Raw genomic sequence first — 55698 nt, 5'->3', positions numbered from 1 at the left:
ACACCTTCGAACAGGCGCCAATCGCTGGTCTCAGACACCGCCATGCCTTGCGGCAATTCGGCGCGCGCGGTGCGGCCGGGAGCGCAGCGGCTTTCCTGGCCGAGATCGATCACCGGGAGCGCTACATCGATGGCGTAGAGCGCAGGCTCGATCGCGCCGTTGCAGGCGCGGCCTTGCGGCGTGACGAGCGCGCCTTGCGCATTCATCGCGAACACGCCGGCGACGCCGATGGCGAGAAAGAGCACAAGCGCGCGCACGACGCGGATCGGCGCCAAGCCGTACCCTGCGATCACGCCGAAGAGTGACGAGAGCGCCCAAGTGAAGGGGCCGGCCGAGGCTGAAAGCGTGCGCTGATCGTGTTGCGCCAGCAGGATGCGCCGCGCGTCGTCGCGGCGGCCCGTGCGGGCATAGACGTTAGCGGCGTGCGTGAAAGGTTGCGGCGAGAAGCGGTCGCCGTCGCGCTTGGAGCGACGTAGCCAAGCGAGGCGCGCGCGCCAGTTTTCGTTGGCGCTGTCGATGCGCTGATAAGCGAAGCCGTCGAGCGTGAGCGTTGAGGTTTCCGCGCCCCAACCGGTTTTCACGTCGTCGTCGAGTGCTGAGCATGTCGCGCCCGACGCATCGATGCGGGCGTCTTGCTGCGTGACGAGGGTCTTGGCCTGGATCGGGCCGGAGATTTGCGCATCAGCGAATGAGAAAAAGGCGCCCTTCATGTTGTCGGGACCTGGGCCGCGCAGTTCGAGGTTGAGCCACGACAGCGCGCCGTCGATGCGGGCGCGATCGAGTTTTAAGCCGCCTTCGACGACCGTCTTTTGCCCATGCGGCGCATAGCCGTTTTCGTCGATCTTCAGCGTGAGATTGCCGCCGACGCGGGCGTTCGGCGCGCGAATGGCCCAGCCGCCGCCATTGATGAAGCGGCCGCCGCCGAAGGCGAGGTAGCCGTTGATACGGGCGTCAGCGAGGAAGATTTCGCCCTTGATGTTGGCGCCCTGCAGCAATACGGCGCCGCCGACGCTGACGCTTGCGGCTTCGATGGCGCGGCCGAACGTATCGCCGCGCGGCGTGAGGCGATGATTGATCTCGGCGCCGCGCACGTCGAAGTTACGACCGATCTCAGCATTGGAAAGAAACACTTGACCCGAGATTTTGGCGTTCACCAGCCCGACCTGGCCGCCTGATGCCGCGCTGGCGAGGTTGAGGGCCACGCCAAACTCATTGCGCAGCGACGCGTCTGTAAACTCGAACACCTGTGCGACGCGCGCGCCGACAAAGCGCACTTCGCCCTCGGCCTTGAATCCGTTGCGCATCAACACCGTGCTAATCTCGGCGCCGTCGGCCGTGAATGCCGCCGCTTCGCCTGTTTCGGAGCGGTTCAGCATTTGGCCGCCCTCGCAAGAGAGGCCGCCCATCAGACGCGCTTGTTGAAGCCAGATGCATCCAAACGCTTCGAAGCTGCCGTCGAAGAACACCGTGCCGGCGACCTCGATGCCCTGCAGCATGAGCGCGTCTTCAGTGCTGTCGGTGGCGCGGGCGAATTTTGCGTCGCGCGCGGCGAGATCGCCGTCGATGCGTGCGCCGCGCAGTTTTACCGTGAGTGTTTCTTGACCGGGCGCGCCGAGCGGGGCGACGCCGCACATATCGAGTTCGCCGTCGATTTGAGTTTCCACCGCGACGAGGCGGGTCAGCCGACTGTTCAGCAGCGAGAAGCGCGCGAGCCGCGAATGGCTGAGGTCGATGATTTCGGGGATCTCGCAATCCACAAGTGCGAGCGCGGGCAGGCCCGCGGCGCCCACGCCTGAACAATCAGTAAGGTCGAGCACGCCTTCAATGCGTGCGCCTTTCAAACGCACGCCAGGCGTGCGAATCACCCAGCTTGGATCGACGCCCAGCATGAGCTTGCGCAGGAAGCCGGCGCGAATAATGGGTTTGGCCCCGCCAGGGCCGGCCATGGGCGTAAAATCGGCGGTCTCGCCCGCAATGGTGCGTTCCACGACGAAATGTTCGTGTGGCGACAGATCGTTCGCGTCGAACGCCATGCCCATGATCCCCCGGCCCCCCAGCCAGGGACGAATTTAAGCAAACTCCGCAAGCGGGCGCGAGTCGCCTTATATGAAACTGATGTCAGACGCCGCCGCCCCCACCCAAGCAGCCCAAGCGGGCAGCAATCTGCCCGAGGTTTCGGTCAGCGAATTGGCCCAGGCGGTAAAGCGCACGATGGAGACCAATTTCGATCGCGTACGCGTGCGCGGCGAATTGGGCCGCGTGTTGATCGCCAAGTCGGGGCATTTGTACGTCGACCTGAAGGATGAGAACGCCAGCATCTCCACGGTGATGTGGAAGGCGAATGTGCAGGCGTTGTCGTTCAGGCCGGAGGAAGGCTTGGAGGTGGTCGCCGAAGGGCGGCTCTCCACCTATCCGGGGCGGTCGCAATATCAGCTCATTGCCGATCGCATGGCGCCCGCGGGCGTCGGCGCGTTGCTGGCGCAATTGGAGAAGCTGAAGGCGAAGCTCGCGGCGGAAGGTCTGTTCGCGGCGGAGCGCAAGAAACGCATCCCGTATTTGCCGCGTACGATCGGCGTGGTGACATCGCCGACCGGCGCGGTGATCCGCGACATTCTGCATCGCTTGCGCGAGCGCTTTCCGTGCCGCGTGATTGTGTGGCCGGTGCTGGTGCAGGGCCAGGAAGCGGCGGGACAAGTGGCGCGTGCGATCAAGGGCTTCAACGCGCTGCAGGGCGATATGCGGCCGGACGTGCTGATCGTGGCGCGCGGCGGCGGCTCGATCGAGGATTTGTGGGCGTTCAATGAAGAGGTCGTGGTGCGCGCCACAGCGGAGAGTGTAATCCCGCTGATCAGCGCGGTGGGCCACGAGACGGACACGACGTTGATCGATTTCGCGTCGGATCTGCGCGCACCCACGCCGACGGGGGCCGCGGAAAAAGCCGTGCCGGTCCGCGCGGAATTGGTAGAGCGCGTCGAGATGTTGGAAGGCCGGCTGAAGGGCGGCCTGGTGCGCGGGCTGGAGAAACGACGCACGGAATTGCGCGCGGCGTCGGCAAAGCTGCCGAGGCTGGAGACGCTCTTTCAGATTCCGCAGCAGCGTTATGATCGCGCGGCGGAGCGACTGAATGCGGCCTTAGTGACGAACACGCGCGCGGCGCAATCGAAGCTGGACCGCATTGCTGCCCGCCTGCGGCCGCAAGCATTGGCGCAAGACATCACACGGCGGCGCGAGCGTTTGCTGCAAGCTGCGGCGCGGTTACAGCCGGCGATGACGCGGTCACTCGTGACGCATCGCAAGCATTTGGATGGAGCGGCACGCATGCTGGAGAGCTTGTCGCACAAGAGCGTTCTCGCGCGCGGCTTCGTGATGGTGCAACGCGACGACGGCACGCTGGTGCGCGCGGCGAAGGATTTGAACGCGGGTGATGTGGTGCAGCTCACGTTTGCGGACGAGCAGAAGAAAGCCGTGATCGATCCGCCAGCTGAAGCGGGCAAACCACGTGCGAAGGCCAAGCCCGGCGGCGATCAGGGGTCGTTGTTCTAGGATTTCAGCGCGCAGCTCTCGCGGGACCGAGCAACAACACGGCCACGTCGCCACGTGCACGCAGGCTTGCCAGGAGCAAATAGATCGCGAGGAAGCCCATGCCGCCGAAGAAGGCGAGGATGGCGAGTGCGAGGCCTGTTGGTGAAAAGTGGTGACGCCATGCTGTCCAGAGCGCGGAGAGGGCGAGAAAGCCCATGAAATCGAGGATGAATTGGCCGGGCCAATTCATCGCGGCGATATCGCCGAAGAAGACGGGCAGCAAATTCCAACCGTGATTGGCAATTACGATCGCTGTGTAGGCGAGAAGTGCCGCGAGGAAGATAAAGAGAAAGCCGCGAAAAGCGATCACGATCAGCTCCAGTACAATGTGTCCTGAAGCTGACCTTAATCGAGCGATACGCCATTACCTAAGAGGTAATATTTTGCGGTGAAATCACCACGGCGTAATCGCGTCGCCGAGGCGTTGGCCCCAATTGGGGCGTTGGACGGCGCTGATCGAGCCGCGGCCGCCATAGGAGATGCGGGCTTCCGCGATCTGCGTGTGATTGATCTTGTTGTCGCTGGTCACATCTTCAGGGCGGATGATGCCGCTGACGGTGAGTTCGCGCAGTTCGCCATTGATGCGCACCTCTTGGCGACCCGCGATGACGAGATTGCCGTTGGGCAGACGATCCACGATCACGGCCGCGACCGTGAGCTCGATCTTCTCTTCGCGATTGATCGCGCCAGTGCCGCGATGTTCGGAATCTGCGTTGCCGCCGATCAAATTCTCGGTGTCGAACGCGCCGCCGATGAGATCGCCGACACTTTGCTCAAGCCCGAAGAAGTTCGAGATGCCCGCCGAGCTTGAGGCTTCGCGTGAGCGGTTCGAGGTGTTCGAAAGCTCGGCGCTGTCGTCGATCTCGATCTCGACGGTCAGAATGTCGCCAATGCGATTGGCGCGCTGATCGTTGAAGAAACTGCGCGAACCTGAACGCCAGAGCGAATTCGGCGCGGGTTCATACGCCACGGGCTCCGGATACGACGGCATCGTCTGTTGCGCACCGCCCGTGAGCGCGGCTGGTGTGCCAACAGGCGCGAGTTGCGGCGGCGCCAAACCGCGGCGGGCGGCGTCATAGGCCACGCCGGGTGCAGCGATGGCGTCCTGCGCCATTGCCCCAGTGTCGAGGCTCGCGCAAGCGCCAGTGCTGGTCGCGAGCGCAAGAAGGGCGAGGGCGCGAAGGGAGTTTTCAGGGCTCATGGATTGGCTCTCGCAGCGCCGGGGCCAGTGACCACGGCTTCAATGGTTCGATTGGACGATGTGTTTTGCAGACGTATGGGTTGGCCGATCGCGCCATCTTCGAGCGCGCGTGCGCGCATCATCAGCGACATGCCTGGCGCTTGATAAACCAGGTTCACGCTTTCGCCGCGGCGAATGACAGCGTCGACAATCGTGCGATTGCCTCCCGCCGCCGGCAGGGTCGCGCGCAAGCCGCCAGGGCGAACAACTTGCACAGCGTTGACGCCCGCCGGCGGCGTGAACTGTAGCCCAGCAGCGGATGCTGCCGCTTGCAGCACGGGCATATTGATGGTGCTGATTTGCCCCGCTGGCGGGGACGGCGCGATGGCGCGACCGGCGACGTCGGCTGGCGCGCCCTCGAACACGTCGCCCATCGTGACAGCAGGGCCGCTCGCTTCGATGCGCGTGCGCAGCGTGACGGGCTCGGCGAACGCCACGGAGGCGAACACCATGTAGAGGCAAGCGAGAAGGCAGAACCAGCGCAGCATGTTGATCCTCCTCAGCGCAATTGCGTCGTCGATTGGAGCATTTCGTCGGCGGCGGTGATGACGCGCGCGTTCATCTCGTAGGCGCGTTGCGCCACGATCAGCGACGAAATTTCCTCAACCGCGTTGACGTTCGAGAGTTCGAGGAAGCCTTGCATGATCGTGCCAAAGCCTGGCGAGCCCGGCGTTGACGTGTTCGGGGCGCCGGAGGCGGGCGTTTCCAAGAAGAGATTGTCGCCGATGGCTTCGAGGCCCGGCGGGTTGATGAAGGTGGCGATTTCAATTTGGCCAATCTGCTGCGGCTCGACTTGGCCTTGCATGGTCACTTCGACGACGCCGTCACGCGTGATCTGAATGCCCGTCGCTTCGGCCGGCACTGTGATCGACGGCTCAAGCAGATAGCCGTCAGATGTCACGATCGAGCCGTCGCCATTTACTGCGAGGTTGCCTGCGCGCGTGTATCCGGTTTGACCAGAGGGCAGGGCGATTTGCAGGTAGCCGCGCCCACTAATGGCGACGTCATAAGGATTATCGCTGACGGTGATGCTGCCCTGGCTGGTGATGCGGCCAACTGCGTCGGTCTGCACGCCGACGCCGAGCTGAATGCCCATCGGCAAAATTGCGCCCGAGGCGGACGACGTCGAACCTGGACGCTCTATGTTTTGATAGAGCATGTCCTGGAATTCGGCGCGTTGGCGCTTGTAGCCCGTCGTGTTCATGTTTGCGATGTTGTGCGAAATGACGTCGACGTTGGTTTGCTGCGCCTGCATGCCGCTGGCGGCGATCGAGAGTGCACGCATGTCTAGGGACTTTCCTTATCGGCCGAGTTGTTGGATCGCGCGCTGACGCAAATCATCGGTGTTCGAAACAATTTTCGCCGCCGATTGGTAAGCGCGCGAGATTTCAATGAGCCGGGTGAGCTCAACGACGGGGCGTACGTTGGAGCCTTCGAGAGCTCCTTGAACGACCACGCCTTCAAACTCACCCGCTCTTTGTCCTTCCGCGTCCCAAAGGTTGTCCCCGACCTTTTGGAGCGCGGCCGGTGCGGCGAAACTCGCCACACCAATGCGACCGGCCTCGACGCCGGCCACACGAATAGCGCCGTCGCGCCCGATCGAAGGCGTTTCGCCTTGCGGATCGAGAACGATCGGCGCTCCCCCGCCGCTGAGGACCGGGTAACCATCGCTGGTCACGAGGCGTCCATCACCGGCTAACGAAAACGCGCCATCGCGCGTGTAGAGCGTTTGCCCATTCGGGCCTTGCACCATGAAGAAGCCTTCGCCTTCAATGGCGACATCGAGCGGATTGCCCGTCATCGCGATCGGGCCTTGCTGCATGTTGCGCACAAGGCCCATGTCGCGAACGAAACGAATGTTGGTGGGGGCTTCTTCTGCGTGTGCGTTGGTGCTGTCGGCTTCTTGCAGCCAGATGCCATCGGCCTTGAAGCCCGTGGTGGCCACGTTGGCGAGATTGTTCGCCGCGATATCCATCCGCCGTTGCAGAACACGTTGCGTCTGCAGGCCGAGCATGAGTGCGTTATCCATCGCCATTAACCACGCAAAGGGCGTGCCAGACTCTAAGTGACTGATTTTATTTAATCGAGCTCGTGCGGTATGGTGAACAGCAGGCGCCTTTTCTGCCGCGGCGCCGGCAAGTTTTGCCGAGTTGCTACCAATCCTTAACCACGTCTTGCGCACCAAGGAGCGGTCTTAATGCGCGAGCGATTCCGTGATGTTCGGAAAGAAGAAGAAAAAGGGCGACGAAGCCGAAGAAGCCGAGGGCGCAAGCCCGCCGGCCGAAGCGGCTGAAGGCGCAGAGGGCGAAGCGCCCGCCAAGAAGAAGATGTCGGGCAAGACGCTCGTCCTCTTCATCATCTTGCCGGCGATCCTTGTGCTCGGCGGCGGCGGCGCTGCTGCGTTTCTGTTGCTGAAGCCAAGTGGCGAGCAACACGCCGAAGCCGAAACTGGCGATCACGGCAAAGCCAAGGGCGGCGGTGGTCACGGCGCCGAAGGCGCGCCGGGTGAACCCGTGCCGGGGCCAAACGGCACCATGATCACGTACGGCGAAGGCGAGACGGTGTTCGTCGCGTTGCCGGAAATGCTGGTGAACATCACGGGTCCCGATGGGCGACCTGCGTATCTTAAACTGAAGCTCACGCTTGAAGCGCCGAACGAGGAAGTCGTCACAGCGCTTGGCGAGCACATCCCGCGCGTCAGCGATCAGTTCAACGGCTTCCTGCGCGAATTGCGCACGGATGATCTCTCCGGTTCGGCCGGCGCCTATCGTTTGCGTCTTGAGCTGTTGCGCCGCGTGAACCTCGTGATCGCGCCGCTGCAGATCAACGCTGTGCTCATTGAAGAAATGCTGGTGCAATAATGAGCGCCGACGCTGCTCAGGAAGAAATCCCGGAATGGGATCCGAACGCCCCCACCGAGGAGGGCACGGCTGAGCGCATTCTCAATCAGGACGAAATCGACTCTCTGCTCGGTTTCGGCATGGGCGACGATGACGCTGCGAGCCGTTCTGGCGTGCGTGCGATCATCAATTCGGCGCTTGTGTCGTACGAGCGTCTGCCGATGCTCGAAATCGTGTTCGACCGCCTTGTGCGGTTGATGACGACGAGCTTGCGCAATTTCACCAGCGACAACGTCGAAGTCAGTCTCGACCAGATTACGTCGATCCGCTTCGGTGATTATCTGAACTCGATTCCGCTGCCGGCAATTATTGCCGTGTTCCGCGCCGAGCAGCTCGACAATTTCGGGCTGGTGACGGTGGATTCCGGCCTCATCTATTCGATCGTCGATGTGTTGCTCGGCGGACGCCGCGGCGCAACGTCCGCGCGCGTCGAAGGGCGACCCTACACGACGATCGAGCGCATGCTGGTCACGCGCATGGTCGAAGTCGTGTTAAACGACGCGCATCAGGCGTTTGCGCCGCTGACGGAAGTCGATTTCAAGCTCGATCGTATCGAAACCAATCCGCGGTTTGCCGCGATCGCGCGTCCGCCGAACGCCGCGATCCTCGTGCGCCTTCGCGTCGATATGGAAGATCGCGGCGGCAAGCTTGAGCTTCTGTTGCCGTACGCCACGCTCGAGCCAATCCGGAAAATGCTGCTGCAGCAATTCATGGGCGAGAAGTTCGGCCGCGACAACATTTGGGAAGGCCACCTCGCCAGCGAATTGTGGGCGACGCGTCTCGAAGTACGCGCTGTGTTGGATGAATTGAAGCATCCGCTCGGCAAGGTGCTCGATCTCAAGGTCGGCGACACATTGATGCTGGACGCTGCGCCGGATTCGCCGGTGACGTTGAAGTGCGGCGCTGTCGATCTCGTGCAAGGCCGCGTTGGCCGTATGGGCCATTCCTTGGCGGTGCGGGTCGAAAAGCCAATCGCGCCTGCTGTGCAGCAGGCTGTTATGAAACTTGGAGGGGGTAAATGAGCCCAATCACACTCGCTATCGAAGTCGTGCTCGCGATCATGTTGGCCGCGTGCTTGTTTTATTTCTGGCGCCTGGATCGCAGGCTCGCGGCGCTGCGCACGGGCCAGGACGGCGTGTTGCGGGCCGCCGCCGAACTCGCGCAAGCGACGGTGCAGGCCGAGAACGCGGTGCGCGCGTTGCGCATGACGGCGCAAGAGGCCGGCCGCGATCTTCAAGCCCGCATCAATGACGCCAAGGGCACGGCCGAACGGCTGGGTCTCGGCGCCGGTCGTTTGCGCTCCGGCGCTGACGTTGCGCCGCTTCGTGGACGCATGTGATGAACAAGAAGCCTGCGCAATCGAATGGCGGCGCTGTGCGCCTGCTGCCTGCGGCAATGGTGACTGTCGCCGCTGTGCTCGGTCTCAAAGCCGTGGCGATGGCGGAGGCTGTGGCCGAAGGCGTGGGTGCGGCGACTGAACATGCAGCGCCTACTGAGCATGCGGAAACGACGAACGCGGAAGCGCCGGGGCAACCCGCAGCCAATCAATGCGCGCCGCCAACCCTCGCCGAGATGGCCGGCTTGAGTGCGGCGGAAGTGCAGGTGCTGCAGGCTTTGCAGGCGCGCCGCCAATCGCTCGACCAGCGCGCCGAGCAATATAACACGCAGGACGAACTGATGCTCGCTGCCGAGCAGCGATTGAATGAACGCCTGACTGAGCTGCGTACGCTCGAAACGCACGTCAACGATCTGCTGGGGCAACTCGACGAAGCGCAAGAGCAACGTCTCGCAAGCCTTGTGGATGTCTATCAGCGCATGCGCGCCAAGGACGCAGCGACGGTGTTTGATGGCCTTGAGGATGACGTGCTGGTGCAGGTTGCGAGCCGCATGCGCCAAGCGAACCTCGCCGAAGTCATGGGCCGCATGGATCCGGCGCGTGCGCGTGCGCTCACGCAGATGCTGGCCGATCGCGCGCGTCCGCCGACGAGTGGCGACAATCTGCTTGAGCGTTCACGCGGTACGGGTGCGGCGGCGCCCGCGCCAAGTGCTGGCCGGTAAACGCGCGGTTAACGCCGTGGGGCCAAGATGGGGGTGAATGCGCTGCTGATATGAAATCCTTGCGCTCTCCGATGGCGATCGCCGCCGCTGCCTTGATTGCAGCGCCGCCGGTGGTCGCGCAGCCCATGCAGCTGACGGTGCCGGCGGAAACGCCTGCGCCGGCGCCTGCTGCTGCAGAGACGCAAACCGCGCCGCCGGCGCCGCCCGCTGCTTCGGCCAGCGCGCCAGTTAGTGAAGAGGCCGGTGAAATTCGCGGTTCAACGCCGGTGCCGCCGAATGTCACGGTTGCGGAAACGCCAACGCCGACGCGCGCATCGCCACCCGCGCCGCCGCCAGCAGCGCCTCCACCGCCGCCACCGCCGGCCCGCACTCAGGCTGCATCACCGCCGCCGCAACAACGCTTCGCGCCGGCTGCGACCGCAACAGTCGACGTCGGCGTGCAGGATGCTTACACGCGCCTCGCGTTCCGTTTCGAAGCGCCGACCACGGTCACGCCCGTGCTGCAAGGCAATCGTCTCGAACTGCGCTTCTCGCGCGTGGCCGACATCGATCTCGCGGAAATTCGTTCGACCCTGCCGCGCTACGTGCGCGAGGTGCGTCGCATCAGCGCCGCCGGCGCGCCGGTGCGTTTGCAGCTCACTTTGGATCACGGCGTACGCCAGCGCCATTTCGTCGATGGCAATCGCGTCGTCATTGATCTGCTCACGCCGCCTGTTGAAACCAATCAACCCGCGACCACGCCCGCCAATCAAGGCGCGACGGCAGCACCCACTGTGCCGCTGCGCCCGGTCAATGGCGTCGGCCAAGTGCGATTGGTGGAAGAGGCGAATGTCACGCGCGTCACCGTGACGTGGCCGAGCCCGGCGCGCGCGGCGGCGTTCCGTCGTGGCGAGGCGATCTGGCTTTTGTTCGACGCAACAGGCCGCGTCGATATGAGCGGCGTCGCCCGCGCAGGCCGGCGTCACCAAGATGTCGAGGTCGTGCAAGGCGAAGGCGTGCTGGGTTTGCGCATCGCCGCTCAGCCGGACGTGCAAGTCGCCGCAGCCGCAAACGACGCCTCATGGACGTTCACGCTTGGCCCGCGCGCGGACGCTGGCGCGCCAGCGACATTGACGCGCGAAGTGATGCCGGATGGACGCGGGCGTCTCACGGCGAATTTCGGACGCGAAGGCGTCGTGCGTTACGTGCGCGATCCCGAAGTGGGCGACCGCATCGCGGTGGCGCTGCTCGGCGGCGCGCCGCGCGGCATCGATGCGCGCCGCGCGATGGTCGAGGCGGCCGTGCTGCCATCGGCGCATGGCGGCGTTGTTGAATTGCGTGCGGACGGGCTGAACGTCGCCTTTAACGGCGGCAATCTGGTGGTCTCGCGCGGCGATGGCATGTTGGCGTCCAGTGCGCCCACGCAAGCAGCGGACGAAATGAGCGCCGCGATGCTTGAAGCCGCGATGGACGACGGCGCTGCGTCCACGGCCGCGGCGCAAGCTGGCATGGATTTGGCGCAAGTGCGCGATCGCATCGACGCGCTCTCACGCGCGGCGGCGAACGAAGGTGTCGGCGAAGGCGCGCCTGTGGAGGCGCGCATGGAGCTTGCACGCTTCTTGTTGCAAAACGATTTGGCGCCCGAAGCCTTGGGCGCACTGCGGATCGTAGCGATCAATCAAGGCGAGATGGTCGAACTCGATCCTGAGTATCGCCTGATGCGCGGCGCAGCCAACGTGATGATGGGCCGTTCCGGTGCGGCCGATGGCGATCTGACTTCAACGACCTTGGCGTCCAATCCGTCTGCTGCGCTGTGGCGCGGCTATGCCGCGTCGCTGCGCAAGGATTGGCCGGCGGCACGGCGCGAGCTGGAACGTGGCGCCGGCGCGTTGGAAGAACACCCGCCGGCATGGCGTGCGCGCTTCCAATTGGCGTTGGCGCGTGCGGCGTTTGAACTGAACGACCATGCCGCCGCTGAGACTGCCGCGCGTGCGGCGATGGGGCAGGCGCGCGATGCGTCCATGCGCCTGCAGGCGCGCTTGGTCGAGGCGCGCGTGATGGGCGCGCGCGGCCAAAGCGAACAAGCGCTAACCGTGTTCGATGAATTGTCCCGCGCGCGCGACGAGGAAGTTGCGGTGGCCGCGGCGGTGGAAGCCATTCGCTTGCGCCGCCAAGCTGGCTTGATGCGCGCGGTGGATGCGGTGGAGCCGCTGGAAGCGTTGCGCTTCCGCTGGCGCGGCGATGCGACCGAACTTGCCATCGTCGGCATGTTGGGCGAGGCGTACTCAGAGCTTGGCCGCTGGCGCGAGGCTTTGGCGACGATGCGGATCGCGGCCGATCGCTTCCCGAGTGATCCCGCCGCGCGCCAATTGCGCGCCGACATGACGACGTTGTTCGAGCGGCTTTTCCTGGATGGCGAAGCCGATCGCTTGGAGCCGATCCAGGCGCTTGGGCTCTTCTACGAATTCAGCGATCTCACACCCGTCGGTCCGAACGGCGACCGCATTGTGCGCTTGCTCGCCGGCCGCCTTGTGCATGTCGATCTGTTGGAGCAGGCCGCACAGTTGCTGCAATATCAAGTCGATGAGCGCTTGATGGGCTTGAGCCGCGCGCAAGTCGCCGCTGATCTCGCTGCGATCTATTTGATGGATCAGAAGCCCGATCAGGCGCTGGTCGCGCTCTCCACATCGCGTGTGGCGAACATGCCGGCGAACTTGCTGGGCGATCGACGCATTCTCGAAGCACGCGCGCTGCTCGATCTCGGCCGTCTCGATGCCGCAGCCGAATTGGTGGAGCGCGACCGCAGCGAAGATGCGCAGCGCGTGCGCGCGGAAGCGGCATGGCGCGCCCGTGATTGGGAGCGGGCAGCCGTTGAACTCCGCACCTTGCTCGGCATGCGCAATCGCGCGCAACCGCTTGAGGCGCATGGGCGCGAGGCGGTGCTGCGCGCCGCCGTCGCGTTGACGCTGGCTCACAATAACGACGGCGTGCGCGCGCTTTATCGCGAGTACGCGGGCGACATGGCGAACACGCCGGAAGCGGACGCGTTCGAAGTGGTGGCGTCGGGCGTGCACGCGGAAGGCTCCGCCATTCGTGATGTTGCACGCGCCGTCGCGCGCACGGATCTGATGGGCCGCTTCATGGAGCGCCTGCGCGCGCGCATGACGGAAGAGGCGGTGCAGAGCGCCGCCAATGCAGCGCCTAGCGCACCGACACCGGGCGCACCTGCTGCGCCGACGACACCCGGCCAGCCCGCCGCGCCGCCGCCGCAAGCCGCCGCAACACCTGCGCCCGCGCGCCCCACGCCGGCGGCTGGCGCCTAGTTTCGCGACAAAGCGCGGTTAAAGCGCAATTTTCCAAAGCCAAGCGTCTGCGCGACGTCTAGTGTGTGGCTCTCATGATTTCGGTGATTATCCCCACGCTGAATTCGGCGCGCGCGCTGCCGCGTGCTTTGTCGCCGCTGGTCGATGGCGTCGCGCATGGCGTGGTGAAGCAGGTGATCGTCAGCGATGGCGGCTCACGCGATGAAACGCTTGAGATCGCCGATGCGGCCGGTTGCGATATCGTGGCGGGCGAGGCGGGGCGTGTGGCGCAGATTCGTGCGGGCGTCACGCTCGTCAAAGCGCCTTGGCTGTTGTTCTTGCCAGCGACCAGCGTGCTCGCGCCAGGGTGGGCGAGCGACGTCGAGCGCTTCATGGCGCATCCCAATGCACGCGAACGCGCGACTGTGTTCAAACTTGTGTTTGACGGTGATGCGCGCGGGATTGATCTCGCCTGGGCGCAGTTCCGCGCGCGCTGGCTCAAGCTGCCCTATGCGGCGCAAGGGCTTCTGATCTCGCGCGCTCTGTATGATTCCGTCGGCGGCTATGGCGACGACATCGCGCGCCGTATTGGCGGGCGACGTTTGCATTTGCTTGAAACCGAGATCGTGGCTCAGCGCGAGGCGGTGCGAGAGTCGAGCGGTGTATAGATCGCCGCGCCGCCGCCGGCGATGCGATCCAGCTCCGGCGTCGGCTGGCCATACGAACGGCGGCACAGCGCCATATGCGAAAGCGCACGCTCGGCATAATCGCGGCTTTCGGCGCGCGGCAGGAATTCGAGCAGCAACAGCGGATCGATGTCGACCGGCTGTGTCGCCACCCAACGCGAGAGCCAGCCTGGGCCGCCATTGTACGCGGCGAACACGCGGCCTAGATCGCCGTCGTTGTGGAATTCAGTCATCAGCCATTCGATGTAGTCTTGGCCGAGGCGCATGTTGAGGCCCGGTTCGAACAGCGGCGCCGGGTTGCGGCGATAATTGTGCGAACGATCCATGTCGCGCGCCGTTGACGGCAGCAATTGCATCAAGCCGCGCGCGTTCGAGACGCTGACAGCCTTCGGATTGAAATAGCTCTCTTGGCGCACAATTGCGTAAACGAGCGCCCGGTCGAGCGAGAAGCCGTTGTCGGGCTCGAAGCTTGTGGTGGGGCAAAAGCCCGCGGCCATGTCGCGGCCACCATATTCGGCAGCGCGCAATTGCGCCGCTGGCGCTTGCAGCGCGATGGCCAGCGCGAGGAATGTACGATCGTCGTCCGAGCTCAAATCGGCGTGCAGGCGGCGCAGTTCGAGTTCGACTTCGGAGAGGCGGCCCAATTGCGCGAGCGCTGCGGCGCGACGGGCGGCGGGATATCGTTCGATGAAGCGCTCGAGTTCGCCGGGCTCAACGCGTGGCGCATCGAAGCGTAACGCACTGTCGCGACCGAGCTGAATTTCGGCGAGTTGGCCGTAGAACGTCCACGGGCGCTGTGCGGCGGCTTCCAGGTGCTGCACGACGCCCTCCGTTTCGCCAGCGGCGAGACGAGAACGTGCGGCCCAATAATGCACGCCTGCGAACGCCCAGCCGCCATGATGCGGCCATTGGGCGGAGGCTTCGAATTGGCGGATCGCTTCTGCGTAATTGTGTTCGCGATAGGCGATGAGCCCGAGCTGCCATTCGGCTTGGCCCGAACGCGGCCCGCCGACTTGTGCGTACGCCAGCGAACGCGCGCCTTCCATGTCGCCCACGCCCATGCGTTCGGCGATGCGTTCGATGGCGACGCGTGCGGAAGCGCTATCGCCGACGATCGCGGGCGGCGTGCCGGGCAAACGGCGCGAACCGGCCGCTTGCGGATCCGGCGCGCGCGTGCCGTTGCGACGGGCGCGGCGCGAGCGTGAATCCATGGCGCGGTCATAGACCGCGTTGGCCATGCCATAATCGCCGTAGCGATTGAGCCAGCTTGTATATTCGCCCCAGCTGCCGCGATAGGAGCGCGTGATCAGCATGCGCCCGCGGACCACGCCCTCAAGCACGTCGTCGTCGGTACGGGCGAGCGAGGAACTGACCCCGCGCCAATTGCCGACCTCGATCGCCTCGAACGCGGCGCGGTAGGCGGCTTCGTCTTGTTCGGAAAGCGCGATGATGCGCTGGTGCTGATCCTGGGCGGCCGCTGGGGCGACAATAGCTGCCGCGACCGAGAAAGCGGCGAGGGCGGTGCGAAACGTCATCGTGGCCTTCCGGCAAAATCCAGCGATCAAGGGCGAGCCCCCCGTGCGACGCCCAACTCATCGAGCCAGGTTTCGGCAAGCAAGAGATCCGCCCACGCCTGCCGCTTTTGCTGCGGCTGACGCAGGAGATATGCGGGATGAAGCATGACCAGCGCGTTGACGGGCGCCTCTAACCCCTCGCGAGTGTAATTCAATTTACGCCCGCGCATACGGGTCACTGCATCCTCGCGCTTGAGCACCGTCTGGGCGGCGGCCTTGCCAGTGAGGATCAGGAGCTTGGGGCGGGACAATTCGATGAGGCGTTCCACGAAGGGCAAGCAGGCCACGATCTCACCCTGGGTGGGGTCGCGGTTGCCAGGAGGACGCCAGTAGATTGTGTTTGAAATCAGCACGTTGCTGCGGCGATCCAGCCCGATCTGGGCGAGCATCCGGTCTAGCAGCTGGCCGGAGCGGCCGACGAACGGCTTGCCTTGCTCGTCCTCGTCCTTGCCCGGCGCTTCGCCGATCAGCAGCACCGGCGCATCGTCCACGCCATCGGAAAACACGGTATTCCGGGCCGTTCGCTTCAGGGCGCAGCCGTCGAAGTCTTCCACAGCTGCTCGAAGCTCGGCAATGGTTTTGGCCGCCGCCGCCATCGCGCGGGCGTTCTCGACGGTGGCGTCTGCCGCGGCGACCTTTGGCTTCGGCTTGGGAACCGGGGCGCTGACCTCGCGCACCGGAGCGGCAACCGGCGCCGACGCGTAAACGGCCTCCGCCTCGTCCATATCGACGCCCGCGGCGCGCCAGAAGGCGAGCAGCGCGCGTGCGGCTGGCTGAGCTAGGTCTGCGTCCATCTATCCATTGTGCCGGGACTCGAAGGAAACGACAAAGCTTCACGTCGCCTTGCGCGGGTTGTTTGCAGCTTTGATAAGGCGTGGGAGGACGCTTGTCGGGCTGGATGGAAACGAAGGGTTGGAAATGGCCGAGGAAGAGATCGCACGCGAGGCGATGGAATATGACGTCGTCATCATTGGCGGCGGGCCCGCGGGTTTGTCGGCGGCGATCCGGCTAAAGCAGCTCGCGGCCGAAGCCGGTGCGGAAGTTTCTGTCGCGGTGCTGGAGAAGGGCGCCGAGATTGGCGCGCATATTCTCTCGGGCGCGGTGATCGATCCGAGCGGTCTCAATCAGCTCATCCCGGATTGGAAAGAAAAAGGCGCGCCGCTCGAAACCGAAGTGACGAGCGACCAATTCAAATTCTTAGGCCCAGCGGGCTCTGCGGATTTGCCCACCTTCATGATGCCGCCGCTGATGAACAATCACGGCAATTACATCGCGTCGTTGTCGAACCTGACGAAATGGATGGCCGGTCAAGCCGAAGAGCTTGGCGTTGAAATCTATCCGGGCATGGCGGCGTCCGAGCCGGTGTATGACGAGAATGGTGCGCTGAAGGGCGTTGTCGCTGGCGTGTTCGGCATCGCCAAGGACGGCCACAAGAAGCCGGACTATCAGCCCGGCATGGAATTGCACGGCAAGTACGTGCTGATCGCCGAAGGCGTGCGTGGGTCGCTCGCGAAAGTGCTGCAAAAGCGCTATGATTTGGCGGCGAAATCGCAGCCGCAAAAATTCGGCATCGGCATCAAAGAACTCTGGGAAGTGCCGGCGGACAAGCACAAGCCGGGTGCTGTCGTACACACGGTCGGCTGGCCTCTCGACGGCCAAACCGGCGGCGGCTCGTTCTTGTACCATTGGGGCGAGCGCTACGTTTCGGTCGGCTACGTGGTGCACTTGAACTACAAGAACCCATACCTCTCGCCGTTCGACATTTTCCAACAGCACAAGCTGCATCCCGAAATTCGCCAGCACATCGAGGGCGGCAAGCGCATCGCCTATGGCGCGCGCGCGATCACGGAAGGCGGCCTGCAATCGGTGCCGAAGCTTGCGTTTCCGGGCGGCGCTTTGATTGGCTGTTCGGCTGGCTTCGTGAACGTGCCGCGCATCAAGGGCAGCCACAACGCCATGAAGACCGGCATGATGGCTGCCGAAGCCGCGTTCGAAGCGATTCAAGAAGGCCGCCAACGCGATACGCTCGAAGCGTATGAAACCGCGTATCGCGAGAGCGAGGTCTATAAGGACCTCAACCGCGTGCGGAATGCGAAGCCGCTGCTGACGCGCTTTGGCGCCTTCTTCGGCGGTGTGCTCGGCATGTTCGATATGTGGACGACGACTTTGCTGGGCGGCGTCTCGTTCTTCGGCACGCTGAAGCACGGCAAGGCTGATTATGCGTCGCTGGATAAGGCCAGCAAGCACAAGCCGATCGTGTATCCGAAGCCCGACGGCGTGCTGACGTTCGACAAGCTCTCGTCGGTCTATCTCTCGAACACCAACCACGAGGAAGACCAGCCGGCGCACCTGACGCTCAGGGACCCGTCGATCCCGATCAAGGTAAACCTCCCTGAATACGCCGAGCCGGCGACACGATATTGCCCAGCTGGCGTGTACGAAGTGCTTTATGACGATGCAGGGGCAAATCCGCGCTTCCAGATTAACGCGCAAAACTGCGTTCACTGCAAAACGTGCGATATCAAAGACCCAAGTCAGAATATCAATTGGGTGACGCCGGAAGGCGGCGGCGGTCCGAACTACGCGAATATGTGACCGCTGAGTGTGAAGGGGCCGCGTGAGCGGTTGAAAGGACAAAGCATGCGTTGGGCGATCCTGGCGGCGACGATTGCGACATTCGGCTATGCAGGCGCGACGAGCGACGCGTTCGCGCAATCTAAGGCGCCAGAAAGCGCCGCGGCTGCGGACCCGGCGTCGGCGATTGAGCAAGGTGTGGCGCCCAACGATTTGCTGCGCATGACCTCGCCGCCGAATGCGGCCCCCGATCGCACGTACGAAACGCCTGAAGCCGCGCTGCAGCAGGCCGACATCGATTACCTCGTCCGCGAGGGCCGGCGTCAGCTTGCCGAGGGCTCCACCGATGCGGTCTGGATCGTAGCGGTGTTCGCCGATGACATCGCGTCGGGCCGCTACGACGACGCACGCGCTGTGCTTGGTCGCGCACCGGGTGGGTTGAACAGCGGCGTCTCGGATATGCTGGAGCCGTTCTTGTTCGCTGCCGAAGGCCGCGTCGATCGCGGCGCCGAGCGCGTGGACGCGGCGGCCGATAATTTGCCCGCGCCGTTGCCCGAAGTAGCGCGCGCTTTGGTGTTTGAATCGGCCGGGCGCCTGCAAGAAGCCGCGGCCGTCTATGCGCTCATGGTGGAGCGCTTGGACACGACGCCGCCCGGCGATGCTGAGCCGCAGAACACGGAGGAATTCGAGCGTGCGTTGAACGCGCCGCGCGTGACGCATGCCGTCTATCGCGCCGCACTCGTCAGTCATCGTTTGGGGCGCCGCGAAGAAGCGCGTCGCTATTACGACATCGTCGCCGGCTTCGCGCCGCGCTCGGCTGACGTGCAAGCCAACATCGCGCGCCTCAATGCCGGCCAGGAGCCATTCGAAGCGGCGTTGACGCCGGTGAGTGCGACTGGGCGTTGGCTGATTTTCCTCTCGGAATACCTGACGCAAGCCGAGATGCTCACGCAAATGCTGTCGCAGCAAGCGCCAGAGCCGGGCTTCGCGTCCGAGAACGGCACGGCGCTTTTGCAGCTGGGCGTGTTGCTTGCGGGCGACGCCAACGATTGGCGTTTGTATGCAGCCCAACAAGCGCTTGGCGCGCAAGGCGTCGACGGCGCGCAGCGCATCATCGATCAATTGCCGGCGACGAGCGTGTTCGCCCCGGACGCAGAAATCGTGCGCGCCTCGATCCAGCTCGAACGCAATAATGACGATGCAGCGATCGCCGCGGCGGAGCGTGCGCTTGGTCTCGCGGGCGATCGGTGGAGCGTGATTGCATCTGTGGGCGACATCTATCGCCGCGCCGGTCATGCGGATCGCGCCATCCCGGCCTTCAACCGCGCGCTCGAAATGGCGACCACGCCGAAGGATCGCGCCGACGTGCTCGGTTGGCGCGCTTACGCGCATCGCTTTGCCGGCAATCTCTCCGCGGCAAGTGCTGACGCGCGCGCGGCGTATGAGATCGATCCGAGCGTCGACACGCGGCTTCTCTACGTATCGATCCTGATGGACGATCCGAATGGCTGGAACGAGGGCATAGCGATGGCGCGCGCGCTCTTCGCCGAACAGCCGGACTCCGTGCTGCGCCTCAATGCGCTGGGTTACGCGCTGATCCAGCGTCCGGAAGGTTTGGAAGAGGGCTATCGCCTGTTGTGGCGCGGCTTCAATTACGGCCAGACTGACTACGCCGTGATCGATAGTCTGGGCTGGGCCTATTATCTCTATGGCCATTTCGAGCAAGCGCGTGCGCTGATCGAACGCGCCAACGACCTTTCTGTTAACGATCCGAATGCGGAAGTGCTCGACCATCTGGGCGACATCTATTGGCGGCTCAATCGCCGCGATGATGCGCGTCGCGTATGGCGCCAAGCGCTTGACGCGCGCCCGGATGCTATCCGCCGTCGTGATCTGGAGCAGAAGGTGCAGCGTGGGCTGACCACGCCTGCGCCGCGCCGTCGCGAGCTGCCGCAGGTCAATCTGCCGGATGCGCCGTCGCAGCGGGAAGATCTCTGATGCTGCGCGCGGCGGCGCTGGCCGCGTGCTTGAGCATGGCGGCGTGTGCGACAAGCGCTGGTCCGCCTGCAATCACACGCTCGGGCGCGTACGCCGATTATCTGATCGGCCGCATCGCCAATATGAGCGACGACCATCAGGTCGCGTCCGATCGGTATTTCGCCGCGCTGGCGCGCGCGCCGCGGGATGAGGGCTTGCTCAATGGCGCGGTGATCTCGTCGCTTGCGATCGGCGACGCGCAGCGCGCGCGCCGCGCCGCGCGCATGGCGCCGGCTCAAGGCGCGCCCGGCTATGTGCATCTGGTGCGCGGCGTCGATGCGCTGTCAGCGCGGCGCTGGGGCGCTGTTGCGGAGCAGGCAGAAACCCTCGAAGGCCCGGCGGCTGAAGAATTGCTCGGCCGCATGTTGCTCGTGTGGGCGCGCGCGGGCCAAGGCCGTGTCGATGAAGTGTTGGTTGATCTCGCGCCGTTGACGCAAATCCGTCAGTACGGCGGCCTGTTCGCTTACCAGCAGGCGATGGCGCTCGATTATGCCGGGCGACAAGACGGAGCGTTGCAAGCTTACGAAGCGGCGCGTGCGGGTGGGCTCTTTTTGCCGAGCGGCGTGGAGCGTCATGCGGACCTGCTGGTGCGTCGCGGCGCCCGCGATCAGGCCATTGCGCTGCTCAGCGAGGAAACCAATCGCGCGAACCCTGCGCTTGCGGCCGCTCTTGCGCGCTTGGAAGCGGGTGACGTTGTCGCGGCTGAGCCGTTGACGCCGGCGAAGGGCGCCTCCGTCGCGCTCTTCGGTATGTCGGCGATCTTTCAGCAAGAACACGACGCGACCAACGCTTTGGCTTCGCTCACGCTGGCGCTGATGCTCGATCCGTCGTTCGATGGCGCGCGCATCGCCTTTGCACAGCAGCAGAACCAATTGGGCCATTCCGACCTCGCGCGCCGGATGCTCGCGAGCGTGCCGGCGGATTCGCCTTATGCTGGAAATGCGCGCATTACGGAATCGTGGGTGCTGCTGGACGCGGGCGATGAAGCGGGCGCTCTGACGCTCGCCACCGCCAACGCGCAATCCGGGGATTTGCGCGCGACGCGGACGCTCGCGGATATGTATCGCAATCTCGGCCGCTACGATGACGCCGAGCCGCTCTATTCGCAATTGATCGCAGCACAGCCCGGTGATTGGCGGCTCTATTTCGCGCGTGGCGCCGCGCGCGAACGTCTTGGTCGCTGGCCCGAAGCTGAAGCTGACATGCAGGAGGCGTTGCGCCTCTCGCCGGATCAGCCGGATGTATTGAATTATCTTGGCTACAGCTGGATCGATCGCGGTGAGCGCCTAGAGGAAGGCCTTGCCATGATTCAGCGCGCGGTCGAACTGCGCCCGCTCTCGGGCGCGATCATCGATAGCCTGGGCTGGGCCTATTTCCGCATGGGCGATTATTCGCGCGCCCTTGATCTGTTGGAGCGCGCCGTCGAATTAGAGCCCTCCGATCCGACGCTGAACGATCACCTCGGCGACGTATATTGGCGCATGGGTCGGCGCATCGAAGCGCGTTTCCAATGGGAGCGTGCGTTGGGCTTTGAGCCCGACAATCCCGACGCGATCCGCGCCAAGCTTGAAGCAGGCCTACCGGCTGAGCCTGTGCGCCGTTCGGCCAATCGATGAACATCCGCGTCTTCGCCCCGGCGAAGATTAATCTGACGCTGCGCGTCGGCGCGCCGCGCGAAGACGGCATGCATCCGCTGCAAAGCCTCGTGACGTTCGCCGACGTTGGCGATTTCGTTGAAGCTGGCGCCAGTGAAGACTTATCACTGACAATCCGCGGGCCGTTCGCGAAATCGCTTGCAGCGGATGACGATAACCTCGTGTTGCGCGCCGCGCGGGCGTTGGCGCAAGCCGCGGGTGTGCCGGCGAAAGCCAAGCTCGTTCTGGACAAGCGCTTGCCGGTCGCCTCCGGCATTGGCGGGGGATCGTCGGATGCGGCGGCGGCGTTGCGTGCGCTCTCCGCGCTCTGGCGGCTCGATTGGAGCAATGCGGAATTGGCTGAGCTTGGGCGTTCGCTTGGCTCTGACTTGCCTGTGTTCTTCAGCGCCAGTGCGTCAGCTTACATGACGGGTCTTGGCGAACGTTGCGCGCCGATGGCGCTGCCGGACTTTCCGGCGATCCTGGTCAATCCGCTGACGCCGCTGGCGACGCCGGCTGTCTATAAGCAATTCGACACGATGCAGCTCGGCTGCGCGCTGCTCGATGCGCCGACGCCATATTGGCAAACCGAGGACGAGGCGCTGCATCACATCAGCGTGACGGGCAACGATCTCGAAGCGCCGGCGATCGCGCTTGCGCCGGTTATTTCTGACGTTTTGGCAAGTTTGCGCGCCCAGGAAACCGTGCGCTACGCGGCGCTTTCGGGCAGTGGCGCTACGTGTTTCGCGTTGTTGGCGGATTGGGGGTCGGTGAAAGCCTTGGGCGCGAAATTGAAGGCGCGGCATAAGACCTGGTGGATTGCAGAGACGCGTCTCGGCGGCGCTTGACGCTGCAACCCTGCGTGGGATAGCCCACGCGCTCCGGCGGGGTGCAGTGCGTGTTTCAGGACTTGCTGACAGTCGTGATCGTCGCGCTCGTCGCCAGCGCGATCGCATGCCGGCTGATCATTTGGTTTGGCCCGGTCGATCATCCGAATGTACCGCGCAAGCAACACGGCCAGGCGACGCGCACCAGCGGCGGGCTTGGCATCGGCGTCGGCTATGCGGCGGCGATGCTGCTGCTGCTCAATAATTCCTCCGTCTGGCAGTACGAAGTGAGTCCGCACGGCGAGCGGCTGCTCTGGATGTCGGCGGGGTTTTCCTATCCGTTGCTCTTCATCGGCTTCGTTGACGACGCGGTCGATTTGCCGGCGTCGCTGAAGTTCGCGCTTTACTCGGTGATCTCGCTCGCGGCCGCGTTGGTGATCGGCCCGATCAGCACGTTTCCGCTTGGCGGCGATGTCGTTCTCGTCATTCCATACTTGGCGGCCATTCTCGGCGCCGCGCTCTGGATCTTCACGATGATCAATTGCGTGAACTTCATGGATGGCGCGAACGGCTTGGCGATGGGGTCGGTGGGCTTTGGCCTCGTTGCGCTTGGTTGCATCTCACTCGCGAACGGCGCGCCGAGCGGCGCTGCGATCTCGCTCTGCGGCGCTGGTGCGACGCTCGGCTTTTTGATTTGGAATTTTCCACGCGGGCGATTGTTCGCGGGCGATTCCGGCGCGCTGTTTGGCGGCGCGCTGGCGGCCTCTGCATCCTTGATCGTGGTCATTCGCACTGGCGCGTCGCCCTTCGTGCCGGTGATCGCTTTCTTTCCAATCTTGGCGGACGCGTTGATCACGTTGGTGTGGCGCGTGGCGCGGCGGCGGTCGCTCTTCACGGGACATGTTGAGCACCATTATCAGATTGCCATCCGCGGCGGCTTGAGCCGAGAGACGGTGGCTGTCGCGTATTGGGTGGCGACGAGTGCGTGCGGCGTGCTCGCGTTCGCGGTCGCGCGCGAGCCGGACTTTGCCGCGGAGTGGATCGCGCTTGCTGGTCTCGTTCTGCTGGCAATCATTCTCTCTGCCTATACGCACAATTGGGCGCGCGAGCGCGGGCTCATCGATCCCTAGAAGTCGGATGCCAAATTACGATTGACGCCGTGCGCCTTTATATATAACCAAAGGGTTATGCAAAAAGCGACCGCTCTTGATGCAACCTTTGCAGCGCTGGCCGACCCAACGCGGCGCGCAATTTTGGCGCGGTTGGCGACGGGAGAGGCGTCGGTCGCCGAACTCGCTGAACCGTTCGCGATGAGCCAACCGGCCATATCTAAACATCTCAAAGTCCTGGAGCGCGCGGGGCTGATTTCGATTGGCCAAGACGCGCAACGCAGGCCGCGCAAGCTTGAGATTAAGCCATTGGAAGAGGCCGTGGATTGGATTGAGCGCTATCGCGAGATCTGGGCCGCGAATTATGAGCGCCTCGATGCTTTGCTTGAGGAGCTTCAAGCCAAGCCCGCCAAGCGTAAGCGAAGAAAAGACTAGCGCATTGTCGGTGCGCCCCCCGGCCAATCGTTCCTCGAACGACGGCCCAACACACAATCCAAGGAGAGCGAAATGCCCAAGGCCCTCGAAGTCACGCTGCCAAGCGATCGCGAGGTGCGCGTCGTGCGCAGCTTCAACGCGCCGCGCCAATTGGTGTGGGACGCGCACACGAAACCTGCGTTGATTCAGAAATGGATGCTGGGCCCGCCCGGTTGGTCGATGCCTCTTTGCGAGATGGATGTGCGCGAAGGCGGTAGGTATCGTTGGCGCTGGCGCAGCGATGAGGACGGCAAGGAATTCGGCTTCTTCGGCGAATTCAAGCACGTGAACGCGCCTTCGAAGCTCGTGCATGCCGAGCATTATGATCCAGGCGATGTCGGCGGTGCGATGGATTCGAGCGAGCCTGCCATCATCACGTCTGAGTTCGTTGAAGCAAATGGCGTGACCACGCTGACCGTGACGATGCTGTTCGCCTCCAAAGACATCCGCGACGGCGCCGTCTCGACCGGCATGACCGATGGCATGGAGATGGGCTACGTGCGTCTGGACGAGAGGTTCAAAGCCGAGGCCGCGTGAGTTTGGGAGCGTAGTATGCTGAAGAAGATCGCCTTCACCATGTACCCGATCCAAGACGCGTCGCGGGCGCGTGAATTTTATGAGAACAAGCTTGGTTTGAAACTCGGCAGCCACGGCAATCAGGGCGACAAGTGGTGGATCGAATATGATCTACCTGGCGGCGGCTGCATGGCGCTGACGAATTTTACTGATGAGGCGCCGAGCGCGAAGGCGGGCGGCACAATCGCGTTTGAGGTTGAGGATCTCGACAAGCTGATGGCTGATCTCAAAGCGCAGAACGTCGAGTTTCGCAGCGACGTCATCCACGGCCCGCATTGCCGGATGGCGGTGTGCCTCGATAGCGAAGGCAATTCGATTTTGCTGCACCAATTGAACGCGACTTAGTACGCGCGTTCGACCACGAAGTCCGGCAGATCGGCGAGCGCTTCGCGGTAGGCGTTGGTGGGAAGGATTTCGAGCGCCTGTTTGGCGCGGGCGGCGTGGTCGCGGGCGGCCTGCAGCGTGAGCGCGATGCCGTCGTGACGGCGGATGAGGGCGACGGCGCGGTGGAAGTCGTCGTCGGTGCGTTCGCCGCTGATGACGCGGCGCCAGAAGGTGCGCTCGCTCTCGTCGCCGGCTTCGCGCGCGAACACAAGCGGCAGCGTAACTTTGCCTTCGCGGAAATCGTCGCCGGCGTTCTTGCCCATCGTGGCCGAGAGCCCGCCATAATCGAGCGCGTCGTCAACGAGCTGGAACGCGAGGCCAAGTTCGCGGCCGTACGTTTCAAGCGCGCTCGCTTCCGCGCCTGGGCGACCGGCGACCACAGCGCCAGCTTTGCCGGCAGCAGCGAAGAGCGCCGCCGTCTTGGCGGCGATAATGTCGAGGTAGCGTTCGCGTGTGGTCTCGGCGTCGTTGGCGGCGGCGAGCTGCATGACTTCGCCTTCGGCGATGACGCAGGCGGCGCGCGAGAGAATATCGAGTACTTGGATGTCGCCGGTTTCGACCATGAGCGTAAACGAGCGCGCGAACAGGAAATCGCCGACGAGCACGCTCGCCGAATTCCCCCAGATCAAATTCGCGGCCTTCTTGCCGCGCCGCATGTTGGAGAGATCGACGACATCGTCATGCAGCAGCGTAGCGGAATGCACGAACTCGACAGCGGTCGCGAGCTTGCGCGCGCCGTCGCCGCCACCGCCAAGCAGACGCGCTGCAGCGAGTGTGATCAGAGGGCGTATGCGCTTGCCGCCAGCATCGATCAGGTGCGCGGCGAGGTTCGGAATGACGCCAACCGGGCTCGCCATGTGCTGATGGATCAGCACATCGACGGCGGCCAAATCATCGGCCAAAAGCGCGGCCAACCGGTCGACCGCGTGCGGTGCGCCGGCGGCTTGTTTGGCAGGTCCGACCGCCGGTCCCAATTGCCTCTCCGCTTGACCTCAAAGGAGGCCGGACGATGGTAGGACCGGGGGCGCCGGTCAAGCTGGGTTCCCGCCGCAGCGCCCAAGGGTCGCATAGGATTTGCTTGTGACGGAACTGACGGAAGACGCGATTTTGGGCGGGCGGGTGCGCATACGCCAACCCGCGCGCGGCTATCGCGTCAACGTCGATACGCTTTTGTTGGCGACGAGTTTGCCGCGTGTGATTGCAGAGGGCGCGCGCGTTGTGGAGCCGTGCTGCGGCGTGGCGGCGGCGCTGCTGGCGGTAGCGGCGCGACATGAGGGCGGCGTCACGTTCGTTGGCATTGAGCGCGACGCTTTGTTCGCCGACGCTGCGCGGCAGAATGTCGAGATCAATGCTGCGGCGCTTCGCGTGCAGATTATCGAAGGCGACGCGCTTGATGGGGCCGCGGATTACGGCTTGTTCGATCACGTCTTCTTCAATCCGCCCTATGACACGCCCGGCGAAGGGCGCGAGCCGGCGGAGGGCAAGCGCGCCGCCTATCTCGCGGATCGCCCTTTAGGAGATTGGATCAAGGTCTGGTCCAACCGCATGCGCGCGCAGGCGACGCTGACGCTCATTCATCGCGCTCATCGCCTGGGAGAAATTCTGCAGGCGCTTGAGGGGCGGCTCGGCGGCGTCGAGGTGCTGCCGGTCTATCCAAACGCCAACGAGAACGCGCGTCGCGTTATTGTGCGTGCGCGAAAAGGATCACGCGCGCCGACGCAAATTCTGCGCGGGCTCAATCTGCATCCAAGCGAAACGTCGAAAGACAAATACACGCCCGAGGCTGAAGCCATTCTCCGTGGCGAAGCGCTGCTTTGGTTCGGCTGACGAACGTCCCTGGAACGTCGACGCTCAGTCAGGCGAAAAGGCCGCCAGATTGGACTTGTGAGTAAGGTGCTGCACACCCGGTGCGCGATCTTGCGCGAACGAAGTGGGAATCCGCCTTTATCGGCCGCTTGTCGCAATTGACTCCGGCCAGGCGCGCGACCAGTTTCCGGCTTAACGGAGCGGGCCGACGCTGAGTCGCCCCGATACCGGTCACACAAGCGAACCCCGTGGGAGAGCGCGGCCAAAGATGCCGCCCCCGAAGGAGCAACCGCCCCGGAAACTCTCAGGGAACCGGACCGCGGGGGGATGAACACGCTGGAAAGCGCAGCTCTTTGGGTAGAGCTGCCGCCGACGGAGTAAGCCGCGAACCAGATGCGGTGAATCTCTCAGGCGCCAGGACAGCGGGGGCCGCCACGCGAGAGCGTGCGCGCGCCGCGCAATCCTGGGAAGCACAATGGCCGAAGCCGGAACACCGAAGAAGCTGCCGCTAGATGCGCTTTGGCGCGCGCGCACCTCGAAGTTTGGCGATTTCGCCGGCTACGACATGCCGCTGCAATTCGAAGGCCTGATTGCCGAGCACACTTGGACGCGGAGCCACGCGGGCCTGTTCGATGTCTCGCATATGGGGCCGAGCTTTTTTGCTTTGCCGAAGGGCCATGGGCTTGAGGGCGATGCGGCGCACAAGAAGGTTGCGTCCTTGATTGAGCGCCTCGTGCCGGCCGACATCCAGGGCCTAAAGCCGGGCCAGGTTCGCTACACGATGATCACCAATGCCGAAGGCGGCGTGTTGGATGATCTGATGATCGCGCGACCGGCCGAGCCAGGTGCGGCGGGCGATCTCTACATCGTCGTCAATGCCGGCTGTAAGCACCAGGATTGGGCGCTGATCGAGGAAGCGACCAAGGGCGAAGCCAATCTGGTGCGCGCCGATGATCGCTGCTTGCTCGCGCTGCAGGGGCCGAGCGCGCAGGTGGTGGCGGCGGCTGTGATCGATCCTGCTTTGGCCGAGATGAGCTTTATGAGCGTGAAGCGCTATGACGTGTTCGGCCGGCTCACGGTGACGCGGTCTGGCTATACGGGCGAAGACGGTTACGAAATTTTGGTGCGGGCGGAGCACGCGACAGATTTGGCGAACGCGTTGCTGGCGCATCCGGAAGTGAAACCGATTGGCTTGGGCGCGCGGGATTCGTTGCGTCTGGAAGCTGGGCTTTGCCTTTACGGGCATGATCTCGATCCGACAACATCGCCGATCGAGGCGGATTTGGCGTGGACGATCCAGAAGCGCCGCCGCGAGGCGAAGGATTTTCCGGGCGCGGCGCGGATTGCCGCCGAACTCGCGAATGGGCCGAAGCGCAAGCGCGTCGGCATTCGCCCCAATGATCGCGCGCCGGCGCGTGAGGGTGTGGAAATCCAAGCGGGCGGCAAGAGCGTTGGCATTGTCACCAGCGGCGGCTTCTCGCCTGTTTTGAATGCACCGATTTCGATCGGCTACGTCGATGCCGAATTCGCTGAACTCGGCGCGGGAATCGATCTCATCATCCGTGGCCAAGCGCGCCCGGCAACGATCGTTCCGCTGCCGTTCGTGCCGCACAAATATCACCGCCCGCAGAAGGCTTGAGGGGAAGTCACATGACGACGCGTTACACCAAGGATCACGAATGGGTGCGGCTTGAGGGCGATGTCGCCACGGTGGGCATCAGCACCTACGCCGCCGAGCAATTGGGCGATGTCGTGTACGCCGAGCTGCCGGCGGTTGGCGCGAGCTTCGCGCAGGGCGCGGACATGGCCGTGGTCGAAAGTGCGAAGACGGCGTCGGACGTGTACGCGCCGATCTCGGGCGAGATCGTGGATGCGAACGCCGAAATCAAAGGCGAGAATTGGCAGATCATCAATGACGCGCCGCAAGCCGACGGCTGGTTCGTGAAACTGAAGATCGCGAACAAGGCCGAGTTCGATGCGCTGATGGATGAAGCCGCGTACGCCGATTACGTGAAGGGTCTTTGATGCGTTACCTCCCACTCACCGACGCTGACCGCCAGCAAATGCTGAGCGTCATTGGTGCGACATCGATCGATGAGCTTTTTGTCGATGTGCCGAAGGGCGCGTTACTGAAGGATTTGGTCGATCTGCCGCGCGCGCAGGGCGAGATCGAAGTGCATCGCCACATGCAGCGCCTGGCGGAGAAGAATACGCCTGCGGGTCGCACGGCGTTCTTCCTCGGCGCGGGCGCCTATCGCCATCACGTGCCGGCGAGTGTGGATCACCTCATTCAGCGCAGCGAATTCCTGACCGCCTACACGCCGTACCAGCCGGAAATCGCGCAAGGCACGCTGCAAGCGCTCTACGAATTCCAGAGCCAAGTCGCGACTTTGCTCAACATGGAGGTGTCGAATGCCTCGATGTATGACGGCTCCACCGCGTGCGCGGAAGCGGCGATGATGGCCGCGCGCGTCACCAAGCGGAAGAAGATCGTCTTCTCCGGCGGCGTGCACCCGCACTATATCGATACGGCGCGCACGGCATGCGAAGCTTTGGGCTTGGAGATCGTGGCGCTGCCGGCGGCGATAGATGACGAAGCGGCGGTCGTTGGCGAATTAGGCGCGGATGTCGCCGCCGTGATCGTGCAATCGCCGAACTTGTTCGGCACGATTACCGATCTCACCAAGATCCGCGAAGCCGCACACGGCGCGGGCGCGTTGATGGTGGCGACATTTACCGAATGCACGGCGTTCGGCTTGATCGAGCCGGGCGGCGCCTATGGCGCGGACATCGTCTGCGGCGAGGGGCAATCGATCGGCAATGCGCTGAACTTCGGGGGCCCTTATGTGGGCCTCTTCACCGTGAAGGAAAAATATCTGCGCCAAATGCCTGGCCGCGTAGCGGGCGAAACGCTGGATGCCGACGGCAAGCGCGGCTTTGTGCTGACGCTCTCGACGCGCGAGCAACATATTCGCCGCGAGAAGGCGACGTCGAACATCTGCACCAATTCAGGCCTCTGCCAGCTTGCGTGGACGATCCACATGACGCTCTTGGGCGAGAAGGGCCTGCGCCAGTTGGCGGCGCTCAATCACGAGAAGGCGACGCAACTGGCCTATGCGCTGGGCGCGGCGCCCGGCGTCGAGGTGCTGACGACGCGCTTCTACAATGAGATCGCGGTGCGCTTGCCGAAGCCGGCGCAAGGCGTGGTCGATTCATTGGTCGCGAAGGGGGTGATCGCGGGCGTCGCCATGAGCCGCCTCGATCCGAAGGCGGGCATGGATGACGTGCTGATCACCTGCGCCACGGAAATGAACACGCACGACGACATCGCGACGTACGCTGATGCGCTGAAGAAGGTGCTCGCCCAATGAGCTACGAAACCACATCCGGCAACAAGGGTCTGCAACAGGCCGAGTCGTTGATCTTTGAATCCGGGCACGCGACCGGCACGGGCGTTGATCTGCCCGAGCCGAAGGGCGGCAAGTACGAGAAGCTGGGCGGCTTAGGCCGTAAAGCGGCGCTCGATCTGCCAGGCTTCTCGGAGCCCGAGACGTTGCGCCATTTCGTGCGCTTGAGCCAAAAGAATTACGCGATCGATCTTGGCCTCTTCCCGCTCGGCTCGTGCACGATGAAGCACAACCCGCGCTTGAATGAGCGCGCGGCGCGCTTTGAAGGCTTCGCTGATCTGCATCCGCTGCAACCCACGTCCACGATCCAAGGCGCGCTCGAATTGATGGATGAGCTGGCGCATTGGCTGATGGAATTGACCGGTATGCCGGCCGTGGCGCTCTCGCCGAAGGCCGGCGCGCATGGCGAATTCTGCGGCATGCTGGCGATCAAGGCCGCACTTGAAGCGCGTGGTGAAGCGGAGACGCGCAAGCGCGTGCTGGTGCCCGAAAGCGCGCACGGCACCAACCCGGCGACGGCGGTGGCGGCGGGCTTCATCGTCGATGAAATCCCGGCGCGCGATGATGGGCGCGTGCATCTGGATGACGTGGTCGCCAAGCTTGGGCCGGATGTGGCCGGCATCATGATGACGAACCCGAACACGTGCGGTTTGTTCGAGCCGGAGATCAAGCGCATTGCCGACGCGATCCACGAAGCGGGCGGCTATTTCTATTGCGACGGCGCCAATTACAACGCGATCGTGGGCAAGGTGCGTCCGGGTGATCTTGGCGTCGATGCGATGCACATCAATCTGCACAAGACGTTCTCGACGCCGCACGGCGGCGGCGGGCCCGGCGCCGGCCCGACTGTGCTCTCCGCAGCGCTCGCACCGTTCGCACCGGTGCCGCATATCGTGAAGCGCGGCGAAGTGCGTGAATTGCGTGAGCAGAGCGACGGTACGAAGGCCTTCGGACGCATGTGCGCCTTCCACGGCCAGATGGGCATGTTCACGCGCGCGCTCACCTACATGATGAGCCACGGCAGCGATGGTCTGCGCCAGGTCGCGGAAGACGCGGTGTTGAACGCGAATTATCTGCTGGCGCGCTTGAAGCCGCATTTCAACGCGCCATTCGGCGAGCGCCCGTGCATGCACGAAGTGCTGCTGGACGATAGCTCGATCAAGCCGAAGGGGGTCGAGACGATCGATATGGCGAAGGCGTTGCTGGACGAGGGTTATCACCCGTTCACGACGTATTTCCCGCTCGTCGTGCATGGCGCGATGTTGATCGAGCCGACCGAAACAGAGCCGAAGCGAGAACTCGATCGCTTTGCCGATGTGATGATCGCGCTGGCTGAGCGTGTGAACGCGGGCGAGGTCGAGTTCTTCAAGCAAGCGCCGCGATTGGCCCCGATGCGCCGTCTCGACGACACGCGCGCCGCGCGCTCGCCCAAGCTGCGCTGGAAGCCGGAAGCGAACAACGCCGCGAAGCAGGCGGCGGAGTAAGACCGTTCTGTCCTCCCCGCTACGTGGGGAGGTGCTGAGCGCGCAGCGCGAAGCGGAGGGGCGAGTTGTTGACTGAGCACGCACCCCTCAGTCTCGCTGCGCTCGACAGCTCCCCACGAGGTAGGGAGCATGGCTACATCAGCGTCGCGATGACCACCCAGGCGCCGATCGCGGCGAAGACGAGTGCTGCGGCGATACGCACGTAGCTCAGCGGCACGATCTTCGTGACGGCTTCGCCCAGGAACACAGCCGGCACGTTGGCGAGCATCATGCCGAGCGTGGTGCCTGCGGTGACCAGCGCGAGCTCCTGATAGCGGGCGGCGAGCAGCGACGTCGCGATCTGCGTCTTGTCTCCGATCTCGACCAGGAAGAACGCGACAAGCGTGGTGAGGAAAACGCCGCCGGCGTTGGTCTTCTCAGCGCGATCGTCTTCCTTGTCCGGAATCAAAGCCCACGCCGCCATCGCGATGAAGCTGACGCCGACGGCGATGCGAAAGATGTGGCCGCTCAGCCATTGCGCGATGATGAAGCCGAGGCCGGCGGCGGCGGCGTGGTTCAGCAATGTGGCGACGAAGATGCCGGCGATGATCGGCCAGGGTTTGCGAAAACGCGCGGCGAGCACGATGGCGAGCAATTGGGTTTTGTCGCCAATCTCGGCGAGCGCGACGATCCCCGTCGAAATCCAGAGTGCTTCCATTTGAAAACGTCCAGGGCCTGCACCGACACGACGACACACGCACGCAAGCGGCCCACGCTTGCAGCGGTATCGTCGGTCTCGCCAATCCGGACTTTCGTCCGTCTCCCGCGCCATGCCCCGAGAGGCAAGTATGTTGACGGCGGGCGCCGCTGATGCGGCCGGCTACTCCCCGAAGAATGCGGGTGGATTAGGGGGCGCTGGCGCGTGTGTCAAACGTGCGAGCAATTCGCATCGCCTAGGCTACGCGCAAAAGAGGGCGGAGCCGCGAAGCTCCGCCCTCAAACTTTCTACGCTGCCGTTCGCTTAGCCGAACTTGCGGCCGATCTCGGCGACGCCTTCGGCGACGAGCGCGCTTTGCGCCTTATCCGAGAGGCGCTCACGAATGAGCTTCTCCGCGGCGACCAGAGCTGCGTCCGCGGCAGCGGCGCGGACTTCAGCGGCGGCGCGCACTTCGGCTTGGGCGATGCGGTCCTCGGCTTGTTGCTCGCGGCGCTTGATCGCCGCAGACATCGAGGCGCGGGTTTCTTCCGCGACCAGAGCGGCTTGCTCCTTGGCGCTGTCCACGATCGCCTTGGCTTCGGCCTCAGCGGCCGCGCGCTTGGCTTCGTATTCGGCCAGCAGCGCTTCGGCTTCCTCACGCAGCTTACGCGCGTCGTGGAGCTCCTTGGCGATCGCTTGCGACTTGTTGTCGAGCGCGCCCATGATCGCCGCCGGAACCTTCAGGTACACCAGCAGGATGATGAACAGCACGAGCGCGACAAACGCGATTTCGGTTGCTGTGATTTCCATCACGCTCTCCTTACGCGTTGGCTGGGACGAGCTTGGCGGCGATGTCGCGCGCTAGAGCGTCGGCCATGCCAGGCACTTCCGCGAGCGCAGTTGTGCGCGCGGCCGTGACCTTGGCTTCCGCGGCGCCGATACGCTCGGCGAGGCGGGCTTCAGCTTGCTCTTGCTCGACTGTCAGCTTCGCGACGACTTCGGCGCGGGCGGCGTCAACGGTGGCGCGGGCGTCCGCACGCGCTTTCGCTGTCGCCTTTTCCATCGCCGTGCGCGCTTCCTCCGCCTTGGCGCTCTTCAGCGCAGCCGCGTCGAGATCGCTCGAGATCGTGCCGGCGCGCTTGGCCTGAACGGTCGAGACGTTCGGGATGATGAAGCGCGAGACGACGAAATAGAGCGCCGCGAACGTGATCGCGAACCAGATGAGCTGGCTTGAGAACAGCGACTGGTCGAACGGCGGGAACGTCGCCGCGTGCTCGCCACCATGAGCGGCGGCTGCAGCAGCGTCAGCCCCATGCGCGCCGTCCACGGCGTGAGCCGCGTCCACAGCGCCAGCGTCGGAGGCGTGCGGGTCGGCCATTACACCACGAACAGCAGCAGGATGGCGATCAGCAGCGAGAAGATGCCGAGGGCTTCCGTCACGGCGAAGCCGAAGATCAGATTGCCGAACTGGCCTTGCGCGGCCGACGGGTTACGGATCGCGGCAGACAGGAAGCTGCCGAAGATGTTGCCCACGCCGATGGCGGCGCCCAGCATGCCCAAGCAGGCCAAACCAGCGCCAATGTACTTTGCGGCTTCCGCGTCCATGATGAACTCCTTCGAAAAACTGTTGCTGTGTTGAAGGGCTTAGTGCCCCGGATGAAGCGCGTCGTTGAGGTAGATGCAGGTCAGGATCGCAAACACGTAGGCTTGCAGGAACGCAACCAAGAATTCGAGGCCATAGAGCGCAACGGTCATCGCCAACGGCAGGATCGAAAGCGCCGTGAAAATGCCGCCTGCCGCAGCCAACGCCGGCACGAAGCCCGCGAAAACCTTGAGCAGGATATGGCCTGCGAGAATGTTCGCCCACAGACGAACCGCGTGTGACAGCGGCCGCGAGAAGAACGAAATCACCTCAATCAGAATAACGAATGGCAGGATGTAGCCAGGCACGCCCGATGGCGCGAACAGCTTGAAGAATTTCAGGCCGTTCTTGGCGAAGCCGACGATGATGACCGTGAAGAACACCATGAGCGCGAGCGCTGCGGTGACGACGATCTGACTGGTCGGCGTGAAGATGTGATGGACGCCGAAGAAGCCGGGGAACATCCCCAGCATGTTCGACATGAAAATGAACAGGAAGAGCGTGAAGACGAAAGGCAGGAATTTGCGCACGCCTTCTTCGCCGGCGCCGTCTTTCAGCATGCCGCGAATGAAGTCGTACGCACCCTCGGCGACCACTTGCGCGCGGCCCGGCACGAGTGCGGCCGGCTTCATCGCCCAGTTGAAGAACCACGCAGCCAAACCAGCGCCAGCCACCATCGCGAGGCTCGCATTGGTGAAGCTTGCGTCCCAGCCGGCGAGTTGAAACTCGACGATCGGTTCGATGTGAAACTGATGGATCGGATCGTTCGCCACTTAACCGCTCAGTCCTCTTCGTCGTCCGGTATGGACGGCGCGTTGGGATCGACCGGGTTAGCGCGGGAATAGGATTGCGCGACGCGCACCACATTCACGACGCCCGCCACGAAGCCCAGCCCGATGCCGATCACCAAACCCCACGGTTGGGAGTTCAGAAAATAATCCGCCCCGTAGCCGAGCAACCCGCCGACAATAATCGCCGCGCCAAACTCTCCGCCGTACCGAAGTCCCAGCGCTGCTGGGCTCATCGCGGGCGGGGTGTTCTGAGGGCCCTCGCCACGCGCCGCATCAACGCGACGGCGCAGGTTAGAGAGGGCGTCCTCCGGCGGTTTTCTGTCAGCCATTGAACGGTCGATGCACGAGGTTGGGCGACTCTTTCAAGCCCCCAATTCGCGCGCGCGGAAACTAGCAGGGGCGATTACCGGGTCAAGGAAGCCGGGTGCGACATATGACACGCATTTCCCTCCCCGCCGCGCGGGGAGGGGCAGGGGTGGGGATAGCTCGGTTTTCGGGAATCAGCGGCGCTTTCCCCACCTCCAACTCCTCCCCGCGCACGGGGAGGAGAGTCGACAATCATTCCGCCGCCATCGCCTGGGCGCGGCCGAGATCGACGCTGACCAGCTGGCTCATGCCTTGTTCCGGCATCGTCACCCCATAGAGGCGGTCCATCCGGGACATCGTCACCGGGTTGTGGGTGATGGTGATGAAGCGGGTGGTGGTGAGGCGCTTCATTTCTTCCAGCATGCGGCAGAAACGGTCGACATTGGCGTCGTCGAGCGGGGCGTCGACTTCGTCCAACACGCAGAGTGGCGCCGGATTGGCCAGGAACACGGCAAAAATCAGCGCCGTGGCCGTGAGCGCCTGTTCGCCGCCGGAGAGCAGATTGAGGTTGGTGAGCCGCTTGCCGGGCGGCTGGGCGAAGATCTCGAGGCCTGCCTCCAGCGGATCTTCGCTTTCGGTCAGCTTGAGTGCGGCCTGGCCGCCTTCGAATAGCGTGGCGAAGAGCTGGGCGAAATGGGCGTCGACCTGCTCGAACGCCTTCATCAGCCGCTCGCGCCCTTCATTGTTGAGTGTGGTGATGGCGCGGCGAAGCTTGGTCACCGCCTGAACCACGTCGTCCTTTTCGCGCGTCAGCGTGTCGATGCGCTCTTGGGCTTCGGCCAGTTCTTCGTCGGCGCGGAGGTTTACCGGGCCGGCAGCGTCGCGCTCGGCCTTAAGCCGATCGAAGCGCTTTTCGATTTCTTGGATCGAGGCTGTGCCGAGCGGGCCGGTGATGAGCGGGCCTGCGGCCGCGGCGAGCGCTTCGGGTGCGTAGCCGGTTTGTTCGCGGGCGAGGGCGACGACGTCTTCAACGCGCGTGGCGGCGGCCGCTGCATGTGCGTCAGCGCCGGCGCGGCGTTCGCGGGCGGCGGCGTGGGCTTGTTCTTGGAGCTTGGCGTGCTCGCCGGCTTGGCGCGCGGCGGCTTCGGCTTCGGCGACTTTATCGCTGGATTCTTGGCGCCGCGCTTCGGCGGCGCCGGCTTCTTCCATCAGCTTTTCAAGCTTGGCGCGGGCTTCGATCGGCGCGGCTTTGGCTTTGTCGCGGCGCTTTTCGATCGCGTCGAGTTCGGCGGCGATGGCGGCGAGGCGCTTTTCGCTATCGGCGATGCGGGCGCGCCATTGCGCGGTTTCGGCGTTCACGGCGGCGCGGCGGCTGTCGCGCTGGGCTTTGTCGCGGATGAGCGCCTGGGCTTCGGCGCTGGCTTCGGCGGCGGCGCGGCGGGCGACATCGACAGCGGCGCGGGCTTGGGGGAGCGCTGTGTCGTCGGCTTGGGCGGGCGCTTGCTTGGCGGCGGCTTCCGCTTCGCTGAGGGCGGTGCGCGCTTCGTTGAGTTCGGCGCTGAGTGTTTGCGCTTGCGCCTGCAAATCGGCGCCGCGCTCGTTCATGCGAATGCGTTCGGCTTCGAAGCGTTCGACGTCGCGCGTCGCGTCAGCTTCAGCGGCGGCGCGCTTGGGCGCTTCGCTGCGAAGCGTGCGGGCTTTGGCGTCGAGCGCTTGGCGTTCGGCCTTCGCGGCTTCCCACGCCGCTTTGGCTTTCGCGAGCTTGTCTTCGGCGCTCTTCAATTCTTTGCGCGCGGCGGCGAGGCGGTTTTTGTGTTCGAGCTTCGCGGCGGCGGGTTGGGGTGCGTTGGCGCGGCGGACGAGACCGTCCCAGCGCCAGAGATCGCCTTCGCGTGAGACGAGTCGTGCGCCGGGCGTGAGGAGCTTGGCGAGTTTCGCGCCGTCTTTCGCGTCGACGACGCCGATGAGCGCTAAGCGCGCGGCGAGTGCGGGCGGGGCTTTGACGAAGCGCGCGAGCGATTGCGCAGCCGGCGGCAGATTGGGCGTCGGCACGTCGGCGCCGCCCCAATGCGCGGGCGCTTCGGCATGCGTGGAGACATCGAGATCGTCGCCGAGCGCTGCGGCGAGCGCGCGCTCAAAGCCGGGCTCGACATCGATCGAGGCGAGAACCGGCGGGAATTTCGCGTTTTCGGGTGGGGCGAGCTTATCAAGCGCGCGGACTTCCGCTTCGAGTTCGCGCAGCGCGCTTTCGGCGGGGCGATAGGCTGCCCACGCAGCCTCGTCGGCGCTCTCGGCTTTTTTCAGCGCGGCTTCGGCTTCGCTGAGTTCGGTGCGGAGCTTGGCGTGTTCGGCGCGTGCGGCTTCGGCCTTGGCTGTGGCAGCGGCGATGCGCGCGTCGATGTCGGCGGTGGCGGGGAGCGCTGCGATTTGGGCGTCGAGCGCGCGCTTGCGCTCTTCGGCGCGCTGCGCGCGGGCGCGGGCGGCGTTGGCGGCGTCAGCGAGCGCTTGCGCGCGGGCGCGCTTGGCGGCGGCTTCCGATGCGATGGCTTCGAGTTTGGATTCGGCTTCCGCGCGCGCTTTGGCGGTGGCGGCTTCGGCGTCTTGTGCGCGGTTCAAAATGGCTTGCGCTTCGGCGTCATCGCCAGAGCCGAGCGCTTCGGCCTCCGTCTCGAGCCGCGCCAGCGATTGCGCGGAATCGACTTTCAGCGCTTCGAGGCGTTCGGCTTCGCCGCGTGCGCGGCTCGCATCTTCATCGCAACGCGCAATCACGGCATCGGCTTCGGCGACATCGCGTTCGAGGCCGACGCGCACGCCTTCGAGGCGGCGCAGCACGGCGGCGGCGATCACTTCTTCCTCGCGCAACGGCGCGAGTGCATCGCGCGCCTCTTCCGCTGCGCGTTCAGCCGCACTTGCGTCAGCGGCGGCTTGGGCGACGGCGCGCTCGGCCTCGCGGAGGAAGCCTTGCGCTTCGGCGTGACGTTCGCGCGCTTCGCTCCAGCGGCGATGCAGCAATAGCGCTTCGGTTTCGCGCAATGTTTGTGCGAGGCCCTTGTAGCGTTCGGCTTGGCGCGCTTGTTTCTTCAAGCTCGCGGCTTGCGCTTCGATTTCGCCGAGCACTTCATCCAAGCGCGTGAGATTGGTCTCGGCAGCTTTAAGTTTGAGATCGGCTTCGTGGCGGCGTGCGTGCAGGCCCGCGATACCGGCGGCGTCTTCGAGGATGCGGCGACGGTTTTGCGGCTTGGCGCCGATGAGTTCGCTGATCTGGCCTTGGCGCACCAACGCGGGTGAGTTCGCGCCGGTCGCGGCGTCAGCAAAGAGAAGCTGCACGTCCTTGGCGCGCACTTCCTTGCCGTTGATGCGATAGGTCGAGCCGAGGCCGCGACGAATGCGGCGTGAGACTTCGAGCGTGTCTTCCTTATGAAACGGCGCCGGCGCGCGGCCGCGTGCGTTGGAGAGTACGAGAGTGACCTCGGCGAACTCGCGCGCAGGGCGTCCCGCGCTGCCGGCGAAGATCACGTCTTCCATGTCGGACGCACGCATGGATTTGGCGCTGGTCGCGCCCATCACCCAACGCACCGCTTCCAACAAATTGGATTTGCCGCAGCCGTTCGGGCCAACGACGCCCGTGAGGCCGTTCTCAATCGGCGCGCGTGCGGGATCGACGAAGCTTTTGAAGCCGTGGAGGCGCAGCTCGGTGATCTGCACGTGGCTGCGCCCGCTCCGTTAGGCGGCCAGGGCAGCCTCGAGGATGCGCGACAGACCTTCCCAGGTTTGCGCGTCGGGTTCCTCGACTTTGCGGCCGTTGAGAATGAGGGTGGGCGTGCCCGTGACGTTGAAGGCGCGGGATTCTTCGATAATGCGCGTGGCGCGCTCGCCGCCTTCCGGATCGGCGATGCATTCGTTGACCTGCTCGGCCGATAGGCCGGCGGCGCCGCCGATCTCAATGAACTTGGCGCGGATGCCTTCCATCGAGCCCGATGCGAAGATCGCTTGTTGCTGACGGAAGATTTCGCCGAGGCGCGCGAAATATTGCTCGTTCGAAGCGCCGCCGCAACGGGCGAGTTGGAAGCCGGCGACCGCGACCGCTGCCGGCGGCGTTGGGAATTCGCGGAAGATGAAGCGAACTTTGCCGGTGTCGATGTAGGTCGTCTTCAGTTGGTCCCACACGGTTTCGTGGAAGGTCGCGCAATGGCCGCAGGTGGCCGAAGCGTATTCGATCAGGGTGACCGGCGCGTCTTCGGCGCCAAGGACGATGTCGTCCGCGCTCACGGCCGTGCCGCCGCCGCTGCCGTTGCACGCAGCCAGCGTACCCGCCAGCGCCAATGCGCTCGCGCCAAGAAGCAAACCACGACGGCCCAAAACGATCATACGAAACCTCCAGATGTGGCCGGGAGGCATAGAGTCTTTTGCCGGGAAGGGAAACTCAACCCTGCTTGACCGCGCGCCCAAGCCGCATCAGCGCCGATTTCAGGCCAGGGTCGGCCACAGGGTCAAGCGCTTGCGCCAGTGCGGCCTCCTCGGCCGGGGAAAGCGCACGCTTGAGCGGGGCGACGTTGGTTTGCTTGGGGGGCGCGGCGGTGCGTTGCTCGATCTTGATGGATTTGATCTTCGCGCCGGCTGTTTTTAGCCGTTCGAGCAGAAGGGGCGTCTGCTGCTGTAGGAATGGGGCAAGCGCGCCGGGAACTTTGAGGGTCAGCACGCCGGCCACGAGGCGCTCCGGGGCGGCGCGGGCAAAGCTGTCGCCGGCGATCTCGGTCCAATTGCGCTTGAGTTCGTTGATGCCAAGGCCCGTGCCTTTCAGAAGGGGGCGGACGACGGCTGTCATGGCCTTGCCTGCGTTAGGCGGGGGCGCGATGACGGCTTTGCCGCGCTTGGCCGAAAGTTCACGCGCCGCGCGGCCCTCATTCAGGGCGTCAGTGGCGGGGCCATAGAAAGAGTCCTTGGCCGGGCGGAAGCGGTCGCGCAGGGACATGGGCTGTTGAGCGAATCGTAAAGCCATGAACAAAGGGTAAAGACGCTCGATGCCCGCGCTTGCTCACAAACGACCTAGGCCTGGGGATAAGGCCATCGCGACTCGGGATAAGTTGCGGAAATCGTTGCTGAAATGGTACGACCGCAACGGTCGCGACCTGCCCTGGCGGCTGCGCAGCGGAAAACCCGATCCTTACCGGGTGTGGCTCTCTGAGATCATGCTGCAGCAGACGACGGTGGCTGCCGTCGGGCCCTATTTCGCGAAATTCCTCGCCGCTTGGCCGGATGTTGAGTCTCTGGCGGCGGCGCCCAGGGACGATGTGCTCGAGGCGTGGGCGGGGCTTGGCTATTATTCGCGGGCGCGAAATCTCCACGCGGCGGCGCAGGCGTTGGCGGCCGGGGGTTTTCCGCCAGATGAGGTGGGCTGGCGCGAACTGCCTGGCGTGGGGCCGTACACGGCGGCGGCGATTGCAGCGATTGCCTATGGCGAGGCGACCAACGTGGTCGATGGCAATGTCGAGCGCGTCATGGCGCGCCTCTATGCCGTGGAAGCGCCGTTGCCGGGCGCCAAGGCTGAACTGAAGGCGAAGGCCGGAGCTTTGATCGCCGACGATCGCCCAGGCGATTGGGCGCAGGCGCTGATGGATTTGGGCGCGACCGTGTGCACGCCGAAATCGCCCAAGTGCAAGGCGTGTCCGTGGATCGATGACTGCGCGGCGTATGCGAGCGGCGCGCCGGAGACGTATCCGCGCAAGATTGCAAAAGCGGAGCGGCCGGAGCGGTTTGGTGTGGCGTTTCGTGCGGAGCGCGATAGCGCGATCTGGTTGGTGCGGCGGCCGGACAAAGGTTTGCTCGGCGGCATGGCGGCGCTGCCGACGACAGAATGGCGCAGCGAAGCCTGGACGCGCGCGGAAGCACTGAAGCACGCGCCAGCGAAAGCGAAATGGCGTGAGGCGGGCGCGGTGCGCCACGTGTTCACGCATTTCGCGCTGACGCTTGAGGTTTATGTGGCGGACGCCGCGCCGAAGGGCGAAGGATGGTGGGGCGATGCGCGCGCGCTGCCCACCGTGTTCAAGAAGGCGGCTTTAGTGGGGAGACAATGAATCCTGATCCTACCGTTTCAGACTGGGTGATAGCGTTGGCGCCCCTCGTTGTTCTTGGCGGGCTCATCGTCGTCCTTGTTTGGCGGACGATAAAGTTTTGGCGTAGCCATACCGAATTGCAGAAGCGTCAGACAGCAGCGCTTGAGCGCATCGCTGATGCTTTGGAAAAGCGACAATGAGTGAAACCTTCGAAGGCGGCTGCTCATGCGGCGCGGTGCGTTATCGGCTGACATCGCGACCGATGTTCACCAATTGCTGCCATTGCCTGGATTGCCAGAAGCAAACCGGCGGCGCGTTCGCGATCAACGCGATGATTGAGACGTCGCGAATTGAAATACTTTCCGGCGAGCCGGTCGTCATCGACATGCCGAGCCCGAGTGGGCGTGGCCACGAAGTGCATCGCTGCCCCAAGTGCGAAGTCGCGCTGTGGAGCAATTACGGGCGGCGCACTTGGATGCGCTTCGTGCGCGTTGCGACGTTGGATGCGCCGCATGCGATCAAGCCGGACGCTCACATTTTCACACGCAGCAAAGCGCCGTGGGTGAAGCTGCCGGAAGATGTTCCTGCGTTCGAGATTTATTACGACACGCCCAAACAATGGTCGCCCGAGAGTCTGACGCGGCTCGCTGCGGCGAGCGGCAAAGCCTGAACAAGCGAAGGACGCGGAGGGGGGCGTCTCCGCGTCCTTGCTGTTGGTGATCGCCGCGCTTGGCTCTCGCAGCGATCCATCTGGCCCGGCGCGCCCAGGAAGGAAAGGCGCTGCGGGTGATCAGTGAGGATGTTGTAGCGGCGGCGTGCGCTGACTGCTGTGACGGTGGACACAAGTGACGCCAGCTGGAAGCCGGCGGTCCGAGTTTAAGTCGCCCGCGATTCTTGGATTAGCGCTTTTAACTTGTCGCGCGCGACGAGTTTGATGCCGGCGCGGCCCATATTGATCCAGCCTTCGTCGACCCATTCGTGCAGCTTGCGGTTCACCTTTTCGCGGCTGGCGCCGATGCGGCGCGCGATTTCGGTTTGCGTCAGCGTGACGGTGGGGCCGTCGCCCGCTTCTTCGAGCAGGCGCAGCGCAAGGCGTCCGCCGAGGTCGAGCGTGTGCGCGTCTTCAAGTGCAGCGTCCGCGTGGCGCAGACGCTTGCTGAGCTCGGCGATGAGCTTGAGCAATGCTTTCGGCTCAGACTCGAGCGCGGCGATGGCTTGGTCGCGTCCGATGCGGAGCAGACGCGACTTGCGGATGGCGGCGATGTCCGCCGACCGCACGCCGCCGTCGAGCACGGCCATTTCGCCGATCAGTGCATATGGCTTCAGCGAAGCGATGCGCACGTCCTTGCCGGCCTCTGTCGAGGTGCGGACTTCGATCTCGCCTTCGAGCAACACGTAAAGCGCGTCGCCCTTGTCGCCTTTGGCGAAGAGGAGCTTGCCGGACTCCACCACGATCGGCTGGCCTTGCTTGGCGAGCTTAGAGCGCGTGGCGTCGCTCAGCGCCGCCATCAGCTCAGCCTTCGCCAGCGCCGCCTCGACGGCGTGAATGTCGTGCTTCTCAGCCATTAAGCGCGGACCATTAGGCCCGCGCTTGGCCGCGTCAACAATTTAGACGCGGGAGGCGATCATGGCCGCGCTCCCGCACCTGTTTTGTGCGAAGCCTTACGGCGTCGGCGTGTTCGCGGCTTGCACCAAGCCGGTGGCGACGAAGCCCGAGCAGGCCCGATCGCGATTGGCGCGGAGTTCCGCGATTTGCTCTGGGGTGTCGGCGTCGGCGCGGCGGATGGCGCGCTTGCGCGTCTCGGCGCGCGCGGCGGCCGGCGGCGTGACGCGGCGACCCTGGTCGGACACGAGTTCACGCAATGCTTCGACGTTTGGCGCGTCATCGGCCAGCGCGCGATGTTGAGCGTACGCGATGCAGACGGAGGCGTTGATGAACTGGGTGTCGGTCATCAACGTTTGGGTTTGCGCCCCTGCTGGCGCGGCGAAAGACATGGCGGCGATTGCGCTGGCGCAAATGAATGCACGCATCATCGGTGGGCTCCTTGGTTCAGCCTGTAGAGTAGAAGCGATTGGTTTTGTCGTGGCACGCGCGCGTCGATCAGTGTGCGTGCGGGTGCGATCGACGGCGCGCAGATACGCGCCGTCTCACGTCGTTCTGAGTTGCGAATGGCGCTCGTGCTTACGAAGCGCTGGCGTCGTTCAGCTGCACGAGGCCGTGCTGAACAAAGCTCGCGCACGTTTCGTCGCGCCGTTCACGCAATTCGTCGACGTTTGCGCCGTTCGCGCGCGCGCGGATGTCGCGCGCTTGGGTGCGTGCTTCCGCGCGCACCGAACCGAGACGCCCGCCAGCGTCGGCGGCATCGCGCAACGCCGAGAAATTGGCGCCGTCGGCCTGCAATTGATCGAGTTCAGCGTAAGCAAGGCAGCGATTGGCGGCCAGATAACGTGCATCGCTCATGCGCTCTTGCGCGTGCGCGGACAGCGGCGTCGCGATGATCAGCGCGGCCGCGATCAAGAACATACGCTTCATGACTTTACTCCCGTAGTTTTTCCAAACCTGCGGGACGTAGATGCAATGACGATGCGAAATGGATGTGGCCGTTTGCAGCCAATGCGATGGGTCGCCACTTCAGCGCGACGACCTGCCGGATGTCATTTCCGTGGACGGCAACGCGCGACGCTAGGCGCCCATGCTCATCGCCATTTCGCGGCGAATTTCGAGGCGGAAGAGGTCGATGCTCTTGGGGCCTTGCTTGGTCTCCAAGCTCCAGAAGGTCCAGCCATTGCAGGCCGGCGCATCGGAAACGACGGCGCCGACACGATGGATCGAGCCCGTGACATCGCCGTAAGCTAACGAGCCGTCAGCGCGCACGCGGGCGCGTTTGCCGTTGGGCGCCACAAGCCAATCGCCCGGATGGATGTGGCCGGCTTCGATCACTTGTCCAAACGGCACGCGCGGCTCCTCTTTCTTCGAGCGAGTGACGGCCAGATCTTCCGGCGCTGCTGGTGTGATTTTCTTTAAGCGCGCCTTGGCGCCGGCGATGTAATTCTCATCGCGCTCAATGCCGATGTAGTGACGGCCCAAGCGCTTGGCGGCCGCACCCGTGGTGCCGGTGCCGAAGAAGGGGTCGAGAATGGTCTCGCCGGGGCGCGAGGTGGCGAGCACGACGCGATGCAGCAGCGCTTCCGGCTTTTGCGTCGAATGCAGTTTGCGGCCTTCGCGATCTTTCAAGCGCTCGCCGCCGGTGCAGAGCGGCAGCGTCCAATCGGAGCGCATTTGCAGATCGTCGTTGAGCATTTTCAGCGCGTCATAGTGGAAGGTGTATTTCGCGTCCTTCGACTTGGCGGCCCAGATCAGGGTCTCGTGCGCGTTGGTGAAGCGCGTGCCTTTGAAATTCGGCATCGGGTTGGTCTTACGCCAGACGATGTCGTTCAAAATCCAGAAGCCGAGATCCTGCATGATCGCGCCGACGCGGAAAATGTTGTGATAGGCGCCGATCACCCAGATGCCGCCGTCATCCTTCAGGCAGCGGCGGGCCTCCGTGAGCCAGGCGCGGGTGAAATCGTCATAGGATTTGAAGTCGGCGAATTTGTCCCAATCGTCGTCGACGCCATCGACGTTCGACTGGTCCGGGCGGGTAAGCGCGCCGCCGAGCTGCATGTTGTAGGGCGGATCGGCGAAGACGAGGTCGGCGCAGCCCTTCGGCAATTTGCGCATCGCCTCGACGCAATCGCCTTCGATGATCCGGTCTTTAAGTTGGCGCGCTGACATTGATCCCCCGTGAGGGGATCGATTCAAGCTTGACGCGAATCAGGAATCAAGAGTCCGCGTGGCCGTTAACCATGCTTTCTCAGCTTGACACTGTCGCTTGGGCCTTCCGGTAGACGAGGCGACCACTGAGCGACAGCGCGTAAGTCACGAAGAACGCGTACATGAAGAGCTCTTCGATCTCGCTGACGCGCGTATACTGAAGTTCGAACGGCAGGATGGCGAGCTTGTCGATCGCCTTGGGCAGGCCCGCGAGGATCGAGATGACGACAGGCGGCATGCTGGCGAAGGTTGGCGCGAGCCACCACGGATTGTCGAAAAGGCCGCGTCCGTTGCGGAATTTCTTGACCAGCGGGTGCGCGATCGCGCCCAGGATCATGCCGAGCTGCAGGATGGCGCGCGGCTTTTGGTCGAGCCAGCCGCCTTCGGTGTTGTGGAAATTGGTTTCTCCCTGGTCGTTGACTTGCGCAAACCAGCCGCCGGTTTCCCAATTGAAATAGTGCTGCCCCCAACTCCCTTCCTCGCCGAGCAGGAAGAGCGTGCCCAGCGACACGAAGATCATCCACCAGCGCAGCAGCTTTTCTTCGGCGCGCAGCGTGACCTGGATCATGATGATCAGTGCGGCAAGCAGCAGGATGTTCTGGCCGGTCTCGAGCGGGCCGAGCTCCCAATTACGGCCGGGGCCTTGCAGGAAGTCCTGCGCGAACGCCGCCGTCACCATGATGGCGGCGTAAGCTGCGATGCAGATGATCCAAATGGTTCCGGTAGGCAGATCGCCTTGACGCTCGGCGGCGGTCGATTGTGACATGCCCGCGAAGATGGGAGAGCGCGGCTCCGAAGTAAACCGTAGCGCGACTAAGCGGCGAGTCCGGACGCGAGCCGGACGGGCTTGAAGCTGCGGCGGTGGATGGCGCAGGGGCCGAGTTCGGCCAGCGCCTTTTGGTGCTCTGGCGTGCCGTAGCCTTTGTGCTTGGCGAAGGAATAGCCGGGATATTGGGCGCAGAAATCGACCATCATGCGGTCGCGCTCGACCTTGGCGATGATCGAGGCGGCCGAGATCGAGGCGACGTAAGCATCGCCGTCGATGATCATCTCGATGGCGCAGGGCAGGTCGGGAGCTGCGTTGCCGTCGATCAAAGCCGCGACCGGGCGTTCGGGCAGGGCGTCAAAGGCGCGGCGCATGGCCAGGAATGTGGCCTGGAGGATGTTGATCCGATCGATCTCGTCTGGCGAAGCCATACCGACGCCAACGGCCGCGCAGGCGCGGATGGCCTGCGCCAATTCTTCACGCGCCTCGCCCGTCAGCTGCTTAGAATCCGCCAAACCCTTCGGACGCTTCTTGGCGGGCAGGATCACGGCCGCGGCCACCACTGGCCCGGCCCAGGGCCCGCGCCCCGCTTCGTCGATCCCACAAATCGCCATGCCCGGAGCATGAAGCGGATTCCGGCTAAAGCGCAAACGTCAAGGACACTCACATTTTTGCAAAGGACGCTTGACATGAAATGCCGTCTGGACAAGTATCCTTGTCATCGAGACAAGGTCGCTTGATGGAGTTGGACATGACTGAGCGTCGAGGATGGAATTGGGGTGTGATTGTCGCTGTGGCGGTGGCGATCGCTGTGGCGCTTGGCTGGTTTGAGGGCTGAGGGCGGGCGATGTCTGAGCAAAGCTCCACGCAGGCCCGCGCGGCCAAGCGCTATTCGCGCGACATGATCCTCGCCAGCCTGCTTTATACGGCGGTCGTGTTCGGCGGTGTTCTGGCGATCAAACAGGATTTGCCGCACTGGGCCGTGATCGTGATCGCGTTGCTGCCTATTTTGCCGGCGTTGCTGATGCTGCGCGCCTATCTCGTCTTCCTGAAGGGCATGGATGAATTCCATCGCCAGGTGCAGGGCGAGGCGGTTGCGATCGCCGCGGGCGTCACTGGATTCGGCTCGTTTACCTACGGCTTTCTGGAGGAATGGGCCGGCTTCCCGCATTTGCCGCTCATCTGGGTGCTGCCGGTGCTGATCTTCGCGTGGGGCGTGGCGCTGTGCGTCGTGCGGCTGCGCTACAAATGAGAAACCGCCTCAAAGTGCTGCGCGCGGAGCGCAATTGGAGCCAGGCCGATTTGGCTGACAAGCTCGACGTGTCACGCCAGAGCGTGAATGCGATCGAGACGGGCAAATACGATCCTTCGCTGCCGCTGGCGTTTAAGATCGCTGCGCTGTTCGGCCTGCCGATCGAGCACATCTTCAGCGCTGAGGATGTCGCACAGGCCGCGGAGTAAGCGCCACTTGAACAAGGGGACGGGCGGCTTTACCCGTCTGCCCCCATGTCGCACCGCCCGCCCCGCTGTTTCCAGGATGTGATCCTGACGCTCCAGAATTACTGGGCTGAGCAGGGTTGCGCGATCCTGCAGCCCTATGACGAGCAGGTGGGCGCCGGCACGCTGCACCCTGCGACGACGCTGCGGGCGTTAGGCCCGAAGCCGTGGCGCGCGGCCTATGTGCAGCCGTCGCGGCGGCCGAAGGACGGGCGTTATGGCGAGAACCCGAACCGGTTGCAGCACTATTATCAGTTCCAGGTGATCCTGAAGCCGAACCCGCCGAACCTGCAGGATCTCTATCTCAACTCGCTTCAGCGCATCGGCATCGATCCGCTGCTGCACGACATTCGCTTCGTCGAGGACGATTGGGAAAACCCGACTGTCGGCGCGTGGGGTTTGGGTTGGGAAGTGTGGTGCGACGGGATGGAAGTGTCGCAATACACCTACTTCCAACAAGTCGGCGGCTTGGATGTGCGCCCGGTGAGCGGCGAGCTCACCTACGGGCTTGAGCGCTTGGCGATGTACGTGTTCGGCGTGGATCGCGTTTATGATTTGCCGTTCAACGATCCCGATAGTGCGACACCGCTGACCTACGGCGATGTGTTTCTGGAAAACGAGAAGCAGCAATCGCGCTTTAATTTTGAACTGAGCGATGCTGAGCAGAATCTGCGTTGGTTCGCCGATGCGGAAGCGACGGCGAAGCGCTTGCTGGAGGCCGGCGCCGTGCTGCCGGCGTTCGACTACACGCTGAAAGCCTCGCACCTCTTCAATCTGCTCGACGCGCGCGGCGTGGTTTCGCCCACCGAGCGGCAAAGCTTCATCGCCCGCGTGCGCGATTTGGCGAAGGGCTGCGCGAGCGCTTGGGCGGAGAGCCAAAGCTAATGCCCCAACTTCTTCTTGAGCTGTTCTCCGAGGAAATTCCTGCGCGTATGCAAAAGCGCGCGGAGGAGGATTTGGCGCGGGCTTTTGGTGAGAAGCTGAAAGCGGCCGGGCTTGAACCCAAGGCGATCAAGACGTTTTCTTCGCCGCGACGCTTGGGGCTCGTGATCGAGGATCTGCCCGCGAAAGCCGCGGATGTGAACGAAGAAAAGAAAGGCCCGCGCGTGGGCGCGCCGGGTCAGGCGATCCAGGGCTTTTTGAAGAGCGCGGGACTTAGCTCTATCGATCAAGCGCAAGTGGTCGAGGATAAGAAGGGCGCGTTTTACGTCGCGAAGATTGAACGCGCGGGCCGCGCGACGGCGACGATCGTGCAGGAGATCACGCCCGAGATCGTGCGCGCGTTTCCGTGGCCGAAATCGATGCGTTCGGCGTCAAGCGATCTGCAATGGGTGCGGCCGCTGCACAACGTGCTGTGCCTGTTCGATGGCGCGCCGGTGAAGATCGAGATCGAAGGCGTGGGCGCAAAGCCTGAGACGTTCGGCCATCGCTTTCTTGGGCCGGGCGCGATCAAGCCGCGCGACTTTGCCGATTATGCCGCCAAGCTCCGCGACGCGAAGGTGTTGATCGATCGCGAAGAGCGCAAGGCGATCATTTTGGAGCAAGCGAAGAAGCTTTGCGCCGACAAAAAGCTCGAACTGGTCGAGGATATCGGCCTGCTCGAAGAAGTGTGCGGGCTGGTCGAATGGCCGGTGACGCTACGGGGCGACATGGACCCAGCGTTTCTCGATCTGCCGGGCGAAGTGATCCGGCTCTCGATGCGCACGCACCAAAAATATTTCGCGGTGCGCGATCCGAAAAGCGGCAAGCTCGCGCCGCATTTCATCACGGTGGCGAACGTCGAAGCGAAGGATGGCGGCAAGGCGATCGCGGCGGGCAATGCGCGCGTGCTGTCGGCGCGCCTGAACGATGCGCGCTTCTTCTGGGTTACGGACAAGAAAACGCCGCTCTACACCGATGAGCGACGCGATAAGCTGAAGAAGATCGTCTTCCACCAGAAGCTTGGTTCGGTCTGGGACAAGGTCGAGCGCGTGAAGGCGCTGGCTGCGGAATTGTGCGCGGCGACGGGCGCGGATGTGGAATCTGTGCAGCGCGCCGCCGAACTCGCCAAGATGGATTTGGTGACGGAGACGGTTGGCGAATTTCCGGAGCTGCAGGGGCAAGTCGGCCGCCAACTCTACGCGCTGGAGAAGGGCGCCAATGCCTCGATCGCCGCCGCAATCGAAGATCACTACCGCCCGCTCGGGCCCAACGATCGCGTGCCGGAAGATAAAGTCGCCCTAACGCTCGCGCTGTCGGATAAGCTGGATACGCTGGCGGGATTTTGGGCGATCGATGAAAAGCCGACGGGCTCCTCAGACCCATATGCGCTGCGTCGCGCCGCGCTCGGTGTGATACGGATCGTGCTCGAACGCGGCTTGCGCATTGAGTTCAACTCATATCACACACTGGACGGCAAAGCGTTCCCAGACGGCCATCACGGCGCTGCTCGATATGGGCGCCTACCTGACGACATGAGTGCAGATAACATCGGGCAGTCTGGCAAGCTTGGATTCGCGCTTTGGAATCATCGAGCAGTTGAGCATGGCGGGCGGCTACAAGGATCGTTCTCGCGTGACGCCGCGCCCGATCTGCTCGCCTTCCTAGCCGATCGCCTCAAAGTGCAGCTCCGTGATCAAGGCAAGCGTCACGATCTCGTCGACGCTGTGTTCGCGCTTGGCGATGACGACCTCGTCCGCATCGTTGCGCGTGTCGAAGCCCTCGATGCGTTCCTGAAAACGGAAGACGGCGCGAACTTGCTCGCGGGCTATAAGCGCGCGGCCAATATCCTCGCGGCGGAGGAGAAGAAGGGGAAGTGGAGCGCGGACGAGGCCCAGGGCCAAGTCGATGCCTCCAAGCTCGCCGAGCCCGCCGAAAAGGCGCTGCACGCAGCACTCGAAAGCGCAGTGCCGACCGCGCGGTCGGCGGTGGAAAAGGAAGACTTCGCGTCCGCGATGAAGGCGCTCGCAGGTCTTCGCGCGCCAGTGGACGAATTCTTCGAAAAAGTCTTGGTCAACGCCGAAGACGCCATGCTGCGCCGCAATAGACTTTTGCTGCTCTCGCGTTTACGTGAGGCGCTGTCTGCGGTCGCGGATTTCTCCAAGATCGAAGGCTAGTTTCCTCCCCCGCAAGCGGGGGAGGTGGCGAGCAAAGCGAGCTGGGGGAAGTGCGCCTGATGCTGCACAAGCCCCCTCAGTCATCGCGCTTTGCGCGCTTACAGCTCCCCCGTGAACGGGGGAGCATGAAGAACGGGCGAGCGAATGTCGGCAAAGCAATGGGTTTACGGGTTTGGCGGCGGTGAGAGCGGGGGCGATGCGTCGCTGAAATCGCTGCTCGGCGGCAAAGGCGCCAATCTCGCGGAAATGGCGCGGCTCGATCTGCCGGTGCCGCCTGGCTTTACGCTGACGACCGAAGTCTGCAACGCGTTCTACGCCAACAATCGCGCCTATCCGCCGGAACTTAGCGGTCAAGTCGATGCGGCTTTGGCGGCGCTTGAGAAGAAGACCGGCAAGGCGTTTGGCAATCCGGCCAACCCGCTGCTCGTTTCCGTGCGCTCGGGCGCACGCGCGTCGATGCCGGGCATGATGGATACGGTGCTGAACCTCGGCCTCAACGATGAGACGGTCGAGGGGCTGGCCAAGCTCTCGGGCGATGCGCGCTTCGCGTACGACAGCTATCGCCGCTTCATTCAGATGTATTCCGACGTTGTGCTCGAATTGGAGCATGGCGTGTTCGAGGAAATCCTCGGCTCGCACAAAGACACCAACGATTATCGCGCCGACACGGAATTGACGGCCGATGATTGGAAGATCGTCGTCGCCGAATACAAGCGCGCCGTGGAGCGCGAGTTGGGCAAGCCGTTCCCGAACGATCCTAAGGAGCAGCTCTGGGGCGCCGTCGGCGCCGTGTTCTCAAGCTGGATGAACGATCGCGCGATCTTCTATCGCAAGCACAACAACATCCCCGAAAGCTGGGGCACGGCTGTGAACGTGCAAGCGATGGTGTTCGGCAATATGGGCGAGACCTCGGCCACCGGCGTTGCTTTCACGCGCGACCCATCCACCGGCGACAAGAAATTCTACGGCGAATTCCTCATCAACGCGCAAGGCGAAGATGTCGTCGCCGGCATCCGCACGCCCAAAGCGCTGACGAAGGCATCGCGCTTGGAGATGAAAGAGCCCGGTGAATCGCTCGAAGAGGCGATGCCCGAGGTCTATGCGGAGCTGGTGCGCGTCTATCAAAAGTTAGAGGCGCATTATCGCGACATGCAGGATCTGGAGTTCACCGTCGAACGCGGCAAGCTCTATATGCTGCAAACGCGGAACGGGAAGCGCACGGCGAAAGCGGCGCTGAAGATCGCGGTCGATATGGCGGCGGAAGGTTTGATCACGCAGGACGAAGCGGTGTTGCGCGTCGATGCGGCGGCGCTTGATCAGCTACTGCACCCAACGATCGCGGCGGGCTACAAGCGGGACATCATCTGCAAAGGCTTGCCAGCCTCGCCTGGCGCGGCCGTCGGCAAAGTCGTGTTCGATGCGGATGAAGCTGAAAAGCTCGCGGCCGACGGCGTGGACGTGATCCTGGTGCGCGACGAGACGAGCCCGGAAGACATTCACGGCATGCACGCCTCGAAAGCGATCGTGACTGCGCGCGGCGGCATGACGAGCCACGCAGCCGTAGTCGCACGCGGCATGGGGCGGCCTTGTGTGTCGGGTGCGGGCGATGTGCGCATCGATATGAAGCTCGGCGAATTCCGTGCGCTGGGCCGCGTGATCAAGAAGGGCGATGTCATCACCGTTGATGGTTCGTCGGGCGAAGTGTTGCTCGGCGCCGCTGAAATGGTGCAGCCGGAATTGACCGGCGATTTCGGCACGCTGATGGGTTGGGCCGACAAAGCGCGGCGCATGAAAGTGCGGGCGAATGCTGAGACGCCAGCGGATGCGGCGACGGCGGTGAAGTATGGCGCTGAAGGCATTGGCCTTTGCCGCACCGAGCACATGTTCTTCGACGCTGAACGCATCGCCGCCGTGCGCGAGATGATCTTGGCCGAGAAGCAAAGCGCGCGCGTGGCGGCGCTGGATAAACTCTTCCCGCACCAGCGCGCGGATTTCGTCGCGATCTTTGAAGCGATGGGCGCGCGCCCGGTGACGATCCGCTATCTCGATCCGCCGCTGCACGAATTCTTGCCGCACACCGAAGAAGATTGCGCCGATGTCGCGAAGGCGACGGGACTCGATGCAAAGGCGTTGCTGGCGCGCTCGAAGGATCTGGCCGAGAGCAATCCGATGCTCGGTTTCCGCGGCTGCCGTTTGGCGATCGTCTTCCCGGAAATCTACGACATGCAATCGCGCGCCGTGTTCGAAGCCGCGTGCGACGTGGCCGAGCAGGGGGCCGCGCCCATTCCGGAAATCATGATCCCGTTCGTGATCGCGAAGAAGGAATTTGAGCTGCTGAAGGCGCGCGTCGACGCGATCGCTGAAGAAGTGTTCGCCAAGCGCGGCCGTCGCGTCGAGTATCTGGTCGGCACCATGATCGAGCTGCCGCGCGCGGCGCTCAAAGCGGGCGAGATCGCAGAGGCGGCCGAGTTCTTCTCCTTCGGCACCAACGACCTCACGCAGACCACGATGGGCCTCTCCCGCGACGACGCCGGCAAGTTCCTTGGAACCTATGTCGACCGCGGGGTGTTGGCGACGGATCCGTTCGTTACCGTCGACGCTGATGGCGTGGGCGAACTCGTCGGGCTCGCCTGCGAACGGGGGCGGGCGGTTCGTCAGGGGCTGAAACTTGGCGTCTGCGGTGAACACGGCGGCGACCCTGCGTCGGTGGCGTTCTTCGAACGCGCTGGCCTCGATTACGTCTCTTGCTCGCCGTACCGCGTGCCGATTGCACGTCTGGCTGCGGCCCAAGCCGCCCTCGGCGGAAAGCGCTAACGGGCGCCCGCAACCGCATCTGACGTTACGGAAATCACCTGCCACGGGCGCGACCGGCGGTCGCGGCCGATTTCGCCTGTTCGGTGAACTGGCACGGGCCTCGCAAGACTTTGGACGGTTTGGGCTTTCTCGGCGTGACCTCCGGGCCGCACCGGGACGCTCAAGCCACCTAGAACTCGCGGGAACCTGGACCATGAACAAAAAGACAATCGCCCCCAGGGCGCAGGTCCTGTATGCCCCGCAGGCCCTCGAGCAAAACATTGCCGAGGCGAAATGGTATGGTCTGTTGCAGATTATCTGGCGGTTACTTGTGCCAAATCTGCACAGCGTTAAGCGGGGCTTAATGCATTTATCGTTGTTCTGGCGTCGACTGGCTATCTTTGCGGGTGAGATTCGGACCCAAGTGATGGTGGAGATCGAGCGTAATCCCCTGGCCGTGCGCCAGGGCGCGGCCACGATCATGTGCCTTGCAGCCGCTGCGGTTGCGATGCCGTTGATCGCGCACCGCGCCGCCGAACAGCGCGATGGCGCTGAATGGGCAGCCACGTCCACCGCGTTCCAAGCTGAGCTGCAGCAGCAATTGGCCTCGACTGAGCCGAATGCGCGCGTCGAGCTGACATCCTTCCGCACCAACGATGGTTTGCGCGCCCGTGGCAGTGCGACTCTGTTCGAAAGCGCCGATGCGCGCGCGATGATGGTGCAAGCCGTGCTGCGTGGCCCGTCGTCGGCCAGCCAACCCGAGCAGAGCGCGCCGGCCGAGCCGCAAATCGACGCCCGCCAGCACGCCTGCTTGAGCCAGGCGATCTATTACGAAGCCCGTGGCGAGACCCAGCGCGGCCAAGTCGCGGTCGCCGAAGTGATCATGAACCGGGTGCGCTCGAACGCTTACCCGAACTCGATATGCGGCGTGGTCTTCCAAGGCTCGCACCGTTCGACCGGCTGCCAGTTCACTTTCACCTGCGATGGCTCGCTGGGCCAACGCCCGCGTGGCCGCGCCTGGGACCGCGCCCAGCGGGTCGCGACCGCCGTGATGCTCGGCTATACCCGCCCGATCACGCAGGGCGCCACGCACTATCACACGCACGCTGTGAACCCGGTTTGGAATTCGGGCCTGGTTGAGACGGTCAACGTCGGCAGCCACGTGTTCTACCGTTTCCCGAACCGCTCCGAGCGTGCGTACTACCAGGAAGCCCTGGCCCGCCGCCGTGGCACAGGCGTGCGCCGCTCGACGGCTGCTGACGATCTGGCGCCGGAAGGCGCTGAAATCGACGCGGTGACGGATGCGGCGACGACCGAAAGTATCACGGATGCGCCGGCCGAAGCAGCGCCCGTGACGGATGCGCCAGCGGACACGGAAGCCGCCAACCATCTGGTCGTGAACGCGGCGACCTGATCCGAGTCTCAACGCTCAAAAGAAAACCCCGGCGGAGACGCCGGGGTTTTTGTTGGCTCATTCGTCGGGAATGAAATTGCGCAATCGCTTGCGCATCGCGTTCGGGAAGAAGCGCGCCGCGAAGCGTGCGCGCTCTGCTTCTTTGCCGACCATGTAGTGCAAGTCTTTTCCATGCGCGGCGTCCCACGCGCGCTCAGCGGCCATGCTGACGGGGTAGATCGGCGTCTTGTTTTCTGTGAGCGAGTCTTTGAGGGTGCGGTTCGAACCTTCTTCGGCAAAATTTCCGAGGATCGCGGTGTCGATGAACCAGGGCATCAAGCTCGCAACACTCACGCCGTAGCGCGAGAATTCCGCATCGAGCGCTTCCGTCAAACCGCGCACAGCGAATTTCGTCGCGACATACACAGCGAGTTTCGGAGCGCCGAAGATGCCCGCAACAGACGCTGTATTCACGATGCGTGCGCCGGGCGTTTCGCGCAGCAGAGGCAAGCTTGCGCGCACGCCATTGATCACGCCTTTCAGGTTTACATCGATGACGAGATCGATGTCGTCGTCTGGCATTTCTTCGATGAAGCCGCCGCGACCAACGCCAGCATTGTTGAAGAGCACATGCATGTGGCGATTGGTGACTTGGCCGAACGATTCAACCGCGCGCGCCCAACCGTTGCGATCGCGCACGTCGAACACCATCGAAAGGCGTTGGCCTTCGGGCAGCATCGCCGCGGTTTCTTCAAGGCCCTTCGGATCGACGTCGAAGAGGCCGACAAACCAGCCGCGCTCAGCGAAGAGCTTTGCTGTGGCGCGGCCGATGCCGGAGCCGGCGCCGGTGACGAAGATGGATTTTTGCGGTTCAGCCATGCGAAATTGGTCTGCCGGAACGCGCGATCCGTCAAGCTTGCCGCAGCGTGCGGCGCATGGCGGCGGGCGGCGCGCCGTAGAGGCGGATGAACGCGCGGCGCATGCGCTCGGGATCGCCGAAGCCTGTCTGTTCGGCAATGTCTTGGATCGTTGCACCTTGCTGCAATGCGGCGCGCGCGGTGTCGACGCGGAGGCGTTCGACCGCCTTGGCAGGTGTCACACCCGTTTCGGTCGCGTAGACGCGCGCGAAATTGCGCGGACTCATCGCGGCGCGTGCTGCGAGGCGTTCGACGGAGAGATCTTCGTGCAGATGATCGCGCATCCAGGCGTTCAATTCCGCGAAGCGTGAGCTTGGCGCAT

The 55698-nt window shown here is 64.0% G+C and carries 54 protein-coding genes and 3 riboswitches (2 of these 57 running past the window's edge); of the genes, 28 read left to right on the top strand and 26 right to left on the bottom strand.

The features are described from left to right. On the bottom strand, positions 1 to 2033 hold the 5' portion of the coding sequence (locus EPJ54_RS07030; RefSeq protein WP_135210931.1) for a hypothetical protein. The gene continues 106 nt to the left of window position 1, outside the view; 2033 of the gene's 2139 nt are visible here — the first part of the coding sequence; the start codon lies at positions 2031 to 2033; the stop codon falls past the left edge of the window. Between the two features lie 73 nt (positions 2034 to 2106). Here EPJ54_RS07030 and xseA point away from each other — a divergent pair, with 73 nt between their 5' ends. Beyond that, the gene (gene xseA, locus EPJ54_RS07025; RefSeq protein WP_239590787.1) at positions 2107 to 3543 is read left to right on the top strand and encodes an exodeoxyribonuclease VII large subunit; all 1437 of its coding nucleotides are present in this window, start codon (positions 2107 to 2109) and stop codon (positions 3541 to 3543) included. 4 nt (positions 3544 to 3547) lie between these two features. Here the strand turns inward: xseA and EPJ54_RS07020 are convergent, their stop codons facing one another. From EPJ54_RS07020 to flgF, 5 genes are all read right to left on the bottom strand, one after another. Beyond that, positions 3548 to 3892, bottom strand: coding sequence for a hypothetical protein (locus EPJ54_RS07020; protein WP_135210930.1), 345 nt, complete (start codon positions 3890 to 3892; stop codon positions 3548 to 3550). Positions 3893 to 3976: 84 nt separating this feature from the next. Further along, a complete protein-coding gene (gene flgH, locus EPJ54_RS07015; protein ID WP_135211210.1) occupies positions 3977 to 4696 on the bottom strand; it encodes a flagellar basal body L-ring protein FlgH in 720 nt (239 codons plus the stop codon). 83 nt (positions 4697 to 4779) lie between these two features. Continuing rightward, positions 4780 to 5310, bottom strand: a complete 531-nt coding sequence (gene flgA / locus EPJ54_RS07010; RefSeq protein ID WP_135210929.1) for a flagellar basal body P-ring formation chaperone FlgA — start codon at positions 5308 to 5310, stop codon at positions 4780 to 4782. 11 nt (positions 5311 to 5321) lie between these two features. Beyond that, the gene (gene flgG / locus EPJ54_RS07005; RefSeq protein WP_135210928.1) at positions 5322 to 6107 is read right to left on the bottom strand and encodes a flagellar basal-body rod protein FlgG; all 786 of its coding nucleotides are present in this window, start codon (positions 6105 to 6107) and stop codon (positions 5322 to 5324) included. Positions 6108 to 6122: 15 nt separating this feature from the next. Then, entirely contained in the window at positions 6123 to 6857 is a 735-nt protein-coding gene (gene flgF, locus EPJ54_RS07000) for a flagellar basal-body rod protein FlgF (protein ID WP_135210927.1), read from the bottom strand. Positions 6858 to 7038: 181 nt separating this feature from the next. Here flgF and EPJ54_RS06995 point away from each other — a divergent pair, with 181 nt between their 5' ends. From EPJ54_RS06995 to EPJ54_RS06970, 6 genes are all read left to right on the top strand, one after another. Further along, entirely contained in the window at positions 7039 to 7683 is a 645-nt protein-coding gene (locus EPJ54_RS06995; RefSeq protein ID WP_135210926.1) for a flagellar basal body-associated FliL family protein, read from the top strand. Beyond that, entirely contained in the window at positions 7683 to 8744 is a 1062-nt protein-coding gene (fliM, locus tag EPJ54_RS06990) for a flagellar motor switch protein FliM (protein WP_135210925.1), read from the top strand. The genes EPJ54_RS06995 and fliM overlap by 1 nt, the downstream gene beginning before the upstream one ends. Further along, positions 8741 to 9061: a DUF6468 domain-containing protein gene (locus tag EPJ54_RS06985; RefSeq protein ID WP_135210924.1), complete on the top strand. Its 321-nt coding sequence runs from the start codon at positions 8741 to 8743 to the stop codon at positions 9059 to 9061. The genes fliM and EPJ54_RS06985 overlap by 4 nt, the downstream gene beginning before the upstream one ends. Continuing rightward, entirely contained in the window at positions 9061 to 9780 is a 720-nt protein-coding gene (locus EPJ54_RS06980; protein ID WP_135210923.1) for a MotE family protein, read from the top strand. Before EPJ54_RS06985 ends, EPJ54_RS06980 begins: the two co-directional genes overlap by 1 nt. Positions 9781 to 9830: 50 nt before the next feature. Next, positions 9831 to 13082 carry an AMIN domain-containing protein gene (locus EPJ54_RS06975; protein WP_135210922.1) on the top strand — a complete coding sequence of 1084 codons (3252 nt, stop codon included), beginning with the start codon at positions 9831 to 9833 and terminating at the stop codon, positions 13080 to 13082. Between the two features lie 74 nt (positions 13083 to 13156). After that, the gene (locus tag EPJ54_RS06970) at positions 13157 to 13729 is read left to right on the top strand and encodes a glycosyltransferase (RefSeq protein WP_135210921.1); all 573 of its coding nucleotides are present in this window, start codon (positions 13157 to 13159) and stop codon (positions 13727 to 13729) included. Here EPJ54_RS06970 and EPJ54_RS06965 read toward each other — a convergent pair. Together EPJ54_RS06965 and EPJ54_RS06960 are read right to left on the bottom strand one after the other, a co-directional pair. Further along, positions 13693 to 15282 carry a lytic transglycosylase domain-containing protein gene (locus EPJ54_RS06965; RefSeq protein WP_135210920.1) on the bottom strand — a complete coding sequence of 530 codons (1590 nt, stop codon included), beginning with the start codon at positions 15280 to 15282 and terminating at the stop codon, positions 13693 to 13695. The two genes, EPJ54_RS06970 and EPJ54_RS06965, sit on opposite strands and share 37 nt — an antisense overlap. A 26-nt stretch (positions 15283 to 15308) precedes the next feature. Beyond that, positions 15309 to 16115, bottom strand: coding sequence for a uracil-DNA glycosylase (locus EPJ54_RS06960; protein ID WP_135210919.1), 807 nt, complete (start codon positions 16113 to 16115; stop codon positions 15309 to 15311). 124 nt (positions 16116 to 16239) lie between these two features. Here EPJ54_RS06960 and EPJ54_RS06955 point away from each other — a divergent pair, with 124 nt between their 5' ends. The 8 genes from EPJ54_RS06955 (at position 16240) to EPJ54_RS06920 (ending at position 24897) form a co-directional block, all read left to right on the top strand. Then, on the top strand, positions 16240 to 17916 hold the full coding sequence (locus EPJ54_RS06955; protein ID WP_135210918.1) for an electron transfer flavoprotein-ubiquinone oxidoreductase: 1677 nt from the start codon (positions 16240 to 16242) through the stop codon (positions 17914 to 17916). Positions 17917 to 17961: 45 nt separating this feature from the next. Beyond that, a complete protein-coding gene (locus EPJ54_RS06950) occupies positions 17962 to 19893 on the top strand; it encodes a tetratricopeptide repeat protein (protein WP_135210917.1) in 1932 nt (643 codons plus the stop codon). Next, positions 19893 to 21548, top strand: a complete 1656-nt coding sequence (locus EPJ54_RS06945) for a tetratricopeptide repeat protein (RefSeq protein WP_135210916.1) — start codon at positions 19893 to 19895, stop codon at positions 21546 to 21548. Before EPJ54_RS06950 ends, EPJ54_RS06945 begins: the two co-directional genes overlap by 1 nt. Then, complete coding sequence (locus EPJ54_RS06940) at positions 21545 to 22414, top strand: 4-(cytidine 5'-diphospho)-2-C-methyl-D-erythritol kinase (RefSeq protein ID WP_135210915.1); 870 nt, start codon at positions 21545 to 21547, stop codon at positions 22412 to 22414. The genes EPJ54_RS06945 and EPJ54_RS06940 overlap by 4 nt, the downstream gene beginning before the upstream one ends. Positions 22415 to 22464: 50 nt before the next feature. Further along, positions 22465 to 23523 carry a glycosyltransferase family 4 protein gene (locus EPJ54_RS06935; RefSeq protein ID WP_135210914.1) on the top strand — a complete coding sequence of 353 codons (1059 nt, stop codon included), beginning with the start codon at positions 22465 to 22467 and terminating at the stop codon, positions 23521 to 23523. Between the two features lie 57 nt (positions 23524 to 23580). After that, positions 23581 to 23937, top strand: a complete 357-nt coding sequence (locus EPJ54_RS06930) for an ArsR/SmtB family transcription factor (RefSeq protein ID WP_135210913.1) — start codon at positions 23581 to 23583, stop codon at positions 23935 to 23937. Positions 23938 to 24009: 72 nt separating this feature from the next. Next, positions 24010 to 24513: an SRPBCC family protein gene (locus tag EPJ54_RS06925; protein ID WP_135210912.1), complete on the top strand. Its 504-nt coding sequence runs from the start codon at positions 24010 to 24012 to the stop codon at positions 24511 to 24513. A gap of 15 nt (positions 24514 to 24528) precedes the next feature. Next, positions 24529 to 24897 carry a VOC family protein gene (locus EPJ54_RS06920; RefSeq protein WP_135210911.1) on the top strand — a complete coding sequence of 123 codons (369 nt, stop codon included), beginning with the start codon at positions 24529 to 24531 and terminating at the stop codon, positions 24895 to 24897. Here EPJ54_RS06920 and EPJ54_RS06915 read toward each other — a convergent pair. Beyond that, positions 24894 to 25910 (bottom strand): polyprenyl synthetase family protein, encoded by a 1017-nt coding sequence (locus EPJ54_RS06915; RefSeq protein WP_239590786.1) that lies wholly within the window; start codon positions 25908 to 25910, stop codon positions 24894 to 24896. The two genes, EPJ54_RS06920 and EPJ54_RS06915, sit on opposite strands and share 4 nt — an antisense overlap. A 106-nt stretch (positions 25911 to 26016) precedes the next feature. Between EPJ54_RS06915 and EPJ54_RS06910 the strand changes: the two genes are divergently transcribed. The 5 genes from EPJ54_RS06910 to gcvPB all read left to right on the top strand — a co-directional run bounded on the left by EPJ54_RS06910 (position 26017) and on the right by gcvPB (position 31633). Beyond that, a complete protein-coding gene (locus tag EPJ54_RS06910; RefSeq protein ID WP_167755607.1) occupies positions 26017 to 26763 on the top strand; it encodes a tRNA1(Val) (adenine(37)-N6)-methyltransferase in 747 nt (248 codons plus the stop codon). 218 nt (positions 26764 to 26981) lie between these two features. Beyond that, positions 26982 to 27072: riboswitch (glycine riboswitch) on the top strand. Next, a riboswitch (glycine riboswitch) is annotated at positions 27073 to 27175 on the top strand. It abuts the riboswitch before it with no gap. Between the two features lie 42 nt (positions 27176 to 27217). After that, positions 27218 to 28381 carry a glycine cleavage system aminomethyltransferase GcvT gene (gcvT, locus tag EPJ54_RS06905; protein ID WP_135210909.1) on the top strand — a complete coding sequence of 388 codons (1164 nt, stop codon included), beginning with the start codon at positions 27218 to 27220 and terminating at the stop codon, positions 28379 to 28381. Between the two features lie 11 nt (positions 28382 to 28392). Then, positions 28393 to 28767 (top strand): glycine cleavage system protein GcvH, encoded by a 375-nt coding sequence (gene gcvH / locus EPJ54_RS06900; protein WP_135210908.1) that lies wholly within the window; start codon positions 28393 to 28395, stop codon positions 28765 to 28767. Further along, entirely contained in the window at positions 28767 to 30113 is a 1347-nt protein-coding gene (gene gcvPA, locus EPJ54_RS06895; RefSeq protein ID WP_135210907.1) for an aminomethyl-transferring glycine dehydrogenase subunit GcvPA, read from the top strand. The genes gcvH and gcvPA overlap by 1 nt, the downstream gene beginning before the upstream one ends. After that, complete coding sequence (gcvPB, locus tag EPJ54_RS06890; protein WP_135210906.1) at positions 30110 to 31633, top strand: aminomethyl-transferring glycine dehydrogenase subunit GcvPB; 1524 nt, start codon at positions 30110 to 30112, stop codon at positions 31631 to 31633. The genes gcvPA and gcvPB overlap by 4 nt, the downstream gene beginning before the upstream one ends. 133 nt (positions 31634 to 31766) lie before the next feature. On the opposite strand, the gene EPJ54_RS06885 is transcribed toward gcvPB, so the two are convergent. From EPJ54_RS06885 to EPJ54_RS06845, 9 genes are all read right to left on the bottom strand, one after another. Then, entirely contained in the window at positions 31767 to 32330 is a 564-nt protein-coding gene (locus tag EPJ54_RS06885; RefSeq protein WP_135210905.1) for a TMEM165/GDT1 family protein, read from the bottom strand. A gap of 4 nt (positions 32331 to 32334) precedes the next feature. Further along, positions 32335 to 32513, bottom strand: a riboswitch (yybP-ykoY riboswitch). Positions 32514 to 32633: 120 nt separating this feature from the next. Then, positions 32634 to 33119, bottom strand: a complete 486-nt coding sequence (locus tag EPJ54_RS06880; protein ID WP_239590785.1) for a F0F1 ATP synthase subunit B family protein — start codon at positions 33117 to 33119, stop codon at positions 32634 to 32636. A 10-nt stretch (positions 33120 to 33129) separates the two neighbouring features. After that, positions 33130 to 33687, bottom strand: a complete 558-nt coding sequence (locus EPJ54_RS06875; protein ID WP_135210904.1) for a F0F1 ATP synthase subunit B family protein — start codon at positions 33685 to 33687, stop codon at positions 33130 to 33132. Further along, the gene (locus EPJ54_RS06870) at positions 33687 to 33914 is read right to left on the bottom strand and encodes a F0F1 ATP synthase subunit C (RefSeq protein WP_135210903.1); all 228 of its coding nucleotides are present in this window, start codon (positions 33912 to 33914) and stop codon (positions 33687 to 33689) included. Before EPJ54_RS06870 ends, EPJ54_RS06875 begins: the two co-directional genes overlap by 1 nt. 39 nt (positions 33915 to 33953) lie before the next feature. Further along, complete coding sequence (locus tag EPJ54_RS06865) at positions 33954 to 34724, bottom strand: F0F1 ATP synthase subunit A (protein WP_135210902.1); 771 nt, start codon at positions 34722 to 34724, stop codon at positions 33954 to 33956. A gap of 8 nt (positions 34725 to 34732) precedes the next feature. Then, on the bottom strand, positions 34733 to 35071 hold the full coding sequence (locus tag EPJ54_RS06860; RefSeq protein ID WP_135210901.1) for an AtpZ/AtpI family protein: 339 nt from the start codon (positions 35069 to 35071) through the stop codon (positions 34733 to 34735). 229 nt (positions 35072 to 35300) lie between these two features. Continuing rightward, positions 35301 to 38753, bottom strand: a complete 3453-nt coding sequence (gene smc / locus EPJ54_RS06855) for a chromosome segregation protein SMC (protein ID WP_135210900.1) — start codon at positions 38751 to 38753, stop codon at positions 35301 to 35303. An 18-nt stretch (positions 38754 to 38771) separates the two neighbouring features. Next, a complete protein-coding gene (locus tag EPJ54_RS06850) occupies positions 38772 to 39416 on the bottom strand; it encodes a DsbA family protein (protein WP_167755606.1) in 645 nt (214 codons plus the stop codon). Positions 39417 to 39471: 55 nt separating this feature from the next. After that, positions 39472 to 40020, bottom strand: a complete 549-nt coding sequence (locus EPJ54_RS06845; protein WP_167755605.1) for a DciA family protein — start codon at positions 40018 to 40020, stop codon at positions 39472 to 39474. Positions 40021 to 40069: 49 nt separating this feature from the next. On the opposite strand from EPJ54_RS06845, the gene mutY reads away from it, so the two are divergent. Together mutY and EPJ54_RS06835 are read left to right on the top strand one after the other, a co-directional pair. Further along, positions 40070 to 41122 carry an A/G-specific adenine glycosylase gene (mutY, locus tag EPJ54_RS06840; RefSeq protein WP_135210897.1) on the top strand — a complete coding sequence of 351 codons (1053 nt, stop codon included), beginning with the start codon at positions 40070 to 40072 and terminating at the stop codon, positions 41120 to 41122. 175 nt (positions 41123 to 41297) lie between these two features. Continuing rightward, positions 41298 to 41771: a GFA family protein gene (locus tag EPJ54_RS06835; protein WP_135210896.1), complete on the top strand. Its 474-nt coding sequence runs from the start codon at positions 41298 to 41300 to the stop codon at positions 41769 to 41771. A gap of 206 nt (positions 41772 to 41977) precedes the next feature. On the opposite strand, the gene EPJ54_RS06830 is transcribed toward EPJ54_RS06835, so the two are convergent. The 6 genes from EPJ54_RS06830 to EPJ54_RS06805 all read right to left on the bottom strand — a co-directional run bounded on the left by EPJ54_RS06830 (position 41978) and on the right by EPJ54_RS06805 (position 46295). After that, positions 41978 to 42667: a Crp/Fnr family transcriptional regulator gene (locus tag EPJ54_RS06830; protein ID WP_135210895.1), complete on the bottom strand. Its 690-nt coding sequence runs from the start codon at positions 42665 to 42667 to the stop codon at positions 41978 to 41980. A 96-nt stretch (positions 42668 to 42763) separates the two neighbouring features. After that, a complete protein-coding gene (locus tag EPJ54_RS06825) occupies positions 42764 to 43135 on the bottom strand; it encodes a hypothetical protein (protein ID WP_135210894.1) in 372 nt (123 codons plus the stop codon). 148 nt (positions 43136 to 43283) lie between these two features. After that, positions 43284 to 43634: a hypothetical protein gene (locus EPJ54_RS06820; RefSeq protein ID WP_135210893.1), complete on the bottom strand. Its 351-nt coding sequence runs from the start codon at positions 43632 to 43634 to the stop codon at positions 43284 to 43286. A gap of 150 nt (positions 43635 to 43784) precedes the next feature. Beyond that, on the bottom strand, positions 43785 to 44876 hold the full coding sequence (locus tag EPJ54_RS06815) for a site-specific DNA-methyltransferase (RefSeq protein WP_135210892.1): 1092 nt from the start codon (positions 44874 to 44876) through the stop codon (positions 43785 to 43787). Between the two features lie 79 nt (positions 44877 to 44955). After that, positions 44956 to 45681, bottom strand: coding sequence for a hypothetical protein (locus EPJ54_RS06810; RefSeq protein ID WP_135210891.1), 726 nt, complete (start codon positions 45679 to 45681; stop codon positions 44956 to 44958). A 47-nt stretch (positions 45682 to 45728) separates the two neighbouring features. Further along, positions 45729 to 46295: a ribonuclease HII gene (locus EPJ54_RS06805; protein ID WP_135210890.1), complete on the bottom strand. Its 567-nt coding sequence runs from the start codon at positions 46293 to 46295 to the stop codon at positions 45729 to 45731. A gap of 233 nt (positions 46296 to 46528) precedes the next feature. Here EPJ54_RS06805 and EPJ54_RS06800 point away from each other — a divergent pair, with 233 nt between their 5' ends. The 6 genes from EPJ54_RS06800 to EPJ54_RS06775 all read left to right on the top strand — a co-directional run bounded on the left by EPJ54_RS06800 (position 46529) and on the right by EPJ54_RS06775 (position 54480). Next, positions 46529 to 46933 (top strand): hypothetical protein, encoded by a 405-nt coding sequence (locus tag EPJ54_RS06800; RefSeq protein ID WP_135210889.1) that lies wholly within the window; start codon positions 46529 to 46531, stop codon positions 46931 to 46933. After that, positions 46930 to 47142 (top strand): helix-turn-helix transcriptional regulator, encoded by a 213-nt coding sequence (locus EPJ54_RS06795; protein WP_135210888.1) that lies wholly within the window; start codon positions 46930 to 46932, stop codon positions 47140 to 47142. The genes EPJ54_RS06800 and EPJ54_RS06795 overlap by 4 nt, the downstream gene beginning before the upstream one ends. 45 nt (positions 47143 to 47187) lie before the next feature. Then, on the top strand, positions 47188 to 48063 hold the full coding sequence (locus EPJ54_RS06790) for a glycine--tRNA ligase subunit alpha (protein WP_135210887.1): 876 nt from the start codon (positions 47188 to 47190) through the stop codon (positions 48061 to 48063). Then, complete coding sequence (gene glyS, locus EPJ54_RS06785; protein WP_135210886.1) at positions 48063 to 50273, top strand: glycine--tRNA ligase subunit beta; 2211 nt, start codon at positions 48063 to 48065, stop codon at positions 50271 to 50273. Before EPJ54_RS06790 ends, glyS begins: the two co-directional genes overlap by 1 nt. Positions 50274 to 50417: 144 nt before the next feature. Continuing rightward, positions 50418 to 53087, top strand: a complete 2670-nt coding sequence (ppdK, locus tag EPJ54_RS06780; RefSeq protein WP_135210885.1) for a pyruvate, phosphate dikinase — start codon at positions 50418 to 50420, stop codon at positions 53085 to 53087. A gap of 343 nt (positions 53088 to 53430) precedes the next feature. Beyond that, positions 53431 to 54480 carry a cell wall hydrolase gene (locus EPJ54_RS06775; protein ID WP_239590783.1) on the top strand — a complete coding sequence of 350 codons (1050 nt, stop codon included), beginning with the start codon at positions 53431 to 53433 and terminating at the stop codon, positions 54478 to 54480. Positions 54481 to 54537: 57 nt separating this feature from the next. Here the strand turns inward: EPJ54_RS06775 and EPJ54_RS06770 are convergent, their stop codons facing one another. After that, the gene (locus EPJ54_RS06770) at positions 54538 to 55338 is read right to left on the bottom strand and encodes an SDR family oxidoreductase (RefSeq protein WP_135210884.1); all 801 of its coding nucleotides are present in this window, start codon (positions 55336 to 55338) and stop codon (positions 54538 to 54540) included. A 31-nt stretch (positions 55339 to 55369) separates the two neighbouring features. After that, positions 55370 to 55698: the 3' end of a GlxA family transcriptional regulator gene (locus tag EPJ54_RS06765; protein ID WP_135210883.1), read on the bottom strand. It continues 643 nt past the right edge of the window; the window shows 329 of its 972 coding nt (coding positions 644-972); its start codon lies off the right edge, out of view — the gene reads right to left on this strand; its stop codon occupies positions 55370 to 55372.

The sequence above is a fragment of the Vitreimonas flagellata genome (genome assembly GCF_004634425.1).
GTDB lineage: Bacteria > Pseudomonadota > Alphaproteobacteria > Caulobacterales > Aquidulcibacteraceae > Vitreimonas > Vitreimonas flagellata.
This window is presented reverse-complemented; position numbering and strand designations above follow the sequence as displayed.

Excerpts from the sequence above, each read along its gene's own strand:
- EPJ54_RS06770 (WP_135210884.1), bottom strand. The coding sequence starts at position 55,338 with ATGGCTGAACCGCAAAAATCCATCTTCGTCACCGGCGCCGGCTCCGGC.
- EPJ54_RS06970 (WP_135210921.1), top strand. The coding sequence starts at position 13,157 with ATGATTTCGGTGATTATCCCCACGCTGAATTCGGCGCGCGCGCTGCCG.
- gcvPB (WP_135210906.1), top strand. The coding sequence starts at position 30,110 with ATGAGCTACGAAACCACATCCGGCAACAAGGGTCTGCAACAGGCCGAG.
- EPJ54_RS06925 (WP_135210912.1), top strand. The coding sequence starts at position 24,010 with ATGCCCAAGGCCCTCGAAGTCACGCTGCCAAGCGATCGCGAGGTGCGC.
- EPJ54_RS06975 (WP_135210922.1), top strand. The coding sequence starts at position 9,831 with ATGAAATCCTTGCGCTCTCCGATGGCGATCGCCGCCGCTGCCTTGATT.
- flgG (WP_135210928.1), bottom strand. The coding sequence starts at position 6,107 with ATGCGTGCACTCTCGATCGCCGCCAGCGGCATGCAGGCGCAGCAAACC.
- EPJ54_RS06870 (WP_135210903.1), bottom strand. The coding sequence starts at position 33,914 with ATGGACGCGGAAGCCGCAAAGTACATTGGCGCTGGTTTGGCCTGCTTG.
- flgF (WP_135210927.1), bottom strand. The coding sequence starts at position 6,857 with ATGGCGATGGATAACGCACTCATGCTCGGCCTGCAGACGCAACGTGTT.
- gcvPA (WP_135210907.1), top strand. The coding sequence starts at position 28,767 with ATGCGTTACCTCCCACTCACCGACGCTGACCGCCAGCAAATGCTGAGC.
- EPJ54_RS06815 (WP_135210892.1), bottom strand. The coding sequence starts at position 44,876 with ATGTCAGCGCGCCAACTTAAAGACCGGATCATCGAAGGCGATTGCGTC.
- EPJ54_RS06775 (WP_239590783.1), top strand. The coding sequence starts at position 53,431 with ATGCATTTATCGTTGTTCTGGCGTCGACTGGCTATCTTTGCGGGTGAG.
- EPJ54_RS06820 (WP_135210893.1), bottom strand. The coding sequence starts at position 43,634 with ATGAAGCGTATGTTCTTGATCGCGGCCGCGCTGATCATCGCGACGCCG.
- EPJ54_RS06945 (WP_135210916.1), top strand. The coding sequence starts at position 19,893 with ATGCTGCGCGCGGCGGCGCTGGCCGCGTGCTTGAGCATGGCGGCGTGT.
- flgA (WP_135210929.1), bottom strand. The coding sequence starts at position 5,310 with ATGCTGCGCTGGTTCTGCCTTCTCGCTTGCCTCTACATGGTGTTCGCC.
- EPJ54_RS06850 (WP_167755606.1), bottom strand. The coding sequence starts at position 39,416 with ATGATCGTTTTGGGCCGTCGTGGTTTGCTTCTTGGCGCGAGCGCATTG.
- EPJ54_RS06805 (WP_135210890.1), bottom strand. The coding sequence starts at position 46,295 with ATGGCGATTTGTGGGATCGACGAAGCGGGGCGCGGGCCCTGGGCCGGG.
- EPJ54_RS06795 (WP_135210888.1), top strand. The coding sequence starts at position 46,930 with ATGAGAAACCGCCTCAAAGTGCTGCGCGCGGAGCGCAATTGGAGCCAG.
- EPJ54_RS06960 (WP_135210919.1), bottom strand. The coding sequence starts at position 16,115 with ATGGACGCAGACCTAGCTCAGCCAGCCGCACGCGCGCTGCTCGCCTTC.
- EPJ54_RS06885 (WP_135210905.1), bottom strand. The coding sequence starts at position 32,330 with ATGGAAGCACTCTGGATTTCGACGGGGATCGTCGCGCTCGCCGAGATT.
- EPJ54_RS06940 (WP_135210915.1), top strand. The coding sequence starts at position 21,545 with ATGAACATCCGCGTCTTCGCCCCGGCGAAGATTAATCTGACGCTGCGC.
- EPJ54_RS06930 (WP_135210913.1), top strand. The coding sequence starts at position 23,581 with ATGCAAAAAGCGACCGCTCTTGATGCAACCTTTGCAGCGCTGGCCGAC.
- xseA (WP_239590787.1), top strand. The coding sequence starts at position 2,107 with ATGAAACTGATGTCAGACGCCGCCGCCCCCACCCAAGCAGCCCAAGCG.
- EPJ54_RS06830 (WP_135210895.1), bottom strand. The coding sequence starts at position 42,667 with ATGGCTGAGAAGCACGACATTCACGCCGTCGAGGCGGCGCTGGCGAAG.
- EPJ54_RS06845 (WP_167755605.1), bottom strand. The coding sequence starts at position 40,020 with ATGTCCCTGCGCGACCGCTTCCGCCCGGCCAAGGACTCTTTCTATGGC.
- EPJ54_RS06800 (WP_135210889.1), top strand. The coding sequence starts at position 46,529 with ATGTCTGAGCAAAGCTCCACGCAGGCCCGCGCGGCCAAGCGCTATTCG.
- glyS (WP_135210886.1), top strand. The coding sequence starts at position 48,063 with ATGCCCCAACTTCTTCTTGAGCTGTTCTCCGAGGAAATTCCTGCGCGT.
- EPJ54_RS06965 (WP_135210920.1), bottom strand. The coding sequence starts at position 15,282 with ATGACGTTTCGCACCGCCCTCGCCGCTTTCTCGGTCGCGGCAGCTATT.
- EPJ54_RS06950 (WP_135210917.1), top strand. The coding sequence starts at position 17,962 with ATGCGTTGGGCGATCCTGGCGGCGACGATTGCGACATTCGGCTATGCA.
- EPJ54_RS06810 (WP_135210891.1), bottom strand. The coding sequence starts at position 45,681 with ATGTCACAATCGACCGCCGCCGAGCGTCAAGGCGATCTGCCTACCGGA.
- gcvT (WP_135210909.1), top strand. The coding sequence starts at position 27,218 with ATGGCCGAAGCCGGAACACCGAAGAAGCTGCCGCTAGATGCGCTTTGG.
- EPJ54_RS06875 (WP_135210904.1), bottom strand. The coding sequence starts at position 33,687 with ATGGCCGACCCGCACGCCTCCGACGCTGGCGCTGTGGACGCGGCTCAC.
- fliM (WP_135210925.1), top strand. The coding sequence starts at position 7,683 with ATGAGCGCCGACGCTGCTCAGGAAGAAATCCCGGAATGGGATCCGAAC.
- EPJ54_RS06835 (WP_135210896.1), top strand. The coding sequence starts at position 41,298 with ATGAGTGAAACCTTCGAAGGCGGCTGCTCATGCGGCGCGGTGCGTTAT.
- EPJ54_RS06955 (WP_135210918.1), top strand. The coding sequence starts at position 16,240 with ATGGCCGAGGAAGAGATCGCACGCGAGGCGATGGAATATGACGTCGTC.
- EPJ54_RS06920 (WP_135210911.1), top strand. The coding sequence starts at position 24,529 with ATGCTGAAGAAGATCGCCTTCACCATGTACCCGATCCAAGACGCGTCG.
- EPJ54_RS06860 (WP_135210901.1), bottom strand. The coding sequence starts at position 35,071 with ATGGCTGACAGAAAACCGCCGGAGGACGCCCTCTCTAACCTGCGCCGT.
- EPJ54_RS06980 (WP_135210923.1), top strand. The coding sequence starts at position 9,061 with ATGAACAAGAAGCCTGCGCAATCGAATGGCGGCGCTGTGCGCCTGCTG.
- EPJ54_RS06790 (WP_135210887.1), top strand. The coding sequence starts at position 47,188 with ATGTCGCACCGCCCGCCCCGCTGTTTCCAGGATGTGATCCTGACGCTC.
- ppdK (WP_135210885.1), top strand. The coding sequence starts at position 50,418 with ATGTCGGCAAAGCAATGGGTTTACGGGTTTGGCGGCGGTGAGAGCGGG.
- EPJ54_RS06880 (WP_239590785.1), bottom strand. The coding sequence starts at position 33,119 with ATGGAAATCACAGCAACCGAAATCGCGTTTGTCGCGCTCGTGCTGTTC.
- EPJ54_RS06995 (WP_135210926.1), top strand. The coding sequence starts at position 7,039 with ATGTTCGGAAAGAAGAAGAAAAAGGGCGACGAAGCCGAAGAAGCCGAG.
- EPJ54_RS06985 (WP_135210924.1), top strand. The coding sequence starts at position 8,741 with ATGAGCCCAATCACACTCGCTATCGAAGTCGTGCTCGCGATCATGTTG.
- EPJ54_RS06825 (WP_135210894.1), bottom strand. The coding sequence starts at position 43,135 with ATGATGCGTGCATTCATTTGCGCCAGCGCAATCGCCGCCATGTCTTTC.
- gcvH (WP_135210908.1), top strand. The coding sequence starts at position 28,393 with ATGACGACGCGTTACACCAAGGATCACGAATGGGTGCGGCTTGAGGGC.
- mutY (WP_135210897.1), top strand. The coding sequence starts at position 40,070 with ATGCCCGCGCTTGCTCACAAACGACCTAGGCCTGGGGATAAGGCCATC.
- flgH (WP_135211210.1), bottom strand. The coding sequence starts at position 4,696 with ATGGCGCAGGACGCCATCGCTGCACCCGGCGTGGCCTATGACGCCGCC.